56 protein-coding genes and 1 tRNA gene (1 of these 57 running past the window's edge) are annotated in these 57,212 nt (G+C 54.8%); 46 read left to right on the plus strand and 11 right to left on the minus strand.

Going from position 1 to position 57,212, the window contains the following annotated elements:
• Positions 1-111: 111 nt before the first annotated feature.
• Positions 112-199, minus strand: a tRNA-Ser gene (locus AAA927_RS03480).
• A gap of 134 nt (positions 200-333) precedes the next feature.
• On the opposite strand from AAA927_RS03480, the gene AAA927_RS03485 reads away from it, so the two are divergent.
• The 5 genes from AAA927_RS03485 to AAA927_RS03505 all read left to right on the plus strand — a co-directional run bounded on the left by AAA927_RS03485 (position 334) and on the right by AAA927_RS03505 (position 2,025).
• Positions 334-717 (plus strand): hypothetical protein, encoded by a 384-nt coding sequence (locus tag AAA927_RS03485; protein WP_338215772.1) that lies wholly within the window; start codon positions 334-336, stop codon positions 715-717.
• Positions 714-893, plus strand: a complete 180-nt coding sequence (locus AAA927_RS03490) for a hypothetical protein (RefSeq protein WP_338215774.1) — start codon at positions 714-716, stop codon at positions 891-893. Before AAA927_RS03485 ends, AAA927_RS03490 begins: the two co-directional genes overlap by 4 nt.
• Positions 890-1,276, plus strand: coding sequence for a DUF1093 domain-containing protein (locus AAA927_RS03495; RefSeq protein ID WP_338215776.1), 387 nt, complete (start codon positions 890-892; stop codon positions 1,274-1,276). The genes AAA927_RS03490 and AAA927_RS03495 overlap by 4 nt, the downstream gene beginning before the upstream one ends.
• Positions 1,277-1,467: 191 nt before the next feature.
• Entirely contained in the window at positions 1,468-1,836 is a 369-nt protein-coding gene (locus AAA927_RS03500; protein WP_338215778.1) for a DUF6483 family protein, read from the plus strand.
• Between the two features lie 33 nt (positions 1,837-1,869).
• Positions 1,870-2,025 (plus strand): hypothetical protein, encoded by a 156-nt coding sequence (locus AAA927_RS03505; protein WP_338215780.1) that lies wholly within the window; start codon positions 1,870-1,872, stop codon positions 2,023-2,025.
• A gap of 59 nt (positions 2,026-2,084) precedes the next feature.
• Here AAA927_RS03505 and AAA927_RS03510 read toward each other — a convergent pair whose 3' ends face one another.
• Positions 2,085-2,534 (minus strand): hypothetical protein, encoded by a 450-nt coding sequence (locus tag AAA927_RS03510; RefSeq protein WP_125579110.1) that lies wholly within the window; start codon positions 2,532-2,534, stop codon positions 2,085-2,087.
• The gene (locus AAA927_RS03515) at positions 2,521-2,760 is read right to left on the minus strand and encodes a hypothetical protein (RefSeq protein ID WP_204118966.1); all 240 of its coding nucleotides are present in this window, start codon (positions 2,758-2,760) and stop codon (positions 2,521-2,523) included. The genes AAA927_RS03510 and AAA927_RS03515 overlap by 14 nt, the downstream gene beginning before the upstream one ends.
• Before the next feature lie 162 nt (positions 2,761-2,922).
• Here AAA927_RS03515 and AAA927_RS03520 point away from each other — a divergent pair, with 162 nt between their 5' ends.
• The 7 genes from AAA927_RS03520 (at position 2,923) to AAA927_RS03550 (ending at position 8,866) form a co-directional block, all read left to right on the plus strand.
• Positions 2,923-3,417: a DUF3013 family protein gene (locus AAA927_RS03520; RefSeq protein ID WP_338215783.1), complete on the plus strand. Its 495-nt coding sequence runs from the start codon at positions 2,923-2,925 to the stop codon at positions 3,415-3,417.
• Positions 3,418-3,429: 12 nt separating this feature from the next.
• Positions 3,430-4,383 carry a 50S ribosomal protein L11 methyltransferase gene (gene prmA / locus AAA927_RS03525; protein ID WP_338215785.1) on the plus strand — a complete coding sequence of 318 codons (954 nt, stop codon included), beginning with the start codon at positions 3,430-3,432 and terminating at the stop codon, positions 4,381-4,383.
• Positions 4,380-5,120: an RsmE family RNA methyltransferase gene (locus tag AAA927_RS03530; protein WP_338215787.1), complete on the plus strand. Its 741-nt coding sequence runs from the start codon at positions 4,380-4,382 to the stop codon at positions 5,118-5,120. Before prmA ends, AAA927_RS03530 begins: the two co-directional genes overlap by 4 nt.
• Entirely contained in the window at positions 5,117-5,440 is a 324-nt protein-coding gene (locus tag AAA927_RS03535; protein WP_338215789.1) for a hypothetical protein, read from the plus strand. Before AAA927_RS03530 ends, AAA927_RS03535 begins: the two co-directional genes overlap by 4 nt.
• A 112-nt stretch (positions 5,441-5,552) precedes the next feature.
• On the plus strand, positions 5,553-7,778 hold the full coding sequence (locus tag AAA927_RS03540; protein ID WP_125579100.1) for a RelA/SpoT family protein: 2,226 nt from the start codon (positions 5,553-5,555) through the stop codon (positions 7,776-7,778).
• Between the two features lie 15 nt (positions 7,779-7,793).
• Positions 7,794-8,246 carry a D-aminoacyl-tRNA deacylase gene (gene dtd / locus AAA927_RS03545; protein ID WP_338215792.1) on the plus strand — a complete coding sequence of 151 codons (453 nt, stop codon included), beginning with the start codon at positions 7,794-7,796 and terminating at the stop codon, positions 8,244-8,246.
• Positions 8,240-8,866: an HAD hydrolase-like protein gene (locus AAA927_RS03550; RefSeq protein WP_338215794.1), complete on the plus strand. Its 627-nt coding sequence runs from the start codon at positions 8,240-8,242 to the stop codon at positions 8,864-8,866. Before dtd ends, AAA927_RS03550 begins: the two co-directional genes overlap by 7 nt.
• Before the next feature lie 62 nt (positions 8,867-8,928).
• On the opposite strand, the gene AAA927_RS03555 is transcribed toward AAA927_RS03550, so the two are convergent.
• Positions 8,929-10,254 (minus strand): N-acetylmuramoyl-L-alanine amidase family protein, encoded by a 1,326-nt coding sequence (locus tag AAA927_RS03555; RefSeq protein WP_338215796.1) that lies wholly within the window; start codon positions 10,252-10,254, stop codon positions 8,929-8,931.
• Positions 10,255-10,593: 339 nt separating this feature from the next.
• On the opposite strand from AAA927_RS03555, the gene hisS reads away from it, so the two are divergent.
• From hisS to AAA927_RS03590, 7 genes are all read left to right on the plus strand, one after another.
• Positions 10,594-11,880 (plus strand): histidine--tRNA ligase, encoded by a 1,287-nt coding sequence (gene hisS, locus AAA927_RS03560; protein ID WP_338215798.1) that lies wholly within the window; start codon positions 10,594-10,596, stop codon positions 11,878-11,880.
• Positions 11,873-13,678, plus strand: coding sequence for an aspartate--tRNA ligase (gene aspS, locus AAA927_RS03565; protein WP_338215801.1), 1,806 nt, complete (start codon positions 11,873-11,875; stop codon positions 13,676-13,678). Before hisS ends, aspS begins: the two co-directional genes overlap by 8 nt.
• A gap of 123 nt (positions 13,679-13,801) precedes the next feature.
• Positions 13,802-14,236, plus strand: coding sequence for a peptide-methionine (R)-S-oxide reductase MsrB (gene msrB / locus AAA927_RS03570; RefSeq protein ID WP_338215804.1), 435 nt, complete (start codon positions 13,802-13,804; stop codon positions 14,234-14,236).
• 2 nt (positions 14,237-14,238) lie between these two features.
• Positions 14,239-14,760 (plus strand): peptide-methionine (S)-S-oxide reductase MsrA, encoded by a 522-nt coding sequence (gene msrA / locus AAA927_RS03575; protein ID WP_338215806.1) that lies wholly within the window; start codon positions 14,239-14,241, stop codon positions 14,758-14,760.
• A 166-nt stretch (positions 14,761-14,926) separates the two neighbouring features.
• Positions 14,927-15,847, plus strand: a complete 921-nt coding sequence (locus tag AAA927_RS03580; protein WP_338215808.1) for a YitT family protein — start codon at positions 14,927-14,929, stop codon at positions 15,845-15,847.
• 42 nt (positions 15,848-15,889) lie between these two features.
• Positions 15,890-16,807: a deoxyribonuclease IV gene (locus AAA927_RS03585; RefSeq protein ID WP_338215810.1), complete on the plus strand. Its 918-nt coding sequence runs from the start codon at positions 15,890-15,892 to the stop codon at positions 16,805-16,807.
• On the plus strand, positions 16,804-17,790 hold the full coding sequence (locus tag AAA927_RS03590) for a LacI family DNA-binding transcriptional regulator (protein WP_338215812.1): 987 nt from the start codon (positions 16,804-16,806) through the stop codon (positions 17,788-17,790). Before AAA927_RS03585 ends, AAA927_RS03590 begins: the two co-directional genes overlap by 4 nt.
• Before the next feature lie 53 nt (positions 17,791-17,843).
• On the opposite strand, the gene AAA927_RS03595 is transcribed toward AAA927_RS03590, so the two are convergent.
• On the minus strand, positions 17,844-18,863 hold the full coding sequence (locus AAA927_RS03595; RefSeq protein ID WP_338215815.1) for a PfkB family carbohydrate kinase: 1,020 nt from the start codon (positions 18,861-18,863) through the stop codon (positions 17,844-17,846).
• 148 nt (positions 18,864-19,011) lie between these two features.
• Here AAA927_RS03595 and AAA927_RS03600 point away from each other — a divergent pair, with 148 nt between their 5' ends.
• A complete protein-coding gene (locus AAA927_RS03600) occupies positions 19,012-19,656 on the plus strand; it encodes a bifunctional 4-hydroxy-2-oxoglutarate aldolase/2-dehydro-3-deoxy-phosphogluconate aldolase (RefSeq protein ID WP_204118950.1) in 645 nt (214 codons plus the stop codon).
• Positions 19,657-19,736: 80 nt separating this feature from the next.
• Here AAA927_RS03600 and AAA927_RS03605 read toward each other — a convergent pair whose 3' ends face one another.
• Positions 19,737-20,564 carry a pyruvate, water dikinase regulatory protein gene (locus AAA927_RS03605; protein WP_125579077.1) on the minus strand — a complete coding sequence of 276 codons (828 nt, stop codon included), beginning with the start codon at positions 20,562-20,564 and terminating at the stop codon, positions 19,737-19,739.
• A gap of 236 nt (positions 20,565-20,800) precedes the next feature.
• Here AAA927_RS03605 and rpsU point away from each other — a divergent pair, with 236 nt between their 5' ends.
• From rpsU to AAA927_RS03655, 10 genes are all read left to right on the plus strand, one after another.
• Positions 20,801-20,977, plus strand: coding sequence for a 30S ribosomal protein S21 (rpsU, locus tag AAA927_RS03610; protein WP_054661478.1), 177 nt, complete (start codon positions 20,801-20,803; stop codon positions 20,975-20,977).
• Between the two features lie 61 nt (positions 20,978-21,038).
• Positions 21,039-21,482 (plus strand): GatB/YqeY domain-containing protein, encoded by a 444-nt coding sequence (locus AAA927_RS03615; protein ID WP_338215822.1) that lies wholly within the window; start codon positions 21,039-21,041, stop codon positions 21,480-21,482.
• Between the two features lie 110 nt (positions 21,483-21,592).
• The gene (locus AAA927_RS03620) at positions 21,593-22,564 is read left to right on the plus strand and encodes a PhoH family protein (protein WP_338215824.1); all 972 of its coding nucleotides are present in this window, start codon (positions 21,593-21,595) and stop codon (positions 22,562-22,564) included.
• Positions 22,565-22,578: 14 nt separating this feature from the next.
• Positions 22,579-24,720: an HD family phosphohydrolase gene (locus tag AAA927_RS03625; protein ID WP_338215826.1), complete on the plus strand. Its 2,142-nt coding sequence runs from the start codon at positions 22,579-22,581 to the stop codon at positions 24,718-24,720.
• 17 nt (positions 24,721-24,737) lie between these two features.
• The gene (ybeY, locus tag AAA927_RS03630) at positions 24,738-25,199 is read left to right on the plus strand and encodes an rRNA maturation RNase YbeY (RefSeq protein WP_204118945.1); all 462 of its coding nucleotides are present in this window, start codon (positions 24,738-24,740) and stop codon (positions 25,197-25,199) included.
• The gene (locus AAA927_RS03635) at positions 25,183-25,593 is read left to right on the plus strand and encodes a diacylglycerol kinase family protein (protein ID WP_338215830.1); all 411 of its coding nucleotides are present in this window, start codon (positions 25,183-25,185) and stop codon (positions 25,591-25,593) included. The genes ybeY and AAA927_RS03635 overlap by 17 nt, the downstream gene beginning before the upstream one ends.
• On the plus strand, positions 25,581-25,967 hold the full coding sequence (locus AAA927_RS03640) for a cytidine deaminase (protein WP_338215832.1): 387 nt from the start codon (positions 25,581-25,583) through the stop codon (positions 25,965-25,967). The genes AAA927_RS03635 and AAA927_RS03640 overlap by 13 nt, the downstream gene beginning before the upstream one ends.
• The gene (gene era / locus AAA927_RS03645; protein ID WP_338215834.1) at positions 25,964-26,866 is read left to right on the plus strand and encodes a GTPase Era; all 903 of its coding nucleotides are present in this window, start codon (positions 25,964-25,966) and stop codon (positions 26,864-26,866) included. Before AAA927_RS03640 ends, era begins: the two co-directional genes overlap by 4 nt.
• Position 26,867: 1 nt before the next feature.
• Positions 26,868-27,680, plus strand: coding sequence for a DNA repair protein RecO (recO, locus tag AAA927_RS03650; RefSeq protein ID WP_338215837.1), 813 nt, complete (start codon positions 26,868-26,870; stop codon positions 27,678-27,680).
• Positions 27,667-28,479 (plus strand): HAD family hydrolase, encoded by an 813-nt coding sequence (locus AAA927_RS03655; protein WP_338215838.1) that lies wholly within the window; start codon positions 27,667-27,669, stop codon positions 28,477-28,479. Before recO ends, AAA927_RS03655 begins: the two co-directional genes overlap by 14 nt.
• A gap of 63 nt (positions 28,480-28,542) precedes the next feature.
• On the opposite strand, the gene AAA927_RS03660 is transcribed toward AAA927_RS03655, so the two are convergent.
• Positions 28,543-29,127: a TetR/AcrR family transcriptional regulator gene (locus tag AAA927_RS03660; protein WP_338215839.1), complete on the minus strand. Its 585-nt coding sequence runs from the start codon at positions 29,125-29,127 to the stop codon at positions 28,543-28,545.
• A gap of 165 nt (positions 29,128-29,292) precedes the next feature.
• On the opposite strand from AAA927_RS03660, the gene AAA927_RS03665 reads away from it, so the two are divergent.
• From AAA927_RS03665 to AAA927_RS03700, 8 genes are all read left to right on the plus strand, one after another.
• Positions 29,293-32,526: an MMPL family transporter gene (locus AAA927_RS03665; protein WP_338215840.1), complete on the plus strand. Its 3,234-nt coding sequence runs from the start codon at positions 29,293-29,295 to the stop codon at positions 32,524-32,526.
• Positions 32,527-32,590: 64 nt separating this feature from the next.
• Complete coding sequence (locus AAA927_RS03670) at positions 32,591-33,166, plus strand: LOG family protein (RefSeq protein WP_338215841.1); 576 nt, start codon at positions 32,591-32,593, stop codon at positions 33,164-33,166.
• 484 nt (positions 33,167-33,650) lie between these two features.
• Positions 33,651-34,550 carry a glycine--tRNA ligase subunit alpha gene (glyQ, locus tag AAA927_RS03675; RefSeq protein ID WP_125579061.1) on the plus strand — a complete coding sequence of 300 codons (900 nt, stop codon included), beginning with the start codon at positions 33,651-33,653 and terminating at the stop codon, positions 34,548-34,550.
• Positions 34,550-36,616 carry a glycine--tRNA ligase subunit beta gene (gene glyS, locus AAA927_RS03680; RefSeq protein ID WP_338215844.1) on the plus strand — a complete coding sequence of 689 codons (2,067 nt, stop codon included), beginning with the start codon at positions 34,550-34,552 and terminating at the stop codon, positions 36,614-36,616. The genes glyQ and glyS overlap by 1 nt, the downstream gene beginning before the upstream one ends.
• 135 nt (positions 36,617-36,751) lie before the next feature.
• Positions 36,752-38,560 carry a DNA primase gene (gene dnaG / locus AAA927_RS03685; protein WP_338216125.1) on the plus strand — a complete coding sequence of 603 codons (1,809 nt, stop codon included), beginning with the start codon at positions 36,752-36,754 and terminating at the stop codon, positions 38,558-38,560.
• A gap of 11 nt (positions 38,561-38,571) precedes the next feature.
• The gene (gene rpoD, locus AAA927_RS03690) at positions 38,572-39,765 is read left to right on the plus strand and encodes an RNA polymerase sigma factor RpoD (protein WP_338215845.1); all 1,194 of its coding nucleotides are present in this window, start codon (positions 38,572-38,574) and stop codon (positions 39,763-39,765) included.
• Between the two features lie 105 nt (positions 39,766-39,870).
• Positions 39,871-40,575 carry a tRNA (adenine(22)-N(1))-methyltransferase gene (locus AAA927_RS03695; RefSeq protein WP_338215847.1) on the plus strand — a complete coding sequence of 235 codons (705 nt, stop codon included), beginning with the start codon at positions 39,871-39,873 and terminating at the stop codon, positions 40,573-40,575.
• A complete protein-coding gene (locus AAA927_RS03700; RefSeq protein ID WP_338216126.1) occupies positions 40,568-41,362 on the plus strand; it encodes a Nif3-like dinuclear metal center hexameric protein in 795 nt (264 codons plus the stop codon). The genes AAA927_RS03695 and AAA927_RS03700 overlap by 8 nt, the downstream gene beginning before the upstream one ends.
• 40 nt (positions 41,363-41,402) lie before the next feature.
• On the opposite strand, the gene AAA927_RS03705 is transcribed toward AAA927_RS03700, so the two are convergent.
• On the minus strand, positions 41,403-42,812 hold the full coding sequence (locus AAA927_RS03705) for a C69 family dipeptidase (RefSeq protein WP_338215848.1): 1,410 nt from the start codon (positions 42,810-42,812) through the stop codon (positions 41,403-41,405).
• A 212-nt stretch (positions 42,813-43,024) separates the two neighbouring features.
• Here AAA927_RS03705 and AAA927_RS03710 point away from each other — a divergent pair, with 212 nt between their 5' ends.
• Genes AAA927_RS03710 through AAA927_RS03735 form a run of 6 tightly spaced genes read left to right on the plus strand, consistent with a single transcriptional unit; the run spans position 43,025 to position 47,657 of the window.
• A complete protein-coding gene (locus tag AAA927_RS03710) occupies positions 43,025-43,960 on the plus strand; it encodes a YitT family protein (protein WP_338215849.1) in 936 nt (311 codons plus the stop codon).
• Between the two features lie 48 nt (positions 43,961-44,008).
• Positions 44,009-44,194 carry a 2-hydroxymuconate tautomerase gene (gene thmT, locus AAA927_RS03715; RefSeq protein ID WP_125579051.1) on the plus strand — a complete coding sequence of 62 codons (186 nt, stop codon included), beginning with the start codon at positions 44,009-44,011 and terminating at the stop codon, positions 44,192-44,194.
• Positions 44,195-44,205: 11 nt separating this feature from the next.
• On the plus strand, positions 44,206-44,553 hold the full coding sequence (locus AAA927_RS03720; RefSeq protein ID WP_204118932.1) for a metal-sulfur cluster assembly factor: 348 nt from the start codon (positions 44,206-44,208) through the stop codon (positions 44,551-44,553).
• Positions 44,554-44,607: 54 nt separating this feature from the next.
• Positions 44,608-45,345 carry an SAM-dependent methyltransferase gene (locus AAA927_RS03725; RefSeq protein ID WP_338215852.1) on the plus strand — a complete coding sequence of 246 codons (738 nt, stop codon included), beginning with the start codon at positions 44,608-44,610 and terminating at the stop codon, positions 45,343-45,345.
• Between the two features lie 24 nt (positions 45,346-45,369).
• On the plus strand, positions 45,370-46,332 hold the full coding sequence (locus tag AAA927_RS03730) for a hypothetical protein (RefSeq protein ID WP_338215854.1): 963 nt from the start codon (positions 45,370-45,372) through the stop codon (positions 46,330-46,332).
• The gene (locus AAA927_RS03735) at positions 46,329-47,657 is read left to right on the plus strand and encodes an RsmF rRNA methyltransferase first C-terminal domain-containing protein (RefSeq protein ID WP_338215856.1); all 1,329 of its coding nucleotides are present in this window, start codon (positions 46,329-46,331) and stop codon (positions 47,655-47,657) included. Before AAA927_RS03730 ends, AAA927_RS03735 begins: the two co-directional genes overlap by 4 nt.
• A 59-nt stretch (positions 47,658-47,716) precedes the next feature.
• Here AAA927_RS03735 and fni read toward each other — a convergent pair whose 3' ends face one another.
• From fni to mvk, 3 genes are read right to left on the minus strand one after another with little or no spacing between them, the layout of a single operon-like run.
• The gene (gene fni / locus AAA927_RS03740; protein ID WP_338215858.1) at positions 47,717-48,748 is read right to left on the minus strand and encodes a type 2 isopentenyl-diphosphate Delta-isomerase; all 1,032 of its coding nucleotides are present in this window, start codon (positions 48,746-48,748) and stop codon (positions 47,717-47,719) included.
• A gap of 12 nt (positions 48,749-48,760) precedes the next feature.
• Positions 48,761-49,711, minus strand: coding sequence for a diphosphomevalonate decarboxylase (gene mvaD / locus AAA927_RS03745; RefSeq protein ID WP_338215860.1), 951 nt, complete (start codon positions 49,709-49,711; stop codon positions 48,761-48,763).
• Entirely contained in the window at positions 49,708-50,652 is a 945-nt protein-coding gene (mvk, locus tag AAA927_RS03750) for a mevalonate kinase (protein WP_338215862.1), read from the minus strand. The genes mvaD and mvk overlap by 4 nt, the downstream gene beginning before the upstream one ends.
• 184 nt (positions 50,653-50,836) lie before the next feature.
• Here mvk and AAA927_RS03755 point away from each other — a divergent pair, with 184 nt between their 5' ends.
• Positions 50,837-54,358: a PD-(D/E)XK nuclease family protein gene (locus AAA927_RS03755; RefSeq protein ID WP_338215865.1), complete on the plus strand. Its 3,522-nt coding sequence runs from the start codon at positions 50,837-50,839 to the stop codon at positions 54,356-54,358.
• Positions 54,351-57,212 carry the 5' portion of a helicase-exonuclease AddAB subunit AddA gene (gene addA, locus AAA927_RS03760; protein ID WP_338215867.1) on the plus strand. 768 nt of this gene lie beyond the right edge of the window, so only the first 2,862 of its 3,630 coding nucleotides appear in the window; the start codon lies at positions 54,351-54,353; its stop codon lies beyond the right edge, outside the window. Before AAA927_RS03755 ends, addA begins: the two co-directional genes overlap by 8 nt.

The following is a 57,212-nucleotide window of genomic DNA, read 5'->3' on the forward strand; positions in this document are numbered from 1 at the left end:
ATCTCCCACAAATGTATTAAAAACAACGAAAAACAGTGAAAAACAAAAACCCCGAAATGCCTTTAAACCGGCATTTACAGGGTTCAACAAAAAGCAACAAAGTGCTACGAAAGGAGAGTACGAGATTTGAACTCGTGCGCCGGTGTAAGCCGGTTCGACGGATTTCGAGTCCGTTGCATTACCACTCTGCCAACTCTCCATGTGGTTAATGGTTTTTAGAACGCTTTTCAGTATAGCAAATGTTGAGATTTTTGCAAATCTGTTTCCGCGCTTTTCTTTTTGCCTGGGGACTAGGTATACTGATACTATTCTGACTAGAAGGAATGACAGGCCTTGAAAACATCTTTAGTGAAGATGATTGGATTATACAGTTTTTTGTACGCGCTATTCACGCTTGGCGTGCTCGCTTATGCCAGCCTCTTGAGTTTCCGCAGTGGCTTTAGTTTCCCGGCCGTCGGGGAACAGATGATGCAGTGGGAACCGCACTGGTGGTGGCTGAGTATCATCGGGGTGGTGCTGCATGGGTTTGCCTACCTCAAAGCGATGCGCCGACCGCAACTGATGATTGCTCATCTTATCTGCGTGTGGGCATTCGTGGCTTATCCGCTGATTCCAAATTACAGCCTGTTCATTGCCATCGTGCAACTGGTGGCGGTTTGGCTGCTGATTAGCTATCATCGGCCAATGCAGGAATCCGAAATGGAGGGACAGCGATGAGCTGGTTTCACAAATCCAAACAGCCAAGTGGCAATGACGAGCCCCAAGCCTATGATTTTGCCAAAATGGTGAAGGTGGCGCGGGAGAAAGACCCGAGTAAGTTCGCTAAGCTGCAGGCGGCGTTCAAGCAATCGCATTCTGACCAGTCAAAACATCCTAGGGAGGACAAAAAATGAAGAAGATTTTAGGGATTGTCGCTTTGCTGATCGTCATTGCTGGCGGTTGGTTCGGCTACAACTATTGGCACGAAACCTACCAAAGTCAAACGGCGTATGCTAAGGTCGGTGAGGCGGTGAAAAAGAACTCCAAAACTAGCGACGGCAAAAACTATAAGGTCAATGGCAAACAATATTACTATTATGAATACGAATTTGACTTTGTGCTGAAAGATGGTACCACCAGGCATCTCGGCTTTGACAGTGCTGAATCCGCCAACCCGACACCGTTGGCCCCAGGTTCTTACGTGACCGCTGAGATTTCCCAAAAGCGTGTGGTTAAAGGACCGAATCCAATCAGTCTTGGCAACATTCCAAGTGCCGTCCAGGCGAAACTTAAATAGTTTTCATTCGACCGAGCCGATGTGCTCGGTTTTTAATTGCTGATCATCTCAACGACTGCCTAATCGTGCCGGGTGAGCCGCACGTCCCGCAGCGGATATGAATTGCGGCCAGGCTTGAAACCGCTTATACTACAACCAAATGAGGTATCAAAGCATTGCTGACGGGTATTCCTGATTGGAGGCACAAACTGATGCAAGAAGAAAATGATGTGCTACTGCGGCAAATTAAATCCTTCGCCCAAGGACTGGGCTATATGCTCGGCAAGGCTGGTGGTCACCCCGGCAACGAAATCGTCTTCCCGCAAACTGATGCGCGGGTTTTGCCTGGGCAGGAACGCTTGGAGCAATTTTTGACGGCTAAACAATTGCCTGAGGCGACCCGTTTTTTCTTCGGTCAGCGCTATGCGATGGCGGAAAAAGATTTCATGGCGCTGGGGGCGTGGTATTTTGAGCGCCTGAATGCGCTGAGTGATGAAGCGCTAGCCGATGCCAATTACTCGCGGCAAGCGGTCGAAGCAGGGCTGAAACAGTTAGCCTTCATTCAGCAGGAACAAGGTTAAGCTCGCATCAGTTGAATCGAGGAGGAACAGATCATGATGGGTACGGCTTTTGGGCTAATTTATTATCTGATTGCTTTGGGGTTAGGATTTTTGATCATCGCGCTAGGCGTGAAATACGGTATTCTGTGGGCTTTGCGCGCCTTATCTGACGATGATTTGGCCAAGGTGGCGCGGGTGTTCAAACGCTAAGCTGACGCCGTCAAAAAAGACGACCTCGAAAATGAGGTCGTCTTTTGCGTTTTGCTATTCTATTCCGCGCTACCGGTCAAATCTGCCGCGCGCTTGGTGGCTGGCAGTTGATCCAGTTCCTGTAGTGCCTTGTTGGCATCCAGCAAAGCCACGCTATACACCAGCGTGCCGATTTGAACGCGGGTGTTGATGTATTTGATGACGATTGGGCCTTGGGTGGTTTCCAGCTCCAAGTTCAGGTGATAGATCTCCTCAGTGCCTGGCGTCAGCACACCCATAATGTGAGCGTCTGACAGCAGGTTGTTATCGATCAAGGCAGGCTTGCTACCGTCAGAAGCAACAATGACGTGATCATCCATGGTCAGGCGATAGCCGCGGATAATGGTTGAAGGGATGATTTTGTGGCCAAAATGCGGGCGGTGGACTTTGATCAAATCATGGGCGGAATCGAGTTCAAAGTACGCATTATGTTTGTCAGCCTTGAAATGGGCGTGTTTACCGAATGTCATGAGGGGACTCCTTTGCAATGAGATCTGAAATCACAGTGGTTAAAACCGCTTCAATGAAGGCGCGGTTTTCGTTGAGTAGGTAAGTGGTGGTTTGCGCCAGGTCGGCGTCAGGCGCCGCTTTTTGCCACGCCGCCGCGCGGGCTTCAATTTGCGGTTCGGTGAACTGCGCAGCTACGACTTGATCAGCGGCGTTAGCGACCAAGGCGCGAATCGTTTTTTCTTCCAATGTCTTTCACTCCTTATCGTCCATTATACGCGCCGTAATCGCCGATGCCACTTTTCCTTCTACCGCTTGTAGTTTATAGTAAGCATAAAGCTCGCAATCAGACCTTGAGGGCGAAAATCGGTGGCGCGCACGGCGTCGCAACGAAAAATGGAGGAAACACACATGACCACCCAAAATATGCTCGATTATGTTGGCGACAAAATGGATGCCTTGGATTTTGATGGCGATTTGGATTTGAACTGGGACAAAGAAGCGCGCGTTTTTGAAGTGGAGCTGACCATGACCGTGGATGCGGCAGCTGGTTTTGAAGTCGAGGACCAAGACGGCGAAACCATCGATGAAGGGGAAATTGATTACTCTGATGCGATTTTGCTGTACGATGCTACCCGCCTGAAGGGCGAAGATTACCAAGATAACTATCTGGCGGTGATTGGTTTCCAAGGCAAACAAGGCATTGCCCAAGCGACGGTTGATGGGTTGTTCGACTATCTCCAAACCCTCCTAGACGATGGCCAATCCGACTTGATGGATTTTGTCGATGGCACCTCAGAGGACGAAACCTTTGAATTGCAATTCGACCAGGCGAAATTCCAGGCTGCTGTTGCCGCTCAGCCGGCAGCGAACCAGCATGTGTTTTTGCCGTATCCCAAATACTGATTGGAGGCGCTTATGGACGACTGGTTTGAACTCGCAGTCGAAACAAGCAGCGAGGCGGTCGAAGCCGTGTCTAACTTTTTAATTGAGGCCGGAGCTGCGGGGATTCAAATTGAAGACGCCGCCGACTTTCAGCACGGCAGTCAAAGCAAAACCGGCGTCTGGTTTGATCCGGACAGCGTGCCGCATCGTACTACCGGCGCGGCGGTGAAAGGCTATTTTGCCAGCAGTTTGCATCCCAGTGAGCTGATGACTCGCCTGCAGGCCGAAGTGGACCAGCTGCCAAGTTTCGGGCTCGCCAAGGGCAGCGGCAAGATTAGTGTGGTCAACATCGCTCAAGCCGACTGGGCCAACGCCTGGAAAAAGTATTACCATCCCCTGCGGATCACCCGTTATCTGACGATTGTGCCGGCGTGGCTCGAATACACCCCGCAGCAAGCAGGCGAGCAGGTGATTAAGCTGGATCCCGATATGGCCTTTGGCACTGGCAGCCATCCCACCACGGCGCTGATGCTGCGACTACTGGAGGCAGTCATTCGCGGCGGCGAAACCATGATCGATGTCGGCACTGGCTCAGGCATTTTAGCCTTAGCAGCGCGGCGCCTCGGCGTGGCCCATGTGCTGGCGACTGATGTTGATGACGTCGCCGTCGCCAATGCCGAGGCTAATTTGGCGCTCAATCCCGATGATCAGATTGACGTGATTGCCAATGACCTGCTGACCGGTATTGAGCAGCCCGTCGACTTGGTGGTGGCCAATATTTTAGCCAATGTGCTGACGCCGTTGATTCCGCAAGTCGCTAGCCGCTTAAAGCCGCATGGCCGATTCTTACTCTCTGGCATTTACCGCGAAAAGGCCGCGGCCATCAAGACCACCTTGACGGCTAACGGCTTCAAGGTCCGTAGTGAATGGCAGGAAGGTGATTGGGTCGCTATTGTGGCCGGGCACGCTGAGGAGGAGGACGCATGAACCGCTTCTTTACCGACCAGCCGCTGACCCAGGGCGCCACGGCCAATTTACCAGCCAGCGTGCAAAAGCATGCTATTCAGGTGCTGCGGCTGCAGGAAGGTGCCCAAATCGAGGTGGTCAGCGTCGACCATCAAGCGTTTGTCGCCACGATTATGGCCGCCGCTCCGCTCACGGTGCGAGTCGACCAGCCCATTACGCGACCGGTGGAGTTGCCGGTGGCGGTCCATCTGCTGTGCGGTGTGCCCAAAGGCGACAAGGCGGAACTGATTGTCCAAAAAGCCACGGAGCTTGGCGCCATGCACATTAGTTTCTTTAACAGCCAGTGGGCAACCGCCAAATGGCAAGCCCCGCGTGTCAACAAAAAGCTCGCGCGGCTCGCGGCGATTGCCCAAGGCGCCGCAGAACAGAGCCACCGGTGTTTTGTCCCAGCCGTAGATGTGGTAACATTAAACGAAATAACGCAATTGACCGCTGAAGCCAAACTGGTCGCTTATGAAGAAAGTGGCAAAGCTGGCGAGGCGGCCGCCTTGGTGCAGGCACTCAGCACCCGGCCAGAGACGCTACTATGTGTGTTCGGACCGGAAGGTGGCCTGAGCCCAGCTGAAATTGCAACGTTAACGGCCAGTGGTTTTACCACAGCCGGCCTCGGCCCGCGGATTTTGCGGACCGAAACGGCACCGCTGTACTTACTCAGCGCGGTGTCGGCACTTACTGAATTGCAGGGAGAATCAGAATGACCAAAATCAAGTCTTGGCTGATGTCCGCATCGGGCCGTATTGTTTTACTCAGTATCTTGACCACGCTTATTTTGCCTTGGGGCTTTACGTTGCTCCATGTGCAGGTAGCGCTGCGGGTGACGCTGCTTTGGATTCTGATTAATGTGACCTTGTCCATCTATACTGGCCGTACTATCGCCAAGTATCATTTGCACTGGTGGCATAGTTTGTGGTTACCGCTGCTCTTTGCTTTGATGGTGTGGGTGCGCTTTGCGGATTATGGCTACTGGTTTGCCCCGATCTACTGGGTCCTGACCATGCTTAGCTTGACCCGCGAGTAGCGACCGCCCAGCTGTAGAAACTCGAACTCAAGGCACGTTTCGACGTGCTTTTATTGTATCCGCTGCTTGCTGCCGACCTCGTCCGGTGAGCGGTGTAAAGGGGGATTTTGCAATGGCTGAAGAACCAGAATTAACCCAAGAACAAGTGATGGCGATGTGCGCCAAGTATATGAACGAAGAGCACCAAGCCTTCGTCAAAAAAGCCTACGACTTTGCGGCTTATGTTCACAAAGACCAACGCCGTAAATCTGGCGAACCGTATATCATTCACCCGATTCAAGTGGCCGGGATTTTGGCGGAATTGAAAATGGATCCCGTCACCGTGGCCAGTGGCTACCTGCACGATGTGGTTGAGGACACGAACATCACCCTCGGCGACATTCAGGAAGTCTTTGGCAAGGAAACGGCAGTTATCGTCGATGGCCTGACCAAGTTAAGCAAGGTCACGTATGTTGCCCACAAAGACGAACTGGCGGAAAACCACCGTAAGATGTTGCTGGCGATGGCCAAAGATATGCGCGTGATTTTGGTCAAATTGGCCGATCGGTTGCATAACATGCGCACCCTGATGCACCTGCGGCCGGATAAGCAGCGCCGGATTGCCAATGAAACGCTGGAAATCTATGCGCCGTTAGCCGATCGCTTAGGGATTAGCACCATCAAGTGGGAACTGGAAGATCTATCGCTCCGCTATTTGAACCCGCAGCAGTACTACCGCATCGCCCAGCTGATGAAGTCCAAGCGCACCGAGCGCGAGGCTTACATCGCCAATGCCATCACCGATATCAAAAAGGCGCTGGCGGACTTGAATATGCACTATGAAATCTACGGGCGCCCGAAACACATCTATTCGATTTACAAGAAAATGCGCGATAAGCATAAGCAATTCGATGAACTTTACGACCTGCTGGCTGTGCGCGTGATCACCCAAAACATTAAGGACTGCTATGCGGTACTGGGCGTGATTCACACCCAATGGAAGCCGATGCCAGGGCGGTTCAAGGATTACATTGCCATGCCGAAAGCCAATGGCTACCAATCCCTGCACACCACCGTGATTGGGCCGATGGGCAAGCCGCTGGAAGTTCAGATTCGCACCGAAGAAATGCACCATATCGCTGAATTCGGGGTTGCCGCGCACTGGGCTTACAAGGAAGGTCAAACTTCCGAAGTGCAATACGACAAAGCCGGCAAACAAATCGACATGTTCCGCGAAATTCTGGAAATTCAGGATGAAACCTCCGATGCCCAGGACTTCATGGAAAGCGTCAAAGGCGACATCTTCACCGATCGGGTCTACGTGTTCACCCCGCAAGGTGACGTGTATGAGCTACCTAAAGGCTCGGTGCCGCTGGACTTTGCCTACATGGTGCATACCGAAGTGGGTAATCACAGTGTCGGCGCCAAGGTCAACGGCAAAATCGTGCCGCTGAACTATCAGCTCAAAAACGGCGACATTGTTGAGATGCTGACCAACAGCAACTCCAAGCCAAGCCGCGACTGGGTGAACTTGGTCTTCACGTCCCGTTCTCGCAACAAGATCCGCCGCTATTTCAAGCAGGTGGATAAAGGCGAAAACAGCGAAAAAGGCCGTGAAGCCTTGGAGCACACGCTGCAGGAAATGGGCTACACGCCGAAAGACTACATGGGCAACAAGCCTGACATGGTGGACTTGCTCAAGCGCCTCAACTTCGCCACTGAAGACGAGCTGCTCTCAGCCATTGGTTACGGCGAATATGGCTCCAAAGTGATTGCCAATCGGCTCACGGACCGCTCGCGGCGCGAGAAGGCAGATGCTGACAAGAAGGCCAAAGAAGCTGCAATTTTGGCTAATAACCAAAAAGTCACCACGGTGTCTAAAGAGAAAAAGCCGGTTTCCCGCACTGAAGAAGGCGTCGTCATCGAAGGCGTTGACAATCTACTGGTGCATCTGGCGAAGTGCTGCAACCCAGTGCCAGGCGATCCGATTGTCGGCTATGTCACCAAGGGCCGCGGGGTGACGATTCACCGCGCGGATTGCCCAAACATCGATGCCTCGCCGGCCATGGCCGGGCGGCTGATTGATGTGTCCTGGCAGAATCTGAATGATCAAAGCCAGTTATTTGATACGGATATTGAAATCTACGGCTATAACCGCAGTGGCTTGTTAAACGATGTCCTGCAGACCTTGAACGCCCAGACCAAGAATTTGACCAACGTCAACGGCCGGGTTGACCATGATAAAATGGCTGACATTCATGTCACTGTTGGCATTCCGAATTTGGCGAGTCTCGAGCACATGATGGATGCCATCAAGAACATTCCTGATATTTACGAAGTGAAACGGTCCCAGGGTTAAGCAAAGGAGCGAGTTATGCGAGCAGTGGTGCAGCGCGTCAGTTCAGCCAGTGTCACCATCGACGGACAAATTAACGGCGCCATCGACCAAGGCTTTATGATTTTACTGGGCGTCGGCCCGCAAGACACAGAAGTTGAGGCCACCAGGTTGGTGACGAAAATTAGTAAACTCCGCGTATTCAGCGATGCCGCGGGTAAAATGAATCTGGACCTGAAAGCTGTCGGGGGCAGTGTGCTCGTGGTGTCGCAATTCACGTTGTATGCCGATGTCAGCCATGGCAATCGGCCTGGCTTCACCAACGCCGCGGCGCCGGCGCTGGCTAATTCATTGTACCAGTGCTTCCTGCAAGCGATGGCCGCAACCGGTATTCCGGTGCAACATGGCGAATTCGGCGCGGATATGCAGGTCAGTTTGGTCAACGATGGCCCGGTCACGCTACTTTATGATACCGAGGCCGGGGCATGTTAGTGAATGCGATTTGGGACTTGGATGGTACCCTTTATGATACCTATCCAGAAATGCTGAGCGCTTTAGTGGCGACACTTGAGCATCACGGCGCTAAAGTCGATGCCGCTGCGCTTTTGACGCAAATTAAGCGGGGCTCCATCAAAGCCACGGTGGGCGAAATCGCACCACGGCTGAGCGTCTCAGCCGAAACCTTGTTGGCTGAATACCATGCCCTGGAGGCCCAAACGGTGATGACCGCTAAGCCTTATCCGCAAGCGGCGGCGGTGGTCAAAGCGATTCAAGCCGCTGGCGGCAATAATCTCCTGATGACCCACCGCGATAACTCCGCTTGGGCCTTGTTGCACCAAGCAGGGCTGGATGAGGCGTTTATCGGTGGGGTGACCGCCGCGATGACTTTCCCGCGGAAGCCAGATCCGGCGGCCATCAATTACCTGGTGAAAGTCCATCAACTCAACCCGCAGCGCACCGCGATGATTGGCGATCGCAAACTTGACGTGATTGCCGGGCAGCGAGCTGGGGTCAAAGGAGTTTACTTCAATGTTGATGGGCTGAATGATGCGCCCATGGCCGATGTGCAGATTGAACAGCTTAATGACCTGTTGCCGCTGTTTCACGCCTAAAACAAACGCCCTGTCAAACCTGATGTTAGGTTTGGCAGGGCGTTTGGCTTTGTAGCTGGCGCTTATTGATGATTGCCGGCTTTAAAGTAGGCGGTTAAGCCTTGCACGACATCGCTGGCGACTTGTTGCTGATAATTAGCAGATTTGATTTGGGCGAAGTCTTTGTCATCATTGATGTAGCCCATTTCACACAGCACTGCTGGTTGGCTGTTGTTGCGGATGACTTCGAAATTGCCGTATTGGTAGCCACGGTTGGTCAGCGGCAGGTTGCTGCTGAAGGCCTGGTTCAGGGCTTTTGCCAAGGCGAGGTCTTTCTTGGAGTTGTAGTAGTAGGTGGTAAAACCGGAAGCCTCATTCGCGTTGGCACTGGAGTCAAAGTGGATGGAGATGAACGCGTCGGCGTGGGCCTTGGCCGCCATGGCTGGCCGCGGGGCTAAGTCGACGAAGGTGTCAGAGCTGCGGGTGTAAATCACATTCGCCCCTTGCGCTTGCAACGCGGACCCGATGGCTTTGGCCATTTCCAGGGTGTAGGTCTTTTCGTACTTATTGGTCGTCGATAAGGCACCGCTATCAGCACCGCCATGGCCAGGATCCAAGACAATCGTTGCTTCGCTTAGGTTGGTGGCCGCCTTGGTGGCTTTCGTTCCAGGGGTGGTGACGGTCCAACTCGCGACATAGCCGGTTTTCCCGGCCGCGGTTTGCACCTTGTACCAATCGCTGGATTGATCGAGCACGGTGAGGGTGGTGCCTTTCGCCAGTTTGGCAACAATAGGGGCATTTAACCCGCCAGCTTGGCGCAGGTTGACGCTGGCGGTGGTGGTCACCTTAACGGCAGCGACCGTGGTGGTTTGCGGCTTCACCGTGGTGCTGACCTGTTTCGGCTGCGCGAGGGCGACGGTATTGCCACTCAGCGTGATGTTACTGGTTGCGACCCAAGCTGCGGTATTATCGTACGCGACCTGGGTCCAGTGGCCTTCTTGGTAAATGACTTTGAGCTGGCGCCCAGCATTCACGGTGCCTAAAACCTTGGCGTCAGTGGTGGCATACTGCCGCACATTGGTGGTGCGCTTGGCGGTGGCCAGTTTAGCTGTGGTCGTAGTAGCTTCGTTTTGATCCACCAGCCAAGAGGCCACCCAGCCGATTTTATTGCCGGCTAGGCGCACCTGATCCCATGAATTTTGCTGCTTGATGACCGTCAGTTTCGTGCCACTTTGCACCTGGCCCATCACACTGTACGCCAGGCCGGGGCCGAGCCGCACATTCAATAGGTTGGCCCGCACCGTGATGGTGTCGCTGGCGGCCAGTACAGTCGTGGTGGCAGCTGATACCCCAATCAAAGCCGCAAACACCGCAATTAACGGCCAACGTTTAAGTTGTTTGAATTGCAAAGCGTCATCCCCTCAGTTTCCTTACTAGGCTGATTATACCAAACAGGGCCTGCCTTTGCGTTCTTTTTCAAGGAATTTTCAAGGCAGGCGTTGACATCTGCGGGTAAACAACGTACGCTGGGACTAAATAAACGCGCCGATGACGAAGCAGGATAGATCACTTGAAGCGACCCGGAGATGGTGAAAGCCGGGACCGATCGAAAAGACACTTCTGAGGCTGAACGAGCTCCGGTTGCCACCGTTATGGCTAAGTTAAACACAAGGTGGTACCGTGTCCGCACCCTTCGTCTCTGACGAGGGGTGTTTTTTTATTCAGTCCGGCGTTAAAAGGAGGAAACTATGAGTTATCAACGACCAAAAGGCACCGCGGATATTTTGCCTGGGCAAAGCGAACTCTGGCAAAAGGTGGAACAAACCGCGCGCGATATTTTGACCCGTTATCGTTACCAAGAAATTCGCACGCCATTATTCGAAAATTACGACGTCTTCGCCCGGTCTTCAGGGGAAACCTCAGATGTTGTGTCCAAGGAAATGTATACCTTCGAAGACAAAGGTGGCCGCCAAATGGCGCTTCGCCCAGAAGGCACGGCAGGGGTGGTGCGGGCCTATGTTGAAAACAAATTGTATGGCCCAGAATATACCAAGCCTTACAAGGTTTACTACATGGGGCCAATGTACCGCTATGAACGGCCGCAAAGTGGTCGGCAGCGCGAATTCCACCAAATCGGGGTGGAAGCCTTTGGCGGCGATAGTCCGGCGCTGGATGCCGAAGTGATTGCGCTGGCCAAGGACCTGCTTGAGGCTTTAGGCGCCAAGCACTTGAAGTTTGCCATTAACACTTTAGGCGACCCAGAATCGCGTCAAGCTTATCACGCGGCATTGATTGCTTACCTGACCCCGTTCAAAGATCAGCTGTCTGAAGATTCCAAAGTGCGGCTCGAGAAGAACCCGCTGCGAATTTTGGATAGCAAAGACCGCGGCGATCAGGCCATTGTGGCCGATGCGCCTAAGCTGATCGACTACCTGACGCCGGCCGCCGCCGAGCGGTTCGAAGCGGTCCAAGCGGATCTGACAGCGCTGGGTATCAGCTTTGAAATCGATCCTGACATGGTGCGTGGTTTGGATTATTACAACCACACGATTTTTGAGGTGATGAGCGATGATGCCGTGTTCGGCGGTGGTTATACCACCATTCTTGGTGGCGGCCGCTACAACGGCCTCGTAGAAGAACTCGGCGGTCCCGAAACCCCAGGCATTGGCTTCGGGATGGGCGTGGAACGGGCGATGCTGTTGATGCAAGGGCAAACCGCCACGACCAGCTTGCCCGCCTACATCGTCACCATCGATGAAGCCGGCAAAGGCGCCGCGCTGCATTTGGCTCACGCCTTGCGGCAGCAAGGCCTCGCCGTCGACATGGATTTCTTGGATCGCAAAGCCAAGGCGCAGTTCAAGTCCGCCAACAAGGCCAACGCGCAATACGTGCTCACGATTGGGGAAAGCGAACTGGCCAATGGCACCGTTCAAGTCAAAAACATGCAGTCGGGTAATCAAGAAGCCATGGCGCAATCCGCGCTGGAAGCTGACTTTTCGAACCAGGTGGCAAAATTGGAGGAAGCACATGACTAAACGAACACTTTATGCAGGCGAGGTCACCAAGGCAAACTTGGGCCAAACCGTGACCTTAAAAGGGTGGGTGCAAAAGCGCCGCTCGTTAGGTAACTTGATTTTCGTTGATTTACGCGACCGCGCCGGCATCGTGCAGCTGGTGTTCTCCCAAGAATTCGGGGAGGATGCGCTGAACGTGGCCAACACCATGCGGAGCGAATACGTGATTGAAGCCACCGGGACCGTGACTGCGCGGGCGCCGGAAGCCGTCAATCCCGAGATGAAAACCGGGGAAATCGAAGTTGAGATTCAAACGGCTAAGATTTTGAATCAAGCCAAGACGCCGCCGTTTGATATTGCGGATGGGGTTAACGCCACCGAAGAAACCAAGCTCAAGTATCGTTATTTGGACCTGCGGCGGCCGGAAATGCAGGAAGCCATCATCACCCGCAGCCAGGTCCTTAAGTCCGTACATCACTACTTCGACGATCAGGGCTTCTTGAACATCGAAACCCCAACCCTGACGGCCAGCACCCCAGAAGGCGCCCGCGACTACTTGGTGCCGTCTCGGGTTTATCCGGGCAGTTTCTATGCCCTGCCGCAATCCCCACAGCTGTTCAAGCAGCTGCTGATGGGCGCAGGTTTTGACCGGTATTATCAAATTGCGCGTTGCTACCGGGATGAAGACTTGCGCGGCGACCGGCAGCCGGAATTCACCCAAATCGATATGGAAACCAGCTTTCTTGATCAGCAAGAAATTCAAGACCTCACGGAAGGCCTGATTGCCCGCGTGATGAAGGATGTGAAAGGCATCGACGTTAAGCTGCCTTTCCCACGCATCGAATGGCAAGATGCCATGGATCGCTACGGCTCTGACCGGCCCGATATGCGCTTTGACATGTTCATCCAGGATATTTCCGACCTGGTGAAGGACTCTGATTTCAAAGTCTTTGCCAATGCCGTGGCCAACGCTGGTCAAGTCCGCGCGATTGTCGTGCCTGGTGGGGCGGAAAAGTACTCCCGCAAGAAGATCGACGAACAGCAAGACTACATCAAACGCTTCGGCGCTAAAGGCCTGGCCTGGCTGAAAGTCACTGCCGATGGGATTTCCGGTCCCATCGCCAAATTCTTCGGTGATGGCGCTGAATTGACCAACGCCCTGAACGCGAGTGCCGGCGACTTGCTTTTGTTCGTCGCTGATCAGCCGGCGGTGGTGGCCGCAAGTCTGGGCTACCTGCGCCTGCACTTCGGCCATGATCTCGGCCTGGTCGATGAGTCCCAGTACAATTTCTGCTGGGTCGTTAACTGGCCATTGTTCGAATATGACGAAGGCATTGAACGCTGGGTACCAGCGCACCATCCCTTCACCATGCCGAATGAAGAAGACGTGCACCTGCTGGATACCGATCCACACAGTGCCCATGCCCAGTCTTATGACATCATCATGAACGGGGATGAATTAGGCGGTGGCTCGATTCGTATTCATAGCCGCGAGATCCAAGAGAAAATGCTGAAAGCCCTGGGCTTCACGCCAGAGCGGGCGCAAAAGTCCTTTGGGTTCCTACTGGATGCCTTGGACTATGGCTTCCCACCGCATGGCGGCTTGGCGTTCGGCCTGGATCGCTTCGTGATGTTGCTACTGGGCCGCGATAACATTCGCGACGTCATGGCCTTTCCGAAAAACTCCAAGGCCTCTGAACCGATGACCAGCGCGCCAACACCGGTGGCGGATCAACAACTCAGCGACCTCGGCATTGAAGTACGAGCCAACGTGGATCCTGACGCCGCCCATGCGGAAGATCAAGACCTCACCGAATAAGCTTTTCAAAAGGGCAAGCGTAGCGCTTGCTCTTTTTTGCTATCATCAGCCGCAAAAGACGTTAACTATTTAATTGCTGACAATTTAATCCAAAGCAGGTATACTGAACGCGAGGTGATGACAATGACTGACAAACAAGATGATTTGAAAAAGCGCCTGACGCCTGAGCAGTATCGCGTCACACAGGAAGCCGCGACTGAGCGGCCATTTTCCAGTGAGTATGATGATTTTTATGAACCGGGCATCTATGTTGACATTGTCTCCGGCGAGCCGCTGTTTTCCTCGCAAGATAAGTATGACGCTGGCTGCGGCTGGCCGTCTTTTACCAAGCCCATTGCCAAGCTGAAAGAAAAGCGGGATACCAGCTTCTTCATGGAACGTACCGAGGTTCGCAGCGGGCAGGCTAATTCTCATTTGGGCCACGTCTTTACTGACGGGCCAACCGATAAAGGCGGTTTGCGTTATTGCATCAATGGGGCGGCGCTCCGCTTTGTTCCTCTGCAGCAGCTGGAGCAGGCCGGTTACGGCCAGTATCGCCAGCTCTTTGAGGAGGCGTAAACATGGCAGAAGCAACAGCAATTTTTGCCGGCGGCTGTTTTTGGTGCATGGTGCAGCCATTTGACCAGCAGCCTGGCATTATCAAGGTCGTCTCGGGCTATACGGGGGGCCATGTGGCTAATCCCACCTACGAGCAGGTGGCCAGCCATACCACAGGGCACACTGAAGCCGTCGAAATAACCTACGACCCCGCCGTGATCAGTTATGCCGACCTGGTTGAAATCTACTGGCAGCAAACTGACCCCACTGACGCCATGGGCCAATTTCAGGACCGCGGTGACAGCTATCGGCCGGTGATTTTCTACCAGACTGAAGCCGAAAAAGCGATTGCGGAAGCCTCCAAGGCAAAGTTAGCTACCAGTGGTCGCTTCAGTGATCCCATTGTCACCAAAATCGAACCGGCCCAACCGTTTTATCCGGCGGAAGACTATCACCAAGACTTCTACCGCAAGAATCCGTGGCGCTATGCGATGGAAGAACAAGGCGGCCGTGAACAGTTCAAAGCCAAGCATTGGGCTAAATGAACCAGACTGATGAGGAGCTACGACGACGTGGCTCTTTTCGTGTCTTTGTGCTTCATTTATCTCCCAATCTGTTGTCAGAGGGCAGACGGCAGCCTCAAGGATTCCCTGCGCTGCGGCTTGGCGGCGTGGTATACTTAATGCACTAACACAGGGAAAGGATCACGTTATGCAAGAAATTGATCGGCTGATCAGACGGCACCAAAACTGGAGTCGGTTCACCGCAGCCTTCTTCTACAGTATTTGTGTCGCCTTAGCTTTGAATATGTTCTGGGAACCAGGTGGGGTTTTCGCCAGTGGGGTCACCGGGGCTGCCCAGCTGGTGGCCACTGTCATCCGCAAATGGTTCAATTTTCAGCTGACCACGCCTTTCGGCAGTCTGGGCACCACCGATATTTTCTCGACTGGGACCTTGCTTTTCCTGCTGAACGTACCGTTGTTTGTGATTGCTTGGCGGCAAATTGGCCACCGCTTCACCGTGTTTACTTTCTTGGCCGTTATTTTTTCGACGATTATGATCCGCTTGCTGGGCGTGGTGAAGCCGCTCACGACCGATCCCATTGTGTGTGGGATTTTCGGGGCCGTCATCAATGGTCTCGGCACCGGCTTTGCACTGCGGAATAACATCTCCACTGGCGGGCTCGATATCATCGGGATCGTTTGGCGGAAGAAAACCGGGACCACGATTGGGACAGTGAACATCGCGGTCAACATCGTGATTGTGTTCCTGGCAGGCTTTGTCAATGACTGGCCGCACGCGTTGTACTCCGCGCTGGCGATTTTCATCAACGGCCGGGTGATGGATTCCATGTACACGCGGCAGCAGCGCCTCCAGGTGATGATTGTCACTGATCAGCAAAAAGCCGTGGTCAATGAAATTCAAAACACCTTGCGCCGGGGCATCACCATTGTGCATGATGCCGAAGGGGCGTTCCACCACGAAGAAAAAACCATTCTCTTCACCATCATTTCGCGGGCCGAAATCTATGACTTGCAAGATGCCATGAAACGCAGTGATCCTTATGCGTTTGTCTCGATTACCGAGTCGGTGAAAATCATGGGGCATTTCTACGAACCAAAGACAGACTAATGAGTGTGCCGGGGTGCCCCGGCTTTTTTTGGAGGATAAGCCATGTTAATCGGAGCTAATGTGAGCATGAAAGGCACCAAAATGCTGGTAGGGGCAGTGGAAGAGGCCCAAAGCTATCAGGCAACGACCTTGCAGTTTTATACCGGTGCCCCCCAGAACACGAGGCGCAAAGCAGTGGCTGATATGCGGATATCAGAAGGTTTAAAACTGATGCAAGAAGCCGGCTTGAGTCACACAGTCATTCACGCGCCTTACATCGTTAACCTTGGCAACACCGTCAAGCCAGAGAACTATCCCTTTGCGGTGCAGTTCATGAAGGAAGAAGTGCAACGCGCCGAGGCCTTGCAGGCCTACGCGATGCCATTTCATCCCGGGGCGCATGTCGGCGCCGGCCCGGCAGCGGCAATCAACCAAATCGCCAAAGGGCTCAATGAAATTTTGACGCCAGACCAACACGTTGTCATCGCGTTGGAAACCATGGCGGGCAAAGGTACCGAAATCGGCCGCACCTTTGAGGAGTTGGCGGCAATCATTGACCAGGTCGAGCTGCAGGATAAGGTGATGGTGACGATGGATACCTGTCACATGAGCGATGCCGGCTATCCGGTGCGGGATGACTTCGATGGCGTGCTCAATACCTTCGACCATGTGATTGGCTTAAACAAGCTGGCGCTGATTCACCTCAATGATTCCAAAAACCCACAAGGCGCGCACAAGGACCGCCATACCAATATCGGCTTTGGCACGTTAGGGTTTGACTGCCTCAACGCGATTGCGCATCACCCGCAATTGCAAGGCCTTCCCAAGATTCTGGAAACGCCGTATGTCGGGCCAGACCGCAAGCATTTGGTGCCACCGTATGGCCCAGAAATTAACTGGCTCAAAACCGGTCACTTTGCGCCGGCTGAATTGGTGGCCTTAGGCGCGGCGCCGCTGGCGGAAAAAGAGGCATCATCATGACAACGACCATCAATGAGGTCGCAGCGGCGGCTGGGGTATCTAAATCCACGATTTCTCGCTACCTAACTGGGCAATTCGACCGCATGTCGCCTGCCACGCGGCAGCGAATTGCCGCGGTCATTGCGGAATTGGGCTACGTGCCCAACCACAACGCCAGTGCCTTGCGCTCAAAGCGCTCGCATCAAATTGGTGTGGTGGTGGGGGATGTGTCCAATGTCTATTCGACGTTCCTAATTAAAGGCATTGCCGCGGTCACCCATGACCATGGTGATCAGATTTTAATTGCGGATGGCGGCGAGGACCCTACCACGGAAGCGCAGGCCTTAGCGAGTCTGGTTGCTTCCAATGTCGATGGCATTATCTTGCAACCAGCGCGGGGGCAGGCCAGTGTGTATGAGGCTCTCCGCGCCGCTGGCTTGCCGGTGGTGCTGGTGGACCGGGTGCTGGCGCCGCTTACCTTTCCTTGTGTGACGTCAAACGACCAGACCGCCAGCACCGCCTTGGCTGATGCAGTGGTGGCAAAAGGCTACCAGCGCATACTCGTGATCAGCCAACCCGTCAAGGACGCCTCGGTTCGGGCTGAACGCTATGAAGGTTTTAAAGCCGCGGCCCAGGCCGCAGGGGCTAGTGTTAGCTTGCTAGAAGTGGGCAAAGATGGCACCGTGGCGGGCATCAAGCCTTGGCTGGCTGCAAATGCTGGCCATCACCCGGCGATTTTTGCTGCGAACGGGAACTTGCTGATGGCTAGTTTGCGCTGGCTCCAAGCGCATGGGGTCGCTGTCCCCGAGGCAGTCGGCTTATGTGGCTATGATGATTGGAACTGGGGCGAGCTAGCCAATCCGGCGCTATCCGTGCTTGATCAGCACCCTGAGCAAATCGGGCGCGTCGTCGCTGAACGGTTGGTGGCCTTAATGAGCGGCGAGGCAGTGCCCGTGGCGCGGACGGAAATTCCCGCGACGCTGCATTTACGGGCCTCGCTCTAAAAGAAAAACCCGGCCACGCTTAGCTGCGTAGCCGGGTTCAATTTGCGATAAAATTAGCGGTTCACGCCACCAGCGTTGGCCATGGCACCACGAATATCGTTATCAGACACGAGATTCAAATCACCGCTGATGGTCAGCTTCAAGGCACTGGCGGTGTCGGCGTAATCGATTTGGGCCTGCGGATCAAAGCCATGCTTCAGCGCATGGAGCAACCCGGCGCCAAAGGCATCACCAGAAGCCACCCCTTCAAACACGTGCATGTGATACACCGGGCCTTGGTAGAATTGACCGGCTTGCCACATCAAAGCGGTGCAATCATGCTGTTCGACGGAATGAATGTTGCGGACCACGCTGGCAATGGTGTGCAGGTTGGGGTATTTGGCCGCAAGCTGCGCCATGGCCGTTTTGAAGCTCGGCAGCTGATCGATGCCGGTGCTCATATCGCCATCGAAGGCTTTAATGCCCAGGGCGGCTTCGAAATCTTCATCATTGGCCAGCAGAATATCAACAAACGGCATGTACCGGGCAATCACCGGCTGCGCCTGCTCAGGGGTCCAAAGCTTGCCGCGGTAATTGGCGTCCAGGCAGACCTTGATGGCGTGGGCGTGGCAATAAGCCAAGGCCTCGTCTAAGGCAGCGGCCAAGGCCGGCGAAAGGGCAGGGGTGATGCCGGAGAAGTAGAAATAATCGACCCCCGTTAATATGGTGGGCCAGTCAAACTCGCTGGCTTCGGCTAAGGCAAAGGCACTGCCGGCGCGATCGTAAACCACATTGGTGCTGCGAATTGAGGCGCCTTTTTCAAAAAAGTAAATTCCAAGCCGCGGGCCGCCTTGCAGGACGCGGCTGGTTTCGACACCAAATTCGCGCAGGGTATTAAGCGCTTTTTGCCCGAGCAAATTAGCCGGCACTTTGGTCAGCACCGCTGCCTCATCGCCGAGCTGGGCCAAAGACACCGCGACATTGGCCTCGGCACCGCCGTAATTGGCCTCGAAGGTGTTCGTTTGCAAAATGCGCTGGTGATCCACTGGCTTCAGCCGCAGTAGCATTTCACCCATGGTTAAAATCGTTGACATGACAATCACTCCTTACTGGTAAATGTAAGCCTTTTATGTCTAAAATCAGTGTAACATATTCTTTAGGCAAACGGTTTCCTAAATGTCGGTAAAGGCGTACAATGTGCTTGTTAGGAATTGATTGAACAGTTAAAGGAGACTCTGCAACATGCAAAAAGTTGAGAACTTATTGCGCCTCAAGCAAGCTGGCGTGGTCGCGGTGATTCGCGACGACACCCCTGAAGGCGCGCTGAAACAAAGTGACGCGGTAATTGCCGGGGGCGTGACTGCCATTGAATTGACCTTCACGGTGCCGAATGCGGCGAACGTCATTCAAGAACTGGCCCAAAAGTACCGCGATGATGCCAGTGTCATCATCGGCGCCGGTACGGTGCTTGATCCGGTAACGGCCCGGCTGGCCTTGTCAGCTGGCGCAGCCTTCATCGTGAGCCCGTCCTTCAACGCGGAAGTAGCCAAGATGTGCAATCTGTACAACATTCCTTACACACCTGGCTGCATGACGCCTACGGAAATTCAGCGCGCTTTGGAAGCGGGTTGTGATCTGGTCAAGCTATTCCCAGGCGCTGTGATGCATCCAGCCATGGTCAAGGCCGTCAAGGCACCCTTCCCACAGCTATCGATCATGCCGACTGGTGGGGTTGCGCTGGACAACATGGCCGAATGGTTTGCCGCAGGGGTCACCTTGGTCGGCGCCGGCTCCAACTTAACTGCCGCCGCCAAGACTGGCGATTATGCTGGGGTCACGGCCACCGCTAAGGCTTACAAAGCCGAATTGGACCGCATCCGCGGCTAAGCGGCGCTGGTGGCGCTTAAACTGTCAACTAAGCCGAAAAAAACTCAGGCCACCACTGACCTGAGTTTTTTGATTCCCGTTTACTGTTTAGCGGCATCGTCGACCTCATCTAGTCCCATGTGCTCGAGAATGAGCATCGCCGTTTCTTCAATCGAGCGGTGAGCGGTGTTGATCACCATGCACCCAAGCTTTTTGTAAAGGTCATCGGCAAATTGCAATTCGTCGTTAACCTGGCCGCGAGCCGAGTAGGCGGTATCTGGATCGAGGCCATAAGCGATCATGCGCTGACGCCGGAATTCCATGAGCACTGAAGCATCGGTGGTGAGCCCGACGATTTTCTTGGGATCGACTTTCCAGATTTCTTCCGGAATGTGCGCATTTGGCACCAGCGGCAAGTTCGCCACTTTGAGATTGCGGTTGGCGAGGAACAGCGACAGTGGGGTTTTGCTGGTGCGCGATACGCCCAGAAGCACGATGTCAGCTTCCAGGAAACCCTTGGGATCCTTCCCGTCATCATACAGTACGGCGAATTCCATCGCGGAGATGCGATCGAAGTACTTTTCATCAAGGTCATGGACCGCGCCAGCCACGCCGCTGGGGGCTTCACCGGTGCCTTGACTGACGGCTTTGAGAATCGGCGTCATCACATCAATCAGTGGCACCTTGATTTGCTGGGCATATTCTTTGGCGACATGCGCCATGCCTGGTGTCACCAGGGTGGCAATCACGATGCCATCGTCTTTTTTGGCCGCATCTAAGGTGCTCATCAGTTTGGTTTGATCATGCACAAACGGGAAGCGCAGATAATGGGCACTTTGATCGGCAAATTGCGCCGCGGCGGCTTGAGCCAGCTTGAGGCCGGTTTCGCCGATTGAATCTGAGATAATATAGTAATTCGTTGCTGCCATGTTCATCCACCTTTCGCCCGAACCTAGGGCGGGATTGTTCGCTGCATTGCGTTCGCTTTCATTTTACCATAGCTGACGGGGAGAAAAAGCTTAGGCCTTCAGGGATAAAAATCACAGATTATCGCCAATTTCGATAAATGCTGTATTGACGCGATTTTTCAACTTAGATATAATAGACAAGAACTTGCGATGGTATCTATCAATGGTTACACAAGTGTCGGAGGGAGGGATATCATATGGCAAAGACGGTCGTTAAGAAAAACGAATCTCTCGATGATGCTCTTCGGCGCTTCAAGCGCACCGTATCCAAGTCAGGTACTTTAGCCGAATACCGGAAGCGGGAATTCTACGAAAAGCCAAGCGTTAAGCGGAAGTTAAAATCTGAAGCTGCACGCAAGCGCAAGAAGTTCTAATTTTCGCCAAAGCGCGCGCCGATTGTGGCGCGCGTTTTTTGCGTCAGAAAGGAAGATCAACATGGCAGTATTGGATCAATTGAACGAACAAATGAAAACGGCAATGAAGGCCAAGGACAAGCAAACCTTAAGCACCGTGCGGATGCTTAAATCCGCCTTGCAAAACAAGCAGATTGACTTGGGTCATGACCTCACGCCGGAAGACGAAAAGGCAGTTCTTTCCACTGAGCTGAAGCAGCGCAAAGAGAGCTTGGAAGAATTCAGCAAAGCGGGGCGCGAAGATTTGGTGACGCCGCTGGAAGCCGAAATCAAAATCGTCGAAGCTTATCTGCCAGCGCAACTCGATGAAGCCGCAGTGACCAAACTGGTCGATGAAACCATCGCCGAAGTCGGCGCTACCGGCAAAAGCGATTTTGGTAAGGTCATGAAGACCCTGATGCCAAAAGTGAAAGGCCAAGCCGATGGAGCCATGGTCAATCGCATCGTCAAGGCTAAGTTAAACTAAGCTTGCTAGCCCGCCCAGCTTTCATGGACGGGTTTTTGATTGCCGCCGCTACGGCGCGAGGTGATGCGCTTTATGGTAGAATAAAAGCAAATCATTAAGGGGGCCGCTTTTTGCCAGAAACTGTGGAAAAGACGCTGACATTGGCCAGCGCAGATCAAGCAATTGCCATTGCCGGCATCAATGATCAGAACCTGACCTTGATCGAAGAAGGACTGGATGTGCTGATTGCCCCATTCGGCCAGGAGCTGCGCTTGTCAGGCACCCCAGCGGCCACGAGTTTAGCTTACCAGCTCATCACGCAATTGCTGACGTTGCTGGGCCGAGGCATTGCCGTGGCGCCACAAGATGTGGTGTCAGCCATCAACATGGCCAAACGCGGCACTTTGGAGTATTTTGCTGACATGTACAGTGAAACACTGATTCGTGATGCCAAAGGCGCACCGATTCGCGTCAAGAATTTTGGCCAGCGCCAGTACGTGCAGTCGATCAAGCACAATGATATTACCTTCGGCATCGGCCCAGCCGGCACCGGGAAAACTTACCTGGCAGTGGTCATGGCCGTCGCCGCGATGAAGGCTGGCGAGGTCGAAAAAATCATTCTCACCCGGCCGGCGGTTGAAGCCGGTGAAAACTTGGGCTTTTTACCTGGGGATTTGAAGGAAAAAGTCGACCCTTACCTGCGGCCGATTTATGATGCCTTGTACGCGGTGCTTGGCACGGATCACACCAATCGCTTGATGGACCGCGGCGTGATCGAAATTGCACCACTGGCCTACATGCGTGGGCGCACCTTGGACAATGCCTTTGCCATTTTGGATGAGGCCCAAAACACCACCCAGATGCAAATGAAGATGTTTCTGACGCGGCTCGGGTTTTCGTCGAAGATGATTGTCAACGGCGACATCACCCAAATCGATTTGCCGCCTAACCAACACAGTGGCTTGATACAGGCGCGGGAGATTCTCAAAGATATCGATCACATTGGCTTTGCCACCTTTGCCGCCAGCGATGTGGTGCGGCATCCGGTGGTGGCAAAAATCATCGAGGCGTACGGCGAGGCCAGTGAGCAGTCCAAAGCTTAGCGAAGGAGACAGCGATGGAAAGAACGCCCAAATTTAGTCATCGCGCTTTAGCACTGCTGCTGATGTTTAGCGCAGTGCTGTTTGCGTTGGCCGCTTGGATTTTGTGGCCGCGGCCGCTGCAGGTGAAAGTCAATACTGCCGCGCCGCAAACCATCATTGCCACGCAAACCGTGCAAGATCTTGCCAGCACTAAAAAGGCCCGGGTGGCGGCCGCTAATGCCACCACGCCGGTGTACAGTTATGATCAAAGCATCAGCACCAAACAAGCCGATCAACTCACGCGATTTGAAAAAGCCTTAGCGACGGTGGAAACCACCGCCACCAGCAAAGCGCAGATGGCCTTGAAAAAGGCGCAAAAGGAGAATGCTAATGCCGTACTGGCAGTGCCGACGCCGGCGGAGCTGACCAAAGCCTTCCGCGCCCAATACAGCAAGGCCGATTATCCTTATTTCTATCAATTCAGTACGGCCTTTTTAACCCAGGCTTATGGGTTAACGCAGGCCCAGCGCCAGCAAGCCTTTGAAGCCGCCAGTAAAGCCGTCGCTGGTCAGCTTGCCGGACGGGTCACCAGCGATCAACTGACAACCGCCAAGCAAACCGCGCGGCGCGCCGTCAAAGCGGCTAATTTAACCGCGGCGCAAAGCAAAGTGGCCACGACCTTGGTCAACCAAAGCCTGATTGCCAATGAATTGGTGGATACCACGAAAACCAAGGCCAAGCAAGCGGCTGCCGCCGCAGCGGTCAAGCCGGTCGCCATTTTGCAAGGGCAGGTGATTGTGCAGCAAGGGCAGCTCATCGATCAAAGCGTGCTGCATCAAATCACCGTGCTGGGCCTGACCAAACGCAAGGCGCCTTGGGCCTTATTAGGGTTTGGCGTACTGCTCTTGGTGCAGGCGTTGGCGGTACTGGCGCTGCTCATGGATCATCCCCGGGCGGAACAAGCAAAGGAAATGCTGCTTTACGGCAGTGGCATGCTAAGCGTGGCGCTCATCATGTTGGGGTTGCGCTACTTGGCGAATACCAGTGGGGCCAACTTGGCCTTGCTACTGCCGGCGGCGCTCCTGCCGCTCATTTTCCGCACGTTCATTGATCGCCGGTGGGGGCTACTAGCGGCTTTGATGCAAACGCTGCTCGCCTACTTCATCTTCTATTCCACCACGGGCACCATTTTTACTGCTGGCACGGCGGTCGCCTACTTAACCACTGGTATCTTGGCGGTGATGATTCCAAAGCGGCGCCTGAATGATGTCCTGCAGCGCGTGGCGTTTTGGGTGTTGGTGCTGAATCTCGCCTTGACAGTCAGTTTGATGCTGATGCAAGGGGCGCGGTTCACCAGCAGTTTGACCTGGCAGACGCTCGGCTTCACCCTGGTGGGACAGGTGCTCGGTTACATTTTGGCCATTGGCATCACGCCGTATCTGGAGTTGATCTGGCGTGATGATGCGATTTTCCGCCTGAATCAGTTAAGCAATCCGAATGACCCGCTGCTGCGCGAACTGTTGACCAAGGCGCCGGGGACGTATCATCACAGCATGATGGTGGCGAGTCTGGCCGCCAACGCTGTGGCAAAAATTGGCGGCCGGGCGATGCTGACGCGCGTGGCATGTTATTATCATGATGTGGGTAAGTTGAGGCGGCCGCTTTATTTTACTGAGAACATGCCGAATGGCTTCGATAGCCCGCACCAGCATTTGTCGGCGCAGGCCAGCGCTAAAATTATTTTTGCCCATGTTGATGATGGGGTGGCGATGCTCAAGGCACGCCACATGCCGCAATTCATCATTGATATTTGCCAGCAGCATCATGGCACCACCTTGATGAAATACTTCTACATGGAAGCGTTAAAAACGGATCCAAGTACGCCAGAATCGCAGTACCGCTATCAAGGCCCGAAGCCGCAGAGCATCGAGGCGGCGGTGATCAATCTGGCGGATACTTGCGAAGCCGCCATCCGCTCGATGAAGCAGCCAACGCCAGAGAAGATACACGATTTTGTCCATCACATCACTGACGAGCGGCTTGCAGATGGGCAATTCGATGAAGCGCCGATTACCGTGGCGCAGCTGCGGCAAGTCGAAGCTTCACTAGAAGCGGGCTTAGCTAGCACCTTTTATACGCGCATCGAGTACCCGCAAACACCAGATGATATTAAATGACCTTAAAGGAGAATCCCATGGACCTGGAATTGTATGATGACCAAAAGCGTTTGTCGCCAGAACATACCAAATTGGTCAAAGAATTGGTTGAGTTTGCCGCCAAGACGCTGGAAAAGGCGCCAGATACGGAGATGTCGATTACCATCGTTGATGATGCCGAAATTAACCGGATCAACAAAGAATACCGCGACACTGACCGCGTCACGGATGTCATCAGTTTTGCCATTGAAGATGGTGACGAAGAGGTGTTGTCAGGTTTCCCCGACATGCCGGAAAACATCGGCGATTTGTTCATTGATCCTGACCAAGTGGCGCGCCAAGCGGACACTTACGAGCATTCCTTTGAACGTGAATTGGGCTACACCGTGGTCCATGGCTTCTTGCATCTCAACGGGTACGACCACATCAAGCCGGAAGATGAGGCGGTTATGATTCCGTTGCAAGAGAAGATTTTGACCGCCTATGGCCTCACCCGCTAAGCAAACCAGCAAAAATCGGCACTTCGGCCAGTCGTTCCGGCACGCGCTGGCAGGGCTAGTGACGGTGTTCAGGCATGAAGGTAACTTTCGGCGGGAAAGTCTAGCTGCGCTGCTGGTGTTTCTGGCCGCGGCAGTGCTGCGAGTCAATCGCTTTAGCTGGCTACTGCTGGTGCTGGCAGTCTTGTTGGTTTTTTTGTGTGAACTGTGGAACACCATCATCGAAGCGCTGGTCGACCTAGAGGTTGAAGGCCGCTACGATGTGCGCGCCAAGCGCATCAAAGACATGAGTGCCGGCGCCGTGCTCGTGGCCGCGCTGATTGCGGTGGTATGCGGCGTGTACGTGTTTTTCCCGCCATTGTGGCATTTAATTGGAGGCAATTCATGGATGATTTAATTGCAGCAGCCCAAAAAGCGCGCCAAAACGCCTACATCCCGTACTCGCATTTTGCCGTCGGCGCGGCCGTGCAAGTCGAGGGACACATTTTTGCGGCGTGCAACATTGAAAACGCCAGCTACGGCCTGGCGATGTGCGCTGAACGCAACGCCATGTTTCAGGCCGTGGCTGCTGGGTATACGCACTTGGAGGCGATTGCGGTGATTGGCGATACCGCCGGCCCAATTTCACCATGCGGGGCGTGCCGGCAGGTGATGGCGGAGTTCTTCGCTCTGGACGCGCCGGTGTATCTGGCGAATCTGAATGGGCAGGTTCAGCCGACCACGGTTGCGACTTTGCTGCCTGGCGCCTTTACTAAAGGAGATTTGAAATGACAACGCATCACTCAGGTTTTGTGGCCATTATTGGCCGGCCCAACGTCGGCAAATCGACGTTTATGAATCGCTTGCTCGGCGAAAAAATCGCCATTATGTCACCAAAAGCGCAAACGACGCGCAACAAGATCAATGGGATTTATACTACCGACGACGCCCAAATTGTCTTCGTTGATACTCCAGGGATTCACAAGCCCAAAAATCAGTTGGATGACTACATGGATAAGGCCGCGCTGTCGACGCTCAATCAAGTCGACGCCGTGCTCTTCATGGTGGCCGCCGATGAGGCGATGGGCCCTGGCGACCAGTACATCATCAATCAGCTGCGGCCGGTGAAAACGCCGGTGTATTTGCTGATCAACAAAATTGATCTGGTGCATCCCGACGACTTGCTGCCGCGCATTGCCCAATACGAAAAGGCGCTGCATTTTGCTGGCGTCTACCCGCTGTCTGCCACAATGGGGAACAATGTCGAGGAGCTGGTGCAGGATTTAATTACCGCCTTGCCAGAAGGCCCGCAGTTTTATCCTGAAGATCAGCTCACCGATCACCCAGAATATTTTGTCGTGGGGGAATTGATTCGCGAAAAAGTCCTAGAACTGACCCGTGATGAGGTGCCACACTCTTCTGCGGTGCAAGTGGAACGCATGAAAGACCGCGTCAATGGCAAACTGCAGATTGAGGCCTACATCATTGTCGAACGCGATAGCCAAAAAGGCATTGTGATTGGCAAAGGCGGGGCGATGCTGAAGCAAATCGGTATCCGTGCGCGGCAAGACATCGAAGCCCTGCTCGGCGAGCGCGTGAACTTGAAGCTGTGGGTGCGCGTGCAGAAGAACTGGCGCGACAACAACCAGTACCTGAGAAGTCTCGGCTACAACAGCAAGGATCTTCGCTAACATGAGCAAGCGCAATGTCGCCTTTCAGGGGCTGGTTTTGAGCCGGCAAAATTATCGCGAATCTGATTTACTGGTGAAACTCGCCACGGCTGAGTATGGCAAGAAGATGTTTTTGTTGCATCGGGCCAAAAAGCCCGGTTTTCGGATGACGGCAGGGATTTTACCGTTCACCCAGGCCGACTACACCGGTACCATCAATGAAGATGGTCTGTCTTACCTGACCACGGTGCAAAGCGCACATCAGTTTCAGCACATTGCCGAAGACATTACGCTTAACGCCTATGCCACGTATATTTTGGGTCTGATTGACCTCGCTTTTCCCGATGGCGAGGCGCTAGGGACTTGGTATGATTTTGCTGAAACCAGTTTGGCCCTGATCGACGATGGTGTTGACCCAGCCATTGTCACCAACATTGCCGAAGTGCAGTTGCTGGGGGCATTTGGGGTGGCCCCGAACTGGCGCGGCTGCGTGCTGGATGGGCGCAGCGACTTACCACTGGATTTTTCCGAACGCTACGGTGGCCTGCTGTGTCAAAACCACTGGCCGGAAGACGCATATCGCTTTCATGTTCAGCCCAAGGCCCTGTATTTATTGCGGCAATTTTCAGTGCTGGATTTGCATCAAGTCCATGCGGTGACGGTGACTGCCGCCACCAAAAAAGAACTGCGCCGCGTGCTCGACCGTATATACACCGATATGGTCGGCACTGTCCCCAAAGCCAAGCGCTTTTTAGACCAAATGCAGCAATGGCAAGACCATTTGCCGCCTGCTCCGCAATCTGATCCCGGAAAGGAACCTCATGACGCCCATTAAATTGATTGCTAGTGATCTTGATAATACTTTGCTGCTGGCCGATAGCACTTTGCCGGCAGGCATTTTTGACCGTATTCGCCAGCTCCATGCGGCTGGCATCGAATTTGTGGCTGCCAGCGGCCGCGGCGTGTACACGCTGGAAGACTTGTTCGCACCGGTAGCGGACCAAATGAGCTTCGTCGCCGAAAATGGTGGCATCATCAAGCGGCAGGGCCAAGTCCTGGCGCAAAACATGCTGAAGCCGGAAGAAACCGCCGAAGTGGTGGCTTATGTGCGCACCCAGCCGGATGTGATTGCAATTGGCAATGCGCTAGATGCCACTTATCTCGATGCCAGCGAAGCCGACTACCAGCCGGAGCTGAGTTCGTTTATCAGTCGCTTTGCCATTGCGCCTGATCTCACTCAAGCGCCGGTGCCAATGGCGAAGTTGTCGCTGTATTTCCGCGCTGGCGGCGCCTACGCCGCCTTTCCGCGCATCGAGGCGCAATTCGGCGACCGCTATGGCCTGACCGTGGGCGGCGAAACCTTCATCGATGTCATGCCGAAAACCACCAATAAAGGCCTCGGGCTCACGCAACTGGGCGCGGCGCTGAACATTACGCCGGCTGAGATGATGGCCTTTGGCGATACCAACAATGATATTCAGATGATGCAAACCGTGAAATACGGGGTGCTCGTTGCCAATGCGACGCCGAACATGGCCGCCTATGCGGATTACCGCACCGCCAGCAATCTTGACCTTGGGGTGCTCAAAGCAATTGATGGCGTGCTGGCAGGGCAACTGCCGGCGCATGTCTAAACCTAAACCATCAAAAAAGCCTCAACCATCACGCTAAGCGCGCCGTGGTTGAGGCTTTTTGAGTTATTCAACACAAGTAAAGCGGGGTTCCAGTAGCTCTCGCACGTAGACTTCTGCTTCCTCCCGCGTGGTGGGATGCTGGCCGAGGAAAATCCATTCCATGATCAGCAGCACCGTTGAGCTGTAATGCTTCGCCACCAGTTCCACTGGTGTTTTGAGTTCCTGCGGCTTGGCGCGGGCAGTGAACAGCTCCGTAAACACACTAGTGAAGTACTGGATAAAGTGGTTCACCAGCTGACTATCAAGCGGATTGTGTGACACCACCGCAATCAATAAGTCATGATGGGAGTCAAACAGATGGTAGATTTGGTCGAAAGCCGCCATAAAGCTGGCGTCTGTCGGGTCGCCGCTGATTTGATCCAAGTGCACTTCTCGCCGCATCCGATACCAGCAGTAGGTGAGTAAGTCATACTTATCGTCAAAATAATTATAGAAGGTCGCGCGCGGATAGTCGGCGGCTTCACATAAAGCATTGACGCTGATTTTTTCAAACGGCTTTTCGCCGAGCATGATCAGCATCGTTTCTGAAAACGCTTTAAGCGTGCGGGCCGCGCCCCGGGTGGTTTTTTGCGCTGGATCGTATTTCATGAGCGGTTACCTCTTCAATGATTTTCTTTTGCAATTTGCAACATCTGTCCAGATTTCGACGCTTGGATAGAGATTGTCCCTTGTCTAGCCTTCTCCTGTAATCTACCATAGCAATGAATGTTTTACAACTGTCTAAACGTAAACAGATGAATGGAGTAAACGCGGATGAAAAACTTTTTGAAACATCATGGCCTCGCAGCAGTGATTTGGGCGCTGCTGGTGATTGTGGCCGTTGTCTTCATGCCTGATGTCAACGCCTTGGTGCGCGACAACGGGGCGGTGAAGCTGCCTGACAATGTGCCTAGTCAGGTCGCCACCCGGATTCAAAAAAAGGCTAATCACAATCGCAAAGTCTCAACCTACACGGCGGTGTTCAACAGTAAACACGCGTTGACCGCCAAGCAGAGCCGGGCCATTGACCGCAAGCTTAAGGCCCTGAAAAGTGAATCCGGGCTGACGATTACCACGGTGATGCGGCCCAGTGAAAATGCGCAAACTAAAAAGCAACTGATCAGTGGCGACAAAACCACGCAGCTGGCGCAAATCACCGTCAAAAAAGGCCCACTGGTCAAAACCCAGGTCAAAAAACTGCAGGCTCAGCTGAAAACGAGTGGCCTGAAGACCTATGTCACCGGGGTCGACGCCTTGAATGACGACTTCTCAACCGTGACCGAAAAAGGGATTCAAAAAACCGAAATCATCGCGATTATTTTCATCTTCATCGTGCTGATCATCGTCTTTCGCTCCCCAATTGTGCCGGTGATTTCACTGCTGAATGTCGGGGTCGCCTTCATCACCAGCCTCAGCGTGGTCATGAACCTGGCGGCGCATGCCGGTTTTCCAATTTCCAACTTCACCCAAGTCTTCATGGTCGTGGTGCTGTTCGGGATTGGGACCGACTACGATATTCTTCTTTATGATTACTTCAAAGGTCAGCTAGCGAAAGGGAAAACCGCGCTGGAGGCGACCGCCGAAACGCGTCGCCATGGCGGCCGCACTGTGCTTTACTCCGGGGTGACGGTTTTGATCGGGTTCTCGGTGCTCTGGCTGGCCAAGTTTACTTTCTATCAAAGTGCTTCGGCGGTCGCGATTGGCGTGTTGGTGCTCTTGCCAGTGCTGCTGACGCTGAACATGTTCTTCATGGCCACACTTGGCGCTAAAATGTTCTGGCCAAGCCGCGTGGATGGCGGGGAAAGTTCCAGCAAGCTCTGGTACTGGCTGTCTCGCGGGGCGATGAACAAGCCGGCGCTGTGGCTAGCTGCCATTGCCATTCTGGCGGTACCGTTTACCATGGCAATGAACGCCGAAGAAAACTTCAACAATGCGGATGAATTGCCCACGAGTTATCAATCCAAGCAGGGCTATGTCCTGATTCAAAAGCATTTCTCCAAAGGCATGACCGCGCCAGCGACGATTTACATTCAAAGCAAAACGCCGCTCAACACGCAAGCCAAGCTGGCGGCGATAGACGATTTGACCCAGTATCTACAAAAAGAACCAGGCGTTAAAACCGTCGCTTCTGTTACTGAACCTGGCGGCAGCCGCATCGACGCCATGTACCTGCGCAGTCAGTTGACCACCATCACCAAAGGCCTAGCCGAATCACAAAAAGGTTTAGCGACCTTGAAAAAGGGCCTTGCTGATGCGAATACGCAGCTTAAAGCCCAAAATATAAGCGGCTCGATGGCACAAGTGCAAACCTTAGCCGATGGTAGTCAAGAGCTCGCCGATAAAATGGCGACCTTGCAAGCCGGTCTCAAAACCTATACCGCTGGCGTCAGCACGGTGAACAGCGGCACCCAAACGTTGAAAAATAGTGCCGGCGCCCTGGTTTCAGGCTCGCAGCAATTACAAGCCGGCAGCGATCAGCTCAATGCTGGCGCGCAGAAGATCAATGACAACATGAGTACCCTGAAAGATGGGGCCAATCAAGTGAGTGCTGGGACCCAAACCATGAACGACAAGGTTCAGCAACTCGCCACCGCTGGTAATCAGCTCAATCAAAGTCTGAACGGGTTATATCAAGCACTCACCACCATGAATACGCAGGCCGCCGCGCTGCTGGCACAGCTAAATGCGCAGGCTGGCGGCACCCAGCCCGGCTTGCTACAAACTGCCGTCACTGGCATTCAAGCCGGCTTAACGCAGGTCAACCAAGGCCTGAATGGGGCGGCTAGTGAAGTCAATACCGCCGCCGCGCAAGTGAACCAGTTGGCTGCTGGGGCGGCTAAAGTCGCTAGTGGCGCTAATGCCATGAACGCCGGTACCCAAACGTTGGCCAATGGCACTGCTTCACTGGCGGCGAATATGGCCGCGTTAAGCGGCGGTGCGAGCCAGGCCGTCAGTGGCATTAATCAGCTCGCCAACGGGACTTCGCAACTCGCCGCGCAAAACGGCACCCTTAACTCAGGCACCGCCGCGTTAACCAGCGGCGCCGGCCAAGTCAACGCTGGCGTGCAGGAGCTGAATACCAAGCTTAAGGCGATGGCGAGTCAAGTCGACAAGCTGGGCGATGGCTTGACCACCGCCACCAAAGCGCTAGGGGCGCTTGAAGCCGGGAATTCAAGTATGGATGATTACCTGACTGAGCTGAAAGGCTCATACATGGGCAATCAGTTCTATCTGCCGAAAGCCACCATTAAGAGCAGTCAGTTCAAACCGGCGCTGGATGCCTATATGTTTGATCATAATCGCATCACGACTTTGACCGTCGTCTTCAAAGGCGATCCGAACTCGGCCAAAGCAGACCAGCAGTTCACCACGTTGCAAAAAGACTTGAATGCTAAGTTGAAGCATGGGGCGCTGGGCAAGGCCACCGTGGCCATCGGCGGGCAAACCGCCGAAGATCACGACTTACGGAACCTGGCCAATGGCGACTTCTTGCGCACCGCCGCCATCATGGTGATTGGGATCTTCATCGCGTTGATTTTCGTCACCGAATCGATTTTGCAACCGATCACGATTTTGGCCACCTTGGTCACCGCGTATGTGACTTCGATGGGGCTGACGCGGCTGATTTCCAGTACTGTGCTAGGGCGGCCACTGTTGACCTGGAACACGCCGTTCTTCACCTTCATCATGTTGATGGCCCTCGGGGTCGATTACAGTATCTTCCTCATGGTGCGCTTCAAGGATGGCACCATTGAACCTGATGTGCGGGTTCGGATGCTGAAAGCCGCCACCACCATCGGGGCAGTCGTGCTTAGCGCCGCCGTCATTTTAGGCGGAACCTTCGCCGCCTTGATGCCAAGTGGCGTCACGACGCTCATTCAAGTAGCGTTAGGCGTCATCGTTGGGCTCGTGCTGCTGGTCATTTTGCTACCAATCAGCATGTCAGCTTTGGTTAGCCTGAATGAATGGCACCACGCCCGTGAAAATGGGCATCAAGAAAACGAATAGCAAGCCGAAATCCGCGTCAGTCTGGCGCGGATTTTTATGTTATGCTCAACCCTGAGGTGAGGATATGAGAAATATGGCAGTATACTGCGGCGCCTATGCCGGTGCGGATCAACGGTTCACGCAAGTCGCGCAGGCTTTAGGCCAGTGGCTGGTGGCCCACGATTACGCCTTGGTGTATGGCGGTGGCGGTGTGGGCTTGATGGGCGAAATTGCGACCGGCGTGCTCGCCGCCGGCGGCACGGTGACCGGAGTGATGCCAGAAAATCTCGTAGCCCGCGGCGCCGCGATGCCTGGCCTGACCCATTTTGAAACTGTCGCGAACATGGCCGTCCGAAAATCACGCATGCTGGACCTGGCTGACGTGTGCGTGGCGCTGCCGGGCGGGGTGGGCACTCTCGAAGAAATCAGTGAAGCCTTCTCTTGGGCCCGCGTCGGCGATAACGCCAGTCCCTGCATCTTTTTCAACGTTAATGGCTATTATGACCGCTTGGCAGCATTCTTTGATCAGATGGTGACTGACAGATTCTTATCTGCGGCGGATCGAAGCAAGGTGCTATTCACCAGTGATTTTAACGAAATGGCGCAGTTTATCGCCGAGTATCAGCCCCCAAAAGTGCGGACATACCACCAGAACCTTTGAATAGCGGTAGCATTCCCTTAATAGTTGGACATTGAAACGGTTTACGTACTATCGAGGACAGTACCACCGGAGCAGCCATGGGCTCAGGGGTGAAATTGTTCTTAGCCAGCGGTTTGAGCTGGCTTAGAACAAGCCCCGCCTTTGAGACTCGCGCAGCGAGGCTCAAAGCGGTGGCCACCCCGTTCCAGCCCATGGCTGCGGAGGTGGTCCTGCCCGGCCGTTCACAGTTTACCCATCCGACACCATGTGCTATACTATTCAGGAAATTAATCGGTGATGAGAAAAAGAGTCTTTCTTCAGGTGCTGGTCAGCGAGCAAGGGACAGTGGGAGCCTTGTCAGCACAGAAAGACTGGCGTTTTCGAGCCAGGTTTAAGTAAGGGCAAGTCTCTGACTTGAAGTAGGGTGGAACCGCGCGCAAGCGTCCCTATGCCAATATTGGCATAGGGACGCTTTTGCATTCTCAGCACCAGAAAAGAGGAAATCATGACACAGAAAATGAGTGTTCAGAAGATGATCCAAACGCTCCAAAACTTCTGGGCGGATAAAGGCTGCATGCTGATGCAAGCCTACGATACGGAAAAAGGGGCCGGCACTATGAGCCCGTACACGTTCTTGCGCGCCATTGGCCCAGAACCTTGGGCCGCAGCCTATGTCGAGCCTTCTCGCCGGCCGGCTGATGGCCGTTACGGGGAAAACCCGAACCGTTTGTACCAACATCATCAGTTTCAGGTGGTCATTAAGCCTTCACCAGCTGAAATCCAAGACTATTACCTGGATTCGCTGCGCGCCCTTGGCATTGAACCGCTGGAACATGATATCCGCTTTGTGGAAGATAACTGGGAAAACCCATCGATGGGTTGCGCCGGCGTGGGTTGGGAAGTGTGGCTGGATGGCATGGAAGTCAGCCAGTTCACTTACTTCCAAGTCGTTGGCGGCCTGGAAGTCTCCCCAGTCACCAGCGAAATCACTTATGGCGTGGAACGGCTAGCGTCCTACATTCAAGACGTCAACTCGGTATTTGATTTGGAATGGGGCGACGGCGTTTTATACGGCGACATTTTCAAGGAGCCTGAATACGAGCATTCCAAGTACAGCTTTGAAGAAAGTGACCAGAAGATGCTGCTAACCTTCTTTGATGCGTATGAAAAAGAGGCTTGGCGGCTGATGGATCTTGGTTTGGTGCATCCGGCCTATGACTATATCCTGAAGTGTTCCCACACCTTCAACCTGTTGGATGCGCGCGGCGTGGTTTCCGTCACCGAACGGGCCGGGTATTTGAGCCGTATTCGCAAAATGGCGCATAAAGTAGCACGCGCTTTTGTTGAGGAACGCAAAAAGCTTGGATTCCCATTACTGCAACATCATGAGGAGGCAGCAAACTAATGGCAACTTACTTATTAGAAATTGGCTTGGAAGATATGCCAGCTCATGTGGTGACCCCAAGTGTCAACCAACTGGCGCAAAAGGCCGGTAAATTCCTCAAGGAGCAGCACCTCGACTACGGGGCAATCACCACGTATTCAACCCCGCGGCGCCTGGCACTTGAAATTACCGATTTAGCCGCTAAGCAGGCGGATACCGAAGAAGATGTCAAAGGCCCGGCCAAAAAGATTGCCCAAGATGCTGAAGGCAACTGGTCCAAGGCGGCCATCGGCTTTACCCGCGGTCAAGGGATGACGGTTGATGATATTGTCTTCAAGAATCTCAAAGGCGTTGATTACGTCTATCTGCACAAGGCAACGGCAGGCAAGCCAGCCGCCGACATTCTGCCTGAGTTGATTGATGTCGTCAAGGGGCTGACCTTCCCAACCCGCATGAAGTGGGGCAGTTACGATTTTGAGTACATTCGGCCAATTCATTGGCTGGTGTCACTACTGAATGAAACAGTCGTCCCGATGCAGATTTTAGATATCAAAGCCGGTCGCACCACGCAAGGTCATCGCTTCTTAGGGCAGCCGGTTGAACTCCATTCAGCGACTGACTACAAGGAAGCTTTGCGCGGCCAAAAAGTCTTAGTGGATGCGGCGGAACGTAAGCAGCTGATTACCAAACAAATCAACGAGATTGCCACCGCTAATCACTGGGAGATTGCCCTCGATGCCAATCTGCTGGAAGAGGTCAACAACTTAGTGGAATGGCCAACTGCCTTCGCTGGGCGTTTCGATGAGAAGTACTTAGCCATTCCGGAAGCCGTTTTGATCACGTCCATGAAGGATAACCAGCGCTATTTCTATGCCCGCGATGCCCAAGGACAGCTGGTGAATGCGTTCATCGGGGTGCGCAACGGCAACACCGAGCACCTTGACAATGTCATTCGCGGTAATGTGAAAGTCTTGACCGCGCGGCTGGAAGATGCCGCCTTCTTCTATGCGGAAGACCAAAAGAAGTCGATTGCGGACTTTGTGGCGCGGCTTAAAACCGTTAGTTTCCACGATAAAATCGGCTCGATGGCCGAGAAAATGGCCCGCGTGCAAACCATTGCCGGCCTGCTGGCTGACCAGGTGGGCCTGAGCGAAGCCGATAAAGCGAAGTTGCTGCGCGCCGCTGGCATTTACAAATTCGACCTCGTCACCGCCATGGTCGGTGAATTTGCTGAACTGCAAGGCGTGATGGGGGAAGTCTATGCCAAACTGGCCGGCGAAGACCCAGCTGTGGCGCAGGCCATTCGCGAGCATTACCAGCCGATTTCCGCTGATGGCGCATTGCCGATAAGCTTGATTGGCACGCTCCTGGCGATTGCCGATAAGCTGGATTCCGTCATGAGTTTCTTTGCGGTTGACCTGATTCCAACCGGCTCCAATGATCCTTACGCTTTGCGCCGCCAGGCTTATGGCATTGTGCGGATGATTGCGGCCCATCACTGGGCGTTCAATGTACCAGCCTTGCAGAAGCAAATTGTGCAGGCATTAACCGCTGCTGATCAGCTAAGCAATCTCGACTGGACGAAGAATCAAGCAGCAGTGTCGGCCTTTATCGGTGACCGGGTCGCGCAGTTCTTATCTGAAGGCAAGATCCGTCATGATATCTTGGATGCGGTGGCCGGTTCAGCCACCGTTGACGTGGAAGCCATGATTGATGCCGCCGCTTTGCTGACGCAACATCAAGATGACACTGACTTCAAAGCCGTCATGGAAGCCTTGGGTCGGGTGGTGCGGATTGCCGACAAGAACCCAACTTTGGAGGCCGTTAACCCAGCGCTGTTTGAAAACAGCACAGAAAAGGCCCTTCATGATGCGGTATCTAAAACCAAAGCCAGCTATGACGCCCAGCCGAGCGAAGCTAACTATCAAGCTTTGCGGGCATTGACGCCGGTGATCACGGATTACTTCACAGAAACCATGATCATGGCCGATGATGAGCAGGTCCGCACCAACCGGCTGGCGGAATTGACCGGCCTTGCCGCCCTGATACACCAGTTCGGGGATATCACCGCGGTCATCGTCAAGTAGCTTGCAATTCAAGGCAACGACGGCTATACTATAGCTTGTATTAGTCTGCACTCAATTAGGTTTCGGCAAGTCGCATTTCACCACTGAAGTGCGACTTTTTACCGCTATTCTGGGAGGTGAACCGCAATCGCGCGCATTCCAACTGAAGTCATCGATCAAGTTCGCAGCTCTGTTAATATTGCCGACTACATTGGTCAATACGTGCAGTTGCACAAGCAAGGGCAGAACCTGTTCGGCCTGTGCCCGTTCGTGCCGGAAAACACGCCTTCTTTTAGCGTGAATGAAAGCAAACAGATTTTTAATTGCTTCTCCTGTCATCGGGGCGGCAACGTCTTCAAATTCGTCCAGGAATACGAGCACTTGTCATTCCCTGAAGCCGTGGCAAAAGTGGCCGAATTTGCCAACATTCCCCTCGGGGTGACCATTACGCCGCAACGGCAGGAAGCACCTGAAATCACCAACCAAAAGGCGATTTTGCGGCAAGTGACTGACATGATGCACCATTTGCTTGTTAACACCACCAGTGGTGAGGCAGCCTTGGCTTATCTGACCAAGCGTGGTTTGACTCAGGCCACCATTGATCATTTCGAAATCGGCTATGTCCCAGGCGACCGCCAGCTGATGAAGAAGTTCCTGGATAATCGTGAGGTCAGCTATGACGACCAGCGCCAAAGCGGGCTCTTCGCCGAAGACGACCAAGGTCAGCTTTACGATCGGTTCAATGATCGCGTGATGTTTCCCTTGAAGGACCAGTACGGCGACGTGATTGGCTTTTCGGGCCGGGTGCTTGATGCCCAGGCCAGCCAGGCCAAGTACCTGAACAGTCCGGAAACCCAGCTGTTTAATAAATCTGAGGTGCTGTTCAATCTTGATCAGGCCAAAAACCAGTTTAAAGACAACGGCGGCGCCGTGTTGTTTGAAGGGTTCATGGATGTCATTTCGGCTTATCAAGCCGGTGTGCCGACTGGTGTGGCCTCAATGGGGACCAGTTTGACCACTGAGCAGGTGAACATCATCGCTAAGCAGACCCGGCATTTGACGATTTGTTACGACGGCGATGCGCCTGGTCAGCACGCGGCAGACCGGGCTTTGGGGCTGATTGGTAATCAGCCGCGCCTAGAAGTGGGCGTGGTGGTGTTGCCAGATGGTCAAGACCCAGACGAGTATATCAAGGCCCATGACGCTGAAGCCTTTCAAAAACAGCTCAAGCATACCTTGACGCCCATCGGTTTTCGCCTCGCGTATCTGGCGCAAGACCGCGACTTATCCAGTGATCAGGCCAAGCTCGATTATATCGACGCTGGGCTGAAGGAGGTCGCTCGCGAAGCCGACCCCGTGGCGCAAAGCGTGTACCTGGATCAAATGAGTCAGCTCACCGGCGTGCCGGCCGCTACCTTGGCGCAATCCCTGCCCCAAGCGACTCAGACCGCGCCGGCGCCGGCAGTGCCGGATTGGCAGCTGGGGCCACCGCCGCCAGAAGCGGTTGAACAAGCGGCGCCAGAGCAACGCTTAGATCGTTCGGAAAAAGCCGAGCGTGAATTGTTAGCCCTGAGCTTTCATGATGCCAACTTGGCGCGGCGATTGCATCAGGATGATTTCGCCTTTCCTGACGCGCAGTATCAGGCAATTTTTGATGCTTGGCTGAGCTATGCGCAAGCCAGCGATGAGCCGACGGTAGCCGGATTCTTGGATCAAATCGATTCACAGTTGGGGCCACTGGTGACGACCATTGATTTTCGTGATGCCCCGCAAATGCCAGATGAAGCCATCGATGATATGATTTTAATGGTTCATCGCCGACAGCTGACCCAAGAATCAGCCCGGGTCAAGCAGCAGATGAATCAAGCAACGCAGCTCGGCGATAAGCAAACTGCCGATGCCATGCTGATGCAATATATTCAATTGCAACGCCAACTGAAGGCGGCAATCGACAATGAGTTATAGGAGGCACTTTAATGGCTGAAAAGAAAACAGAAAAAAAGACGACGACTAAAAAAGCGGTGAAGGCCCCGGCCAAAACCGCGGCCAAGAAGGCGCCCGCTAAAACCACTGCGGCTAGCGAAAAGAAATACGACGCAGCCGTGAAGAAAGTCATCGCCGACTACAAAGGCGATAAAGAAATCACCAACGAAGAACTGGTCAAGCAGCTCGTCAAGCCGTTTGAACTGAAAAGCGACGCGGTTGATGATTTGATGCAGAAGCTGGAAGACAACGGCATTTCCATCGTGGATGAAAATGGCGAACCAGCAGAGCGCAGCTTAAAGAAGGAAAAGGCTGTTTCCAAGAAGGCGCTGGCCGACATGTCGGCCCCGAGCGGCGTCAAGATTAATGATCCGGTCCGGATGTACCTGAAGGAAATCGGCCGGGTGCCGCTGTTGACGGCGGACCAGGAAGTCGACTTGGCGCTGAAAATCGAACAAGGCGACCAGGAAGCCAAGCAGCGGTTGGCGGAAGCTAACCTGCGTTTGGTGGTTTCCATTGCTAAGCGCTACGTTGGGCGCGGCATGCAGTTCCTGGATCTGATTCAGGAAGGGAACATGGGCCTGATGAAGGCGGTGGAGAAGTTCGACTACCGCAAGGGCTTCAAGTTCTCGACGTATGCCACCTGGTGGATTCGCCAGGCCATCACCCGTGCGATTGCTGATCAAGCCCGCACCATCCGGATTCCGGTGCACATGGTCGAAACCATCAACAAGCTGATTCGCATTCAGCGTCAGCTGCTCCAAGACCTCGGCCGCGAACCAACGCCAGAGGAAATCGGCGCCGAAATGGATATGCCAACGGAAAAGGTCCGCGAAATCCTGAAGATTGCGCAAGAGCCAGTTTCGCTGGAAACGCCCATCGGGGAAGAGGATGACTCGCATCTTGGTGACTTTATTGAAGACGACAACGCCACCAGCCCTGAAGATCATGCCAGCTACGAACTGCTGAAAGAGCAGCTGGAAAATGTGCTGGATACCTTGACCGACCGGGAAGAAAACGTGCTGCGTCTGCGGTTCGGCCTGGATGATGGCCGCACGCGCACGCTGGAAGAAGTTGGCAAAGTCTTCGGTGTCACCCGGGAACGGATTCGCCAGATTGAAGCCAAGGCACTACGCAAGTTGCGCCACCCAAGCCGCTCTAAGCAGCTGAAAGACTTCTTGGAATAAAGCAAATGATTGCCTAGCGGCGACGCTAGGCTTTTTTGATACGCCGAGAAGCGCCGGCCGGTTCAGTCGTGTATACTAAAAGTAGTAGGAAAAGGGAGTTTACGCATGGAAAAATTTCATTTATCAAAACGTCTGCGCGCAATTGCCGCGTTTAATGGCGACGGCCGCCGCATCGCCGATATTGGCACCGACCACGCTTATTTACCGATTGAACTGGCGAAACAGGGCCAAATCGACTTCGCGGTGGCGAGCGATATCGGCGCTGGTCCGTGTGCCATTGCGCGCGCCAATGTGGCGGATAATGACCTAGCGGAGGTGATTACGGTAAGGCAAGCCGATGGTCTGCTAGGACTGACGGCAGAAGACGCGCTAGATACTGTTTATATTGCTGGCATGGGCGGCATTTTGATTGAGCAGATTTTGGCGCAAGGGGCTGACCGCCTTGATGGCACGGAAACCTTGGTGCTCAGCCCAAACCGGGATGCCGAAAGCCTGCGCCGCTGGCTGGCTGCCCATGAATTTGGGATTCTCGATGAAACGCTGGTTGAAGATATGGGCCATGTTTACCCGATCATGGTGGTGGGGCAAACGCAGCCGCAAGTGCCATACACTGAAGCGGACCTGATGCTCGGGCCGGTGCTGCGGCGCCAGCGCACACCGCTGTTTCTCACGCAGCTGACCGCTGCCATCGCCAAGACTCAGGCAGTGCTGGCCAACTTGACCAATGCCAAGACCTTGCAAACGGCGAAAATTGCTGAAGAACAAGCACGCCTACGCGTGCTAGAGGAGGAAGCGCATGACGATCATTAATGGTCAAACCTTGATTGATCAATTTGAAACCTTTGCCCCGCAAAGCTTGGCGGTGCCAGGCGATCCGGTTGGGATTCAAATCGGCGACGCCACCAGGCCGGTGCATACCGTTTTGACCACGCTAGACGTGCGGCCGGAAGTGGTTGAAGAAGCGGTGGCGCTGAATGCAGACATGATTTTTGCCCATCATCCCGCGGTGTTTCGCCCCGCGCCGAATCTCAACTTTGCCAACCCGCAAAACGCCATGTACGGCGAATTGATCAAGCATGGTATCTTGGTCTATGCGGCGCATACTAACTTGGATCGGGCCGCCGGCGGCATGAATGATTGGCTGGCGGCAGCGCTGCAGCTTGAAGATGTGCGACCGTTCATCAATGAAGGCGATGAAGCCAACATGGGCCGGATTGGGCAATTGGCGGCCCCAGTCGCCTTAGCGGCTTTCGTCCAGCAGGTCAAAACCGCGTTTGGCGTTAAGGGCTTACGCGTCATCGCCGAAGACTTACAAAAGCCTGTGCAGCAAGTCGCCGTTCTCGGCGGCGATGGCGGCAAGTTCTACCATGCGGCCCAAGCGGCAGGCGCTGATGTGTATGTAACCGGCGATGTGTATTACCACACTGGTCATGACATGCTGGCGGCCCACATGCCGGTGATCGATCCGGGGCACCACATCGAATCCATCATGAAAGCGGAAGTCCGGCGGTTGTTGATTGGCTGGGCTGAAGCCAACAACTGGTCGCTGCACATTGTGGCGTCAACATTGAATACCGATCCGTTCACTTTTATGTAAGAATCAAAAACGACGCGGTGAGCGTCGTTTTTGATTGGGCTTAAAGTTGGTCGTCCGTGGAGAAATTCAGCGGACTCATATCCGTCGACTCGGCCAGCATCGCCATGGTAAAAGTCTGCCAATCAGCTTTAGCCAGCGCGGCATTTTCCGCCGAGGCTTGGGTCGCCAAATCCTGCAGTTCGCCAGCCGCCAGGCCTTGACTGGCGGCATCAGTTTTAGCGATATTCGCCAGCAATTTGGCATGCGTGGCCAGCTGTACTTGCTCCAACTGGTGGGCATAATGATGGAAATGGGCATCCATCAAGACGCTAGCGAGCTTGTATTGCCAGTAAGCCGAGTCCAGGCTGGCCGGCAACCCGCCGCGCTGGTAATCGGCTGGGGTCGTGGTGGTGCCGGCAAAAAACGGCACGAACTGACTTTGCGCCGCAACCCCCATGGCAATCCAGTGCAAATCGGCAATTTCAAAAGGCAAGTCCTGCCGCATTTGCAGTACATGGCTTTCCTGCGTCCGCGCTAGGCTGATCGGGCGAAAGCGGTGCTTTTGGGTCGCTGCAGGATCCGCCGGGTCGTAAGGCGTTTCGTCAAAGTGGGCCCCCAACACGCTGAAGGCGTCATCGACAAACAGCGGTCGGTCTGGTTGCAACGCAAACGGCAGATCATCAGCCATGGGGTGTGCCTCGCGGCTAGGCGTCAAGCGGCGCTGACCGTCCCAAACCCGCGCCGTGTTGTAGGTGTGATCAAAGGCCCCGGTAGTACCGAAAATATCCCGGAAGATAAAGCTCGTGCCAGGTTCCCAAAAGTGATTGCGCGCAGCGAATTTGAATAGATCAGCATCATACATGAAGTCCGGCGATTCTGGGAGCACTTTTTGAATGCTGAGCTGGTTGGCGACAATCGCATAAGCATCATCAGGAATCCGCTGGGCTACCCAGTGGTGCCCAGTGGCGATTTCCATGTACCAAGCCTCGTCGTGATCCGCAAACAGCACGCCATTGGCTTCGCCGGTGCCGTGTTCCGAGACGATGCGGCCGAGCCGCTCCACGCCTTCTCGCGCCGAGGCGATGAAAGGCAAGACCACCGTGACCATGGCTTCTTCGGTGATACCGGCTTCAACGAAGGGGTCGGCGCCCAGTACCCGGGCGTTGGCATACGCACTTTCAGTGGCGCTCATGGCCACGCCGGCGCTGTTGATACCAGCTTCTTCAAATAGACCGTATTGGTCGGTCCATTCAGGGGTGGCGGTGTATTTGAGGGCATGGCTCGGCAATCCGAGGGTGAACCCATTGGCCTTCGAGGTGAAAAGCGGTTGCTCAGCGGCGGTGGTTTCGGGATGGACCACCAGGTGCTTGGGCCAAGCGGCTTTGGAATCCTCATTGCGGCCAATCATCACACTGCCATCAGCCGAGGCGGCCTTCCCAATTAAAATGCTGGTACAAGATGAACGCGTCATGTGTTTCTCCTTCCTCAATCGGTGTCTGCCGCTGATGAACAAATAGCGGCGCGACCCGTGCAATCAAGCTTATTATACTAAAAATTTGCTGAGATGGCTGTTAATTCGAGCGGCCGCCGTGTATTCTAAATGCAGCACTTGCGGACAGGACATTGCTGCGTGTATGAAGCGCTGGCAACTGTCCACAATTCGCAGACATTTCGGAGGCTGTCATGGCAAAGTTGACCCAATTTTATCAGCATGATTTAGTGAAAAAAATCGGCGTGGCGCTAGTTAGTGGCTTAGTCACCGCTTTGGCGTTGAACTTCTTCTTAACGCCGGCGCGCGTCTTTCAGGCCGGCGCCACTGGGGTCGCTCAGCTGATTTCGCTGTTTTTGCAGCGCTTTGGCCTGACCCATGGTGATTTGACCGGGTGGTTCAATTTGCTGCTGAATTTGCCGATTGCTTATCTGGGTTGGCGCAAGCTAGGGCGTAGCTTCACGCTGTTCTCCTTTTTAAACGTGGTGTTCATTTCGGTGCTGGCGATTGTCCTGCCGGTACATGCCTTGTCGAACAACCCGCTGATGAATGCGATTTTTGGCGGGGTGCTCACCGGCGCCGGCGTTGGCATTGCCTTGCGCTATGGCTTCTCCACGGGTGGGTTAGACATTGTATCGATGTATTTAGCCAAAACCACGCATCGCACGGTGGGCGTCTTGATGTTTGCCATTAACCTGGTGATTATTTTGGTCGCCGGCTTTGGCATTCAGTGGGAAAGTGCGCTGTACACGATTATTTCGATTTATTGCATGACGCGAGTGGTGGATACCATCCATACCTCGGATCAGAAGATTACCGCGATGATTGTCACCAATCATCCCGATGCGGTGATTGCTAGTGTGTCGGCGCGCCTCATTCGCGGCATCACGGTATTGCCGAGTCGCGGCGGCTACCTGGGTCAGCCGAACACCACCTTGATGATTGTGATCACCCGCTATGAACTCTACGATTTGACGCAGGCTACTCGCAGCACTGATCCGCAGGCGTTCATTGACATTTTGAATACGGTGGATGTGGTAGGGGAATTTCTGACCTCGGATCAGCAAGACGAAAAACGCCAGCACCGCCGGTTGCCTGAGCAAACGGCACCGACTACCAAGCAGCCTTAATTTATGCGATAATAGAACCAATAAATGAGCGCCAAGGAGGGTTTTAGCATGCCATTAGTGCATATTGATTTGATTGAAGGCCGCAGCCACGAGCAGCTGGCCCAAATGTGCAAAGACGTCACCGCAGCGATTGTCAAAAACACTGGGGCACCAGCCGAACATGTGCATATCGTGCTCAATGAAATGAGCAAAGACCACTACAGTGTCGCCGGTGTCCTCAAAGCCGACGAATAGGAGGCGGCGACATGGCTGACGAAGTAGCAACGACGCCTGAAGAAGACGCGTATTTTACCAAAATGCGCGAAGCGATTGTCGCCGGGCTGAAAACGGTCATTGATCCGGAGCTCGGGGTGGATATCGTGAACCTGGGCCTGATTTACGGGGTCGATTTGGATGATGTGGGGCATTGCGACGTGGAGATGACCTTAACCACCATGGGTTGTCCACTGACCGAAGTGCTCGATGATGGCATTCACCAGGCGCTGATGGCGATTGACGGGATCAATTCAGTGGAGATCCATTTAGTGTGGTATCCGCAATGGGGTCCAGAACGCATGAGCCGTTACGCCAAAATGGCGCTGGGCATGCATTAATCAATCGGGGGCTGACTGTGCAAGTCGCCCCTGTTTGTTTGGAAGGGGCAAGCCTTGGATTACTGGGCAAACTTGACACAACTGACAAAGCAGGCACACCATCCGGCACTCACTGCCCAATACACCGCGATGCAAGTCTTCCGTGATGCGGTCGCGCAAGGCCAATTGCCAAAAGTCCCGCTGCCGCGCCTTGGGATGACTGAGGCGATTGCCTTTGACCTGATGCGGGAAAACCGACCATTGCGAAACGTGAACACGCTAGACCATTTACTGCGCAATTTTCGCCAATACATTGCGTATCATTACGGCATGTGGGCGTTTGTTCAGCAGCAGCTATTTGTTACCTGGACGGCGTTATTCGGGCGACAACGCTATTTGGAAATTGCGGCGGGGAATGGCTACTTAAGCTACGGCTTGCAACAGGCGGGCAATCAGGTGATTGCCACCGACGCCCGCACCTGGCAGAAAGAAAATCTGACCGGGGCCACACCGCTACTGCCGATTCATCAAGCCGGGGAGACTGCGGCTTTGCTGGCTTACGGACCGCACGTGGATGCGGTGGTGATGGCTTGGTCGCCGGATCATGAATGGAACGACGCGGCGCTTTTGTGGCAGTTGCGCCAGCATTTCCCAAGCTTACCTTTGTTTGTGCTAGGCGAGCGCAATGGGGCGACCAACAGCCGCCTGTTTTGGCAACTGGCCCAGTTTGTGCCCGACCGTCGATTGCTGAAGCTCAACCGCGCTTTTCCGCGGTTTGATGCCATCAATGACCGCATTTACTTGATTCAATAATCTGCCAAGAAAGGAGTGGTGAGCGTGAAGCGTTTATTCGGGTTGAACCTCATCTGGCTTGCTTTAGTCGTGCTTGCCGGCTGGGTCTGGTCGATTCATGATCAAGCTGCGTATGCTGACCGCATCGACCATTACGGGTTAAGCGAAGGCGCCGTGAAAATTAAAAGCCGCAAAGCCATGACGCTTAACGAAGCCGCCACGGCTTTGGCCACCGCTGATCTGGGGCCGATTCAGGTGCAGTTTCATGCCGGGCAACATCGGGTTTATTTGTACGCCCAGGGGAACTATGGCAGTCTGCCGCTGACTTCAGGTCAGTGGTTCAGCGATGCGGATCTGCGCTCACCGCTCCCGGTGGTGATTGTGGGTAGTGATTTAACCGAACAGCTGACTATGGGCCATAGCCAGCAGTATCAGCGTCAAAACGGCCAGTATGTGCCGGTACTGGGGCAGCTGAAGGCCTACACCGACAGCGTCATCAATCAGGTGACGTTCGAAAATGCCAGTAGCCAGCCGGCCCAAAACATTGCCTTGAAGCAGGTCACGGTGTACGCCGATAGTCCGACCATCAAAAGCCAAAAGGCCAAGCTGAAAACCATCCTCGGCGGGAAAATGACCACCTACCACTACCAAAACAACTCGGCGACGAGTTGGTGGCAAGATACAGGACAGCTGATTTTACGTTGCGGGCTCTTGCTGCTGGGCACATTGGCGCTAGCTTGGATTGCGAGTCAACAAGGCGCGGCGCTTTTACCGCGCAGCTTGGCGAATGCACCTCGGCGCCATGCCCTGCGCCATTTGTGGACGCAGTTCTTTGCATACAGCGGCTTGAGTTTGGCCACAGGGTTAGTGATTGCCAACTGGTTCTTTGACTTAACCAACCGCGCGCGCTTGATTGCCTTTGCGGTGGGCCTGTGGCTAGTTGGGCTGGTGGGGTTATATTGGCTCTTGCAACGCGCGGTGCACCAAGAAAGAGAGGATCGGCTGTGAGTTTACCATCCGGCTTTACCGAAAAATATCAACAGCTACTCGGCGCTGAGGCCGCGGCTTTTTTGGCGACCTTCGACGAGCCGGCGCAAAGCGGCTTTCGCATCAATCCGCTGCATCCTAGTGCGCCTGCGTTGCCTGAACCCATTGCTTGGAGCCAGTGGGGGAGCTATGGCAAGGTTGCTGGCACCTCGATTGCGCACTTAGCCGGCGACGTCTATAGTCAAGAACCCAGCGCGCAATTTGTGGCGGCGGTGCTGGCACCGACGCCGGGCGAACGGGTCTTGGATCTGTGTGCGGCGCCAGGCGGAAAAACGACCCAGTTGGGCAGCTTTATGGCCCAGCAAGGTCTGCTGGTCGCCAACGAAATCAATGCCGGCCGGGCGCGGGTCTTATCGAGTAATGTCGAACGGTTCGGGTTAACCAATACCTTGGTCACCAACAGTGATCCGCAGTCCTTAGCGGCGCAATTGCCTGAGTTCTTTGACCGCATTTTGGTGGATGCGCCGTGCTCTGGAGAAGGGATGTTTCGCAAGGATCCCGCCGCGATGGCGTACTGGAATCCGGATTACCCGGCGCAATGTGCCACGCGCCAGCGCGAGATTCTGCGTTCAGCGGTGGCAATGCTGCGGCCAGGCGGGACTTTAGTGTATTCGACTTGCACCTTCAGTCCCGAGGAAGATGAACAAATCATCGCCTGGGCGGCGCAGGAGCTAGAGCTCAGCATCGAGCCGATTGCCAAAGTTGGCGGCATCACTGACGGCCAGCCAGACTGGGCCGATGGCAATCCGGCGCTAGCTAACACTGCTCGGCTTTGGCCACATTTGCTGCAAGGCGAAGGGCATTTTGTGGCTAAATTGCGCAAGGCTGGAGACGCACCAGCGCGAACCCGCAAGTTGCAAGCGGCGGCTAAGCTCAGCCGCGCCGAGCAAGCAGATTTAACCGCCTTCACTCAAAGTAGCCTGACCGCGCCGATTGCTGGCCCTTTTTTGAAAGTCGGCGACAATTTGACAACAATGCCAGCCGCTATGCCGGCGCTGGCGCATATCCATGTCCTACGGGCCGGGCTGGATCTCGGCACCTTTAAAAAAGGCCGCTTTGAACCGAGTCATGCCTTGGCAACGGCGCTACCAGCCAGTGCCTTTCAAACCGTGGTGCCACTCACCGCGGAGGAATTCGACCGTTATCGCCATGGCGAAACCGTGGCGCGGCCGACGCTCAAGCAAAAGCAAACCGTGCTGTTAACCTATGAGGGCGCAGGTTTTGCGCTAGGCAAGCTTGTGAACGGTACGATTAAGAATGCCTATCCCAAAGGTCTGCGGAAATAAGGACCAAAAAAGCGACGCCAATTCACCAGCTTGGGTGAATGGCGTCGCTTTTGCGTGGGTTAAGGCAGAGGTAAATCGCGCTGCTGCGCGTAACTGACCAGCGCCGGGCTAAGGACCACTGGCACTTGCCGCAGGCCCGCCAGATTTTGGGCGCCGAGCATCGCCATCAGCTTCGGCAAGGTGTTTTGCCAAGCCTGCAGGTGGGCTTCTGCGGCGGCTTGGCCTTCTTGAATCAACCAGTGAAGGACCAACCCGCTAATCCCAACGGCGCTGGCGCCAAGGCGCAGAGCCTTGAGCACATCCAGCGGGGTGCGAATGCCGCCGGTGGCCAGCAGTGTCAGCGCGCTGCCTTGGGCTTCCAGCAGTGATTCAACTGTGGTTTGCCCGAAATCCGCTAAGTCCGCAAACACTTGATCCTGGCGCCGAGCACCTTCAATCAAAGCAAAATTAGTCCCGCCGCGCCCGCCAAGATCGACATACTGCACGCCCAGCGCGCGCAACTGGGCGAGGGCTTCGCGGTTCATGCCAAACCCGACTTCCTTGACAATCACTGGCTGGTCCAAGCCCGCAACAATGGCCCGAATTGATTCCGCCCAGTGAAAATCGGTGTCACCTTCAGGCATCACCGTTTCCTGCACGGCATTCAGATGCAGTTCCAACGCATCGGCCTGCAGCATGGCGACCGCAGTTTGGGCCTGCGCTAAGGTTTTGTCGGCGCCAAGATTGCCAATGATAAAGCCCTCGGGATTGGCCGCTCTGGCCCTGGTAAAGGTCTCAGCCAGGCCTGGTTCGGCCAAAGCCACACTTTGCGAGCCAGTGGCCATAGCGAGTCCACAATGCTTGGCAATGGTGGCCAGCGCTTCGTTATAGCGGCCAGTTTGGGCGGAACCACCAGTCATCGCATTGATGAAAAAAGGCCAGCGCCAACCAAACAAATCCGGCTTCAAATCAACTGCCGCTACCGCGGTTTCCGGCAAGGGATGATGGATAAACCGTACTTGGTCGAAACCAGCGCTGGCTTCGGCTTGAAAATATTTTTCGGCTAAAAAGACATGCTCATCTTTACGATGGGATTGCAGCGATTGGGCCATTAGCGTGCTCCTTTACAATAATCGCGCGGCGGGACCAGCCGCTGTGGTGGTGATAGTGAAACCAGCCGGCAGGGCGGCTTTGACGGCAGCGACATAAGGGGCCAACGTCAGAATTTTGACATTCGGGCCGGCATCCATGGTCGCATAAGCGGGAATGCCTGCGGTGCGCATCGCTTGTACCGCCTGCCACACTTCAATGGTCGCTGGCTGGAAGTAGGTGAAGGCAGGATGGCTGGCTAAAATCGCTGCATGCATCTGGGCGCTGCTTTCCTCGGTTAATTCGCCAATCTTGGTGAAATCATTCGCCGCCAGCGCCTGCACCATCGCCTGTGCCGCGGCTTCATTATGCTCAACCCAGGCTGGATAGTAAGGACTGGTGGCAACCGTATTAGCCATCAGTTGCCGTGAACCAATGGGCTTGCGGCCGGCATCCACCATCACCACGAGCATGCGCAGCGGCAAGGTGGTCGCCGGTAAGGCTTCTGCGTAAGAAGTGGCGTCGTCGATGCCGCGGTGCCAAATCGCGAGACCGCCGAAAATCGAGCGGGTCGCCGAACCGGACCCGCGACGGGCCAGCCGCGACAAGGCGCGGGGAGTCAGGCTTAAGCCGGCTGCGCTGCTGGCTGCCAGCGCCAGTGCGGCATAGGCCGAAGCGGAACTGGCAAGGCCGGCGGCAGTGGGGACATGATTAGCAGAAGTCACCTGCGCATGGGCCTTGGTGCCTGCAAGCGCGCGCACCTGGTCCAGAAAAGCGCTGATTTTGGTGGTGGGTTGGCTGCGGCCATCGAGCTCAAACTGATCGGCGGTCAAGTCGGCATCAAAAGTCACCGTGGTATCGGTGTAAAAATCGGCTAGCGTCAAGGACACGCTGCTGGTATAAGGTAACATCAATGCGGCGTCTTTTTTGCCCCAGTATTTAATCAAAGCAATGTTGGTATGGGCACGCGCAGTTGCAGTTGTCATGCTGGATTCTCCTTTTGAGCAAAGTCATACTGCCAGGTCGCAGTGGCGCCGGCTTCAGTCAAAGCGGCGGCGATGGTGGCAGCGGCGGCAGGATTTGCGGCTAGGGCAATCATGCAGCCACCTTGACCACTGCCAGTGAGTTTGGCGCCCAGCGCACCATGCGCATTGGCGACAGCGATTAACGCATCTAGTTGCGGGCTGCTGACGCCTAGCTGGGCCAAGGCTTGTTGCGCGATGGTCATTTGTTGGCCAAGCGCCAGCAGGTCGTCTTCACCCAAGGCGGTAGCGGCCAACCGGGTGGCGGCGCCGATTTGTTCAATCAAGGGGCCGTATAGTGCCGGTGCTCGCTTCAGCAAACTGGCCACGGCGGCCACAGCTTGCCCGGTTTGGCCCTTCACGCCGGTATCCGCAATCACGAGCACGCCGCGACTGGGAAAAGCAATCGGCTGCAGCTGCTCGCCGCGGACGAACCACTGGGGCCGGTCGGCACTAACCGTGGCAGCGTCCAGCCCACTGGGGTTGCCATGAATCGCTTTTTCCGAGAGACTCGCCCAGTCGAGCAAGCCGGTTTGGGTAAGCGGCGCCGCAAACGCCCCGTAAATGGCGCGAATGATGGCGACACTACAGGCTGCGGAGGAGCCCATGCCGCGCTCAGCGGGCAACATGCTGGTGATGGTCAGGGTGAACGGCATGGCCGAGGCATCAAAATGCGCCAGCAGTGCCTTGATCAGCTTAGCAATGCCAGCAAAGGCCGGGGTCGCCGCGGCCAACGCCCCTTGATAAAAACTCGATTCAATCATTTGCCCGCTGGTGGCCGGTGCCAGCGTCGCGGTGAGGCGCACTGATGGCACCGGCAAGGCAATTGCCGGCTGGCCGTACACCACGGCATGCTCACCGATGAGTATAATTTTGGCATAACTGGTGCCAGTTGCTGTTTGCATACACGAGATCTCCTTATTCCTATCTATCATACCGTATCTTGCAGGCCGCCAAAAGCGTAGAACGCGGGGCTAGCTAATCTTTAGCAGTTTTGCAAAGTTTTGCCGGCAAACTGGCCGGCAGCGTTTTGCCATGCGATGGATATGCTAAACTAGAAACCAGAATAACGAAAGGAAGTGCCTCAGCGTGAGCTTACAATTTGTCCTTGGCACCGCCGCCGCCGATCATCCCCACATCATGGTTGAGCAGATTCGAACGGATCTGGACCAGGGCCGGGAAGTGTTCTACCTGGTGCCCAATCACATTAAGTTCGAAACCGAAGTGACGCTGCTGCAGCGCCTGCGCGACCAATCTGGTGCCTATGCCCAGATGCAAGTACAGGTGCTGTCATTTACTCGGCTAGCCTGGTACTTCCTGAAAAACCAAGCCATTTACCAAAAACCACGCCTAGATCGGGCCAGCAATACCATGCTGGTGGCAAAATTGCTGGGCGAAATGCTCCAAGATGACCATCAGCGCCAGCAGTTGCGCCTGTTCGCCGGCTCCGCTGGGCATGCCGGCTTTGCCTTGCAACTGGCCGACCAGCTGGCTGAGCTGCAAACCGGCCGCATCACGGCGGAAACGCTGGCTGCTGTGACCAGTGTGCTCCCAGCTGAAGCACCAGAACGCCAAAAGTTCAGCGAGCTGCAGCTGATCATGGCGGCCTATGAACAAGCGGCCGCGCCTTACGTCACCGAGCCAACGCTGCTGGCGGCTTTAGCGGATAAGCTGGGTCAGCGCGATTTGAGTCACACCAGCTTTTATTTGAATCACTTTAACGACTTATCGGCCAGTGAATTTTACTTGGTCCAAACCTTGCTTCAAGCCGGCGCCAAGGTGACAGTGGCCTTGCTGCTGGATCAAGCCGGTGCGCAGAAGATGCCGCAGCCGCCAGCCTTGTTTCTGCCAGCGGCGAAATTGTACTATCGGCTGCGCCACGCTGCCCAGCAAAGCCAAACGGCACTGCTGCCGAATCTGTTTGCTCCCAAAAGGGCGCTTTCGCCAGCGCTGCAGGCAGTGGATTCATTTTGGCAAAGCGAAACCGCCAATGGCACTGGGGCGTTAAAGACCCCAAAGGCCGGCCTCACGTTGGCAAAGGCGAGCGAACCCTATACGGAATTGCGGGCGGTCGCCAAGCAAATCGTGCAGGCAGTGCACCAAGGCGCCCGGTATCGAGATTTTCTGATTATTGCGCGGCATCTTGATCCGTATCGGCCGTATTTGGCGCCAGTGTTTGAAGAACAAAAACTGCCGGTGTTTATTGATATCGAGCAGCCGATGCAAAGCCATCCCTTGATTGCCTTAATCGAGAGTTTGTTTGCGATTCAGCAACATCATTATCAATACGAAGACATGATGCGCCTGCTCAAAACAGAATTGCTGATTCCCGCTGACATGCCGGTAGCGGATTTTCGCGCTGCGCTCGATGTGCTGGATAACCACTTGCTGCGCACCGGCCTTACCGGCAGTCGCTGGCTGGATGGGCAGCACTGGCAGTATTTCCGCCGCCTAGCCGACGATGAAGGCACCACCGATGATGAGAAAACGACCCAAATCAACGAGCTAAAAGCCTTTGTCGCTGCGCAGCTACCACCGCTCTTTGATGCGTTGAATGCCGCCACTGACGGGCAAGCTGCGGCCAAAGCCTTGTATGAATGGCTGGTCGCTGCTGGGGTGCCGACGCGGTTGGCCGCCTGGCGGGACGACGCCGTTGCGGCTGGCGACTTGAGCTTAGCCACGGCAGGGGAACAAGCCTGGCAGACCTTTGTGGGGCTCCTCGATGATTACGTCGCCATTTTAGGCAGTGCACCGTTTGCCCTAGATCAATTCAGTGATTTATTGGCAGCAGGGTTTGCCGGCGCCACCTACACGCAAATTCCTTCAACGCTGGACCAGGTCACTGTGTCTGAAACTGGCCTGACCAGGCTCTCGCGCTATCGCCATGTCTTCGTGATTGGTGCCACCAGTACCGTAATGCCTGATACGCCAAGAGACTTCCCGGTGCTGACCGCCAGCGACCGGCAAGTGCTAGCCGACCACCTTGGTCCCGATGCCTTTTTGGCGGATTCAGGCACGCAGGCGGCGTTAGGTGATCCGTTCCTGAACTATGTGGCGATGATGGCTGGCAGTGAAAGTTTAACCATGAGTTATCCGGTGTATGAAGCCGATGCCAATAATGCCTCGCCTTATCTCACCCAAATGCAAAAGCGGTTGCATCTGCCGCTCACGAGCTGGCCGGCGGTGTCGCTGGCTACTGCGGTGCAGGAAGCGGCTGGCAGTGCCCGCAGTCTGCTCAGCGATTATGTCGTGGTGGCGCGCGAAGCCCACGCTGCGAAGACGCCACTGACCGAAAAAGACCCCTGGGGCCAAGTCCTAGCCCAGATCAAAACCATTCCAAGCTTGCGCGACCTGGCCTTTCGCCTTGAAGGGGCGACCACGCACCAAGGCGTCGGCCAGCTCGCGCCAGCGCTGGCTAGTCAGCTGTATTCCAGTCACATGAATGTCTCGATATCCCAGCTGGAGCGGTACTACAGCAATCCCTTTGAGTACTTTCTGCGCTACGGTTTGAAACTGACGAAGCGACCAGAATTCGAGCTCACACCAGCGGATACCGGCTCGCTTTACCACTGGGTGCTCGATCAACTGATGCGCCAGCTGAAGGCGCAAGGACAGGCGCTGACGGCGTTAAGCGATGCTCAGCTGCAGCAAACCATTGCGGCCTTAGTGACGCAGCTGGCAGGCGAGCCGGGCTATGAAATTCTCACCACGAGTGCCCACATGCGCTTTGTGCAGGCCCAAATCACCGCCATGCTAACGACGAACGCTGCAGCCATTCGCGGCCAACAGCAACGCTCGGCATTTCGGCCGCAAGCGACAGAAGTGGTTTTTGGCCGCATTGGCCAGCATGACGGCCTGAAGGGCTTGGTGCTGCCACTTGACGCTCAGCATCAAATCACCGTCAGCGGTCGCATCGACCGCCTGGATACCGCCACGATTGCAGGGACGCCTTATTTTGTGGTAGTCGATTACAAGTCCTCAGCGCATGATTTTGACCCGCTGGCGGCTTATTACGGCAAGGCGATGCAGCTGTTGACGTACATCGATGCGGTGGCTAATGCCGAATCTATGGCTGGCTTGAAGCCGGCCGGGGCCCAATATTTCCGGTTCCATCAGCCGCGCCTGAAGTATGAAAAAACCACCGACTTGCCGCTGGATCTTTTGAAAGACTTCAAGATGGCTGGCTTATTGGTGTTGCCTGATGACGAAGCGGCGGCCACCGCGTTGACGGCCGCTTTTGACCAAAGTCTGGCGGCAGGCGAAAACTCCGCGTTGGTGGCATTAGGGCTTAAAAAAGATGGCAGCTTGACCAAGGAGCGCGCTGGTAAGCTCAGCAAACGCTTATCGCCAGCTGGCTTGCAGCTGATGGTCCAGCATAATCGCCATTTGATTGTTCAAGCCGCTCAGCAAATTATGGCAGGGAACATTGACTTGGCCCCGCTACAGTTCAAGCAGGAAAGCACGGTCATCACCAATAGCGACTATCAAAGCATTATGCTGTTTGATCCGGCCACTGGCTTTGACCGTTATCACCATGTGGCGCCGCTGGATCAGGCGACCTTGGAGCAGAAACTACGCAAAGAAGCAGAAGGGAGCAAAGGCGATGAGTGATCAATTAACCCCAGCCCAGTTGGAAGCAGCTACGGTCAGTGGGGCCGACATTTTGGTCTCTGCCAGTGCCGGCAGTGGGAAGACGAAGGTGCTGGTCGATCGCATTGTGCGCCAGGTGGTGGCAGGGGCCGATTTGACTCGGATGCTGATTGCGACCTTCACCAAAGCCGCGACGGCGGAAATGAAACTGCGCATTCAAAATAAACTCAAGGACCGCCTGAATGATGAAAGCCAGCCGATGACGCCGGCGCAAAGACGTCACTTAAGCGCCCAGGTGGCTTTAGCCAATGCGGCGCCGATCATGACCCTGGATGCCTTTTCCCTGCAAGTGGTGCAACGCTACTACTATGTGATTGACCTGGACCCGGCGTTTCGGATGATGACAGATGACACCGAGCGCCTGATGCTACAAACCAGGGTCTGGGAAGATCTGCGGGAGAATTTTTATACCGGCGAGCACGCGGCAGCCTTTGAAGCATTAGCGACTAACTTTGCCACCAGCAGTGACCCTGCGGCCTTGCAAGACGTCGTGTTTGAAATTTATCGGTTTGCGATGACCACGCCTGATCCGGTGGCTTGGCTGAATCAATTGCCGGCCGCGTACACCAGTGAGGCGGCTTTGATGAAAGCACTGTGGCCAAGTGCCCAAACCACTTTGCGGGCTGCTGAGGCCGCGCTGCTTGAAGCGCAGGCGACCCTGTCCGCACCCAAGCTGGCCAAGGTCGCCGCCAATGTGGCAACCAGCCTCGCCACCGTGCAGTCGGCGCTGGCGTTAAAGCAGCCCAGCTATGAAGCGGCTTGGTCCGCGCTCTCGGCGATTGCCTTTGACCGCTGGCCTGGGGGTAAATTTGACCCTGAATTGAAGGCTGATAAAGATGCCGCCAAAGCTCAGCGCGACTTGGCTAAAGCTACCGTGGCACCACTGCAAGAAATTTTTGCCATTAAACCTGCTGATCTGAGGCAGGCGATGCCGCAGGTGCAGCAGCTGATGGCGACCCTGCAGTTGGTGAGTCTGGAATTTTACCATGCCCTGGTAGCGGAAAAACGGCGTCAGCAAGTGCAGGATTTTGGCGACATTGCTCAAAATGCTTTGAAGATTCTCAATGCGCCTGATCCTAGCGCCGAACCTGGTCGTGACCGCACTGTCGGCACAGTGTACCGCGCCCAATTCGATGCGGTGCTCGTCGACGAGTATCAGGATATCAATCAACTGCAGGAAGCCGTGCTAACAGCAGTGAGTCAAAATCAGCCTGGCAACCGCTTCATGGTGGGGGATGCCAAGCAAAGTATCTACGGTTTCCGGTTGGCCGATCCGCAACTGTTTTTGGCGAAGTATCGCCGCTTTGGCGAGCGTGAATCTGCCGGCAAGCGGGTGATTTTGAATCAAAACTTTCGCTCGTCCCAAAATGTGCTCGCTTTTAACAATCTGGTGTTCAGTCAGATCATGGACCGGGCGGTGGGGCAAATCGATTACACCGAAAAAGAAGCCTTGAAACCCGGGCCGTTGTTCCCAGAAGACCAGGTGCGGCCGACTGAATTTTTGATTCACGAAACCGGTACGGCAGCAACCAGTGAGGACGACCAAGAAGAACCTAGCCCGGAAAAAGCCGCCGCCGAGGCGCAAATGGTGATTGCGCGCATTCAGGCGCTGGTCAATGATCCCACGGAAACCTTGTATCAACGCGACCCTGATGGCACGGGGCACCAGCGCCGTATTCGCTACCAGGACATCACGCTGTTGACCCGATCCCGAAGCAACAACATCGCGCTGCAAACGGCTTTTGCCCAAGCGGGGGTGCCGATTGTGATTGCCGATGCCCAGAATTACTTCAAAACCACAGAACTGATGGTGATGCTGGCGTTGCTGCGGGTGATTGATAATCCGCGGCAGGAAATCCCTCTGACCGCAGTGCTGCGCTCGCCGCTGGTTGGTTTGTCGGCTGATCAGTTGGCACTGATTCGCCTGACCCAAGATGGCCCTTACGATGAAGCCGTGCAAGCTTTTGCCACGGAAACCGACGGCACTGCTTTTAAGCAGCAAACCCGCGCTAAGGTGCAAGGTTTTTTGCAGCAGCTGGCGGAATTGCGCGATTTTGCCCGGGAGCATGAGCTCAGTGCCTTGATTTGGCATATTTACGAGGTGACAGGGTATCTGGATTACGTGGGCGGCCAGCCCGGCGGCTTACAGCGCCAGGCTAACTTGCGGGCGTTAGCCGCCCGCGCCGCCACCTATGAAAGTGGCGGCTTCAAAGGCTTGTTTGCCTTTATCCATTTCATCGAAACGATGCAAAAACAAGACAAGGATCTGGCGATACCGGTGACCTTGGCGCCCGATGTCAATGCAGTGTCTTTGATGACCATTCACGGCAGTAAAGGCTTGGAATTCCCGATTGTCTTTTTGATGAGCACGGATAAGCAGTTCAACCAGCAGGACCTTCGCCGGTCGTTTATCCTGACTCAAGCGGTCGCAGGCGTGAAGTGGCTGGATGAAAACAGCCATGAGGTGTATAGTTTGCCGCAATGGCAACTGGCCAAATTGGGGAAAAACCGCCAGCTGTTGGCGGAAGAAATGCGGCTGCTGTATGTGGCGCTGACCCGCGCTGAGCAGCAGCTGTTCATTGTGGGGAGCGGTGAAAGTCGGGAGAAACTCCAGGCGCACTGGGCCCAGCTTGCTAACAGTGAGGAACAGTTGCTGCCGGAAAGTGTCCGCGCCGGCGCCGGCTGCATGCTCGACTGGCTGGGCATGGCGATTGCCCGGACCGGTGTCCTCGATGAAACCCCAAGCCTGCCGGCCTTGAACCAGTACCAAAAAGCCGGCGTCGTGCTGAATTTTGTTGGCCAGCCGCAGGTGTTA

The sequence above is a fragment of the Lacticaseibacillus salsurivasis genome (genome assembly GCF_036246225.1).
Lineage (GTDB): Bacteria > Bacillota > Bacilli > Lactobacillales > Lactobacillaceae > Lacticaseibacillus > Lacticaseibacillus salsurivasis.

Bases quoted from the DNA above. Each gene is read 5' to 3' on its own strand.
- prmA (WP_338215785.1), top strand. From the start codon at position 3,430: ATGGACGACTGGTTTGAACTCGCAGTCGAAACAAGCAGCGAGGCGGTC.
- AAA927_RS03625 (WP_338215826.1), top strand. From the start codon at position 22,579: ATGGAAAGAACGCCCAAATTTAGTCATCGCGCTTTAGCACTGCTGCTG.
- AAA927_RS03710 (WP_338215849.1), top strand. From the start codon at position 43,025: ATGGCAAAGTTGACCCAATTTTATCAGCATGATTTAGTGAAAAAAATC.
- AAA927_RS03720 (WP_204118932.1), top strand. From the start codon at position 44,206: ATGGCTGACGAAGTAGCAACGACGCCTGAAGAAGACGCGTATTTTACC.
- AAA927_RS03660 (WP_338215839.1), bottom strand. From the start codon at position 29,127: ATGAAATACGATCCAGCGCAAAAAACCACCCGGGGCGCGGCCCGCACG.
- AAA927_RS03670 (WP_338215841.1), top strand. From the start codon at position 32,591: ATGAGAAATATGGCAGTATACTGCGGCGCCTATGCCGGTGCGGATCAA.
- hisS (WP_338215798.1), top strand. From the start codon at position 10,594: ATGAGTTATCAACGACCAAAAGGCACCGCGGATATTTTGCCTGGGCAA.
- aspS (WP_338215801.1), top strand. From the start codon at position 11,873: ATGACTAAACGAACACTTTATGCAGGCGAGGTCACCAAGGCAAACTTG.
- AAA927_RS03590 (WP_338215812.1), top strand. From the start codon at position 16,804: ATGACAACGACCATCAATGAGGTCGCAGCGGCGGCTGGGGTATCTAAA.
- AAA927_RS03505 (WP_338215780.1), top strand. From the start codon at position 1,870: ATGATGGGTACGGCTTTTGGGCTAATTTATTATCTGATTGCTTTGGGG.
- mvaD (WP_338215860.1), bottom strand. From the start codon at position 49,711: ATGACAACTGCAACTGCGCGTGCCCATACCAACATTGCTTTGATTAAA.
- AAA927_RS03665 (WP_338215840.1), top strand. From the start codon at position 29,293: ATGAAAAACTTTTTGAAACATCATGGCCTCGCAGCAGTGATTTGGGCG.
- AAA927_RS03695 (WP_338215847.1), top strand. From the start codon at position 39,871: ATGGAAAAATTTCATTTATCAAAACGTCTGCGCGCAATTGCCGCGTTT.
- glyS (WP_338215844.1), top strand. From the start codon at position 34,550: ATGGCAACTTACTTATTAGAAATTGGCTTGGAAGATATGCCAGCTCAT.
- recO (WP_338215837.1), top strand. From the start codon at position 26,868: ATGAGCAAGCGCAATGTCGCCTTTCAGGGGCTGGTTTTGAGCCGGCAA.
- AAA927_RS03550 (WP_338215794.1), top strand. From the start codon at position 8,240: ATGTTAGTGAATGCGATTTGGGACTTGGATGGTACCCTTTATGATACC.
- AAA927_RS03615 (WP_338215822.1), top strand. From the start codon at position 21,039: ATGGCAGTATTGGATCAATTGAACGAACAAATGAAAACGGCAATGAAG.
- AAA927_RS03605 (WP_125579077.1), bottom strand. From the start codon at position 20,564: ATGGCAGCAACGAATTACTATATTATCTCAGATTCAATCGGCGAAACC.
- thmT (WP_125579051.1), top strand. From the start codon at position 44,009: ATGCCATTAGTGCATATTGATTTGATTGAAGGCCGCAGCCACGAGCAG.
- rpoD (WP_338215845.1), top strand. From the start codon at position 38,572: ATGGCTGAAAAGAAAACAGAAAAAAAGACGACGACTAAAAAAGCGGTG.
- AAA927_RS03640 (WP_338215832.1), top strand. From the start codon at position 25,581: ATGGATGATTTAATTGCAGCAGCCCAAAAAGCGCGCCAAAACGCCTAC.
- msrB (WP_338215804.1), top strand. From the start codon at position 13,802: ATGACTGACAAACAAGATGATTTGAAAAAGCGCCTGACGCCTGAGCAG.
- era (WP_338215834.1), top strand. From the start codon at position 25,964: ATGACAACGCATCACTCAGGTTTTGTGGCCATTATTGGCCGGCCCAAC.
- AAA927_RS03520 (WP_338215783.1), top strand. From the start codon at position 2,923: ATGACCACCCAAAATATGCTCGATTATGTTGGCGACAAAATGGATGCC.
- rpsU (WP_054661478.1), top strand. From the start codon at position 20,801: ATGGCAAAGACGGTCGTTAAGAAAAACGAATCTCTCGATGATGCTCTT.
- AAA927_RS03495 (WP_338215776.1), top strand. From the start codon at position 890: ATGAAGAAGATTTTAGGGATTGTCGCTTTGCTGATCGTCATTGCTGGC.
- AAA927_RS03600 (WP_204118950.1), top strand. From the start codon at position 19,012: ATGCAAAAAGTTGAGAACTTATTGCGCCTCAAGCAAGCTGGCGTGGTC.
- AAA927_RS03580 (WP_338215808.1), top strand. From the start codon at position 14,927: ATGCAAGAAATTGATCGGCTGATCAGACGGCACCAAAACTGGAGTCGG.
- AAA927_RS03510 (WP_125579110.1), bottom strand. From the start codon at position 2,534: ATGACATTCGGTAAACACGCCCATTTCAAGGCTGACAAACATAATGCG.
- glyQ (WP_125579061.1), top strand. From the start codon at position 33,651: ATGACACAGAAAATGAGTGTTCAGAAGATGATCCAAACGCTCCAAAAC.
- fni (WP_338215858.1), bottom strand. From the start codon at position 48,748: ATGGCCCAATCGCTGCAATCCCATCGTAAAGATGAGCATGTCTTTTTA.
- dtd (WP_338215792.1), top strand. From the start codon at position 7,794: ATGCGAGCAGTGGTGCAGCGCGTCAGTTCAGCCAGTGTCACCATCGAC.
- AAA927_RS03635 (WP_338215830.1), top strand. From the start codon at position 25,183: ATGGCCTCACCCGCTAAGCAAACCAGCAAAAATCGGCACTTCGGCCAG.
- msrA (WP_338215806.1), top strand. From the start codon at position 14,239: ATGGCAGAAGCAACAGCAATTTTTGCCGGCGGCTGTTTTTGGTGCATG.
- ybeY (WP_204118945.1), top strand. From the start codon at position 24,738: ATGGACCTGGAATTGTATGATGACCAAAAGCGTTTGTCGCCAGAACAT.
- AAA927_RS03595 (WP_338215815.1), bottom strand. From the start codon at position 18,863: ATGTCAACGATTTTAACCATGGGTGAAATGCTACTGCGGCTGAAGCCA.
- AAA927_RS03705 (WP_338215848.1), bottom strand. From the start codon at position 42,812: ATGACGCGTTCATCTTGTACCAGCATTTTAATTGGGAAGGCCGCCTCG.
- AAA927_RS03500 (WP_338215778.1), top strand. From the start codon at position 1,468: ATGCAAGAAGAAAATGATGTGCTACTGCGGCAAATTAAATCCTTCGCC.
- AAA927_RS03490 (WP_338215774.1), top strand. From the start codon at position 714: ATGAGCTGGTTTCACAAATCCAAACAGCCAAGTGGCAATGACGAGCCC.
- AAA927_RS03540 (WP_125579100.1), top strand. From the start codon at position 5,553: ATGGCTGAAGAACCAGAATTAACCCAAGAACAAGTGATGGCGATGTGC.
- AAA927_RS03585 (WP_338215810.1), top strand. From the start codon at position 15,890: ATGTTAATCGGAGCTAATGTGAGCATGAAAGGCACCAAAATGCTGGTA.
- mvk (WP_338215862.1), bottom strand. From the start codon at position 50,652: ATGCAAACAGCAACTGGCACCAGTTATGCCAAAATTATACTCATCGGT.
- AAA927_RS03535 (WP_338215789.1), top strand. From the start codon at position 5,117: ATGACCAAAATCAAGTCTTGGCTGATGTCCGCATCGGGCCGTATTGTT.
- AAA927_RS03655 (WP_338215838.1), top strand. From the start codon at position 27,667: ATGACGCCCATTAAATTGATTGCTAGTGATCTTGATAATACTTTGCTG.
- AAA927_RS03530 (WP_338215787.1), top strand. From the start codon at position 4,380: ATGAACCGCTTCTTTACCGACCAGCCGCTGACCCAGGGCGCCACGGCC.